48 protein-coding genes and 1 pseudogene (1 of these 49 cut by a window edge) are annotated in these 49,866 nt (G+C 67.4%); 20 read left to right on the top strand and 29 right to left on the bottom strand.

Translation table 11 applies throughout. The features are described 5' to 3' along the window. The 8 genes in view from P9A17_RS02170 to P9A17_RS02205 are tightly spaced (at most 57 nt apart) and all read right to left on the bottom strand, a layout consistent with a single transcriptional unit that may run on beyond the window. Positions 1–64: the 5' end (the start) of an SAM-dependent methyltransferase gene (locus tag P9A17_RS02170; RefSeq protein ID WP_347403822.1), read on the bottom strand. The gene continues 692 nt to the left of window position 1, outside the view; only the first 64 of its 756 coding nucleotides appear in the window; the start codon lies at positions 62–64; its stop codon lies beyond the left edge, outside the window. Continuing rightward, positions 45–413 carry a monovalent cation/H(+) antiporter subunit G gene (mnhG, locus tag P9A17_RS02175; RefSeq protein ID WP_278036949.1) on the bottom strand — a complete coding sequence of 123 codons (369 nt, stop codon included), beginning with the start codon at positions 411–413 and terminating at the stop codon, positions 45–47. The genes P9A17_RS02170 and mnhG overlap by 20 nt, the downstream gene beginning before the upstream one ends. A gap of 28 nt (positions 414–441) precedes the next feature. Then, entirely contained in the window at positions 442–729 is a 288-nt protein-coding gene (locus tag P9A17_RS02180) for a monovalent cation/H+ antiporter complex subunit F (RefSeq protein ID WP_278036950.1), read from the bottom strand. After that, positions 726–1,262 (bottom strand): Na+/H+ antiporter subunit E, encoded by a 537-nt coding sequence (locus tag P9A17_RS02185; protein WP_278036951.1) that lies wholly within the window; start codon positions 1,260–1,262, stop codon positions 726–728. The genes P9A17_RS02180 and P9A17_RS02185 overlap by 4 nt, the downstream gene beginning before the upstream one ends. Beyond that, positions 1,259–2,875: a Na+/H+ antiporter subunit D gene (locus P9A17_RS02190; RefSeq protein ID WP_278036952.1), complete on the bottom strand. Its 1,617-nt coding sequence runs from the start codon at positions 2,873–2,875 to the stop codon at positions 1,259–1,261. Before P9A17_RS02190 ends, P9A17_RS02185 begins: the two co-directional genes overlap by 4 nt. Continuing rightward, positions 2,872–3,339, bottom strand: coding sequence for a Na(+)/H(+) antiporter subunit C (locus P9A17_RS02195; RefSeq protein ID WP_278036953.1), 468 nt, complete (start codon positions 3,337–3,339; stop codon positions 2,872–2,874). The genes P9A17_RS02190 and P9A17_RS02195 overlap by 4 nt, the downstream gene beginning before the upstream one ends. Further along, entirely contained in the window at positions 3,336–6,245 is a 2,910-nt protein-coding gene (locus P9A17_RS02200) for a Na+/H+ antiporter subunit A (RefSeq protein WP_278036954.1), read from the bottom strand. Before P9A17_RS02200 ends, P9A17_RS02195 begins: the two co-directional genes overlap by 4 nt. Before the next feature lie 57 nt (positions 6,246–6,302). Continuing rightward, complete coding sequence (locus P9A17_RS02205) at positions 6,303–7,001, bottom strand: TrkA family potassium uptake protein (protein WP_278036955.1); 699 nt, start codon at positions 6,999–7,001, stop codon at positions 6,303–6,305. Positions 7,002–7,031: 30 nt separating this feature from the next. Here P9A17_RS02205 and P9A17_RS02210 point away from each other — a divergent pair, with 30 nt between their 5' ends. Beyond that, positions 7,032–8,528, top strand: a complete 1,497-nt coding sequence (locus tag P9A17_RS02210) for a potassium/proton antiporter (RefSeq protein WP_278036956.1) — start codon at positions 7,032–7,034, stop codon at positions 8,526–8,528. Between the two features lie 87 nt (positions 8,529–8,615). Here P9A17_RS02210 and P9A17_RS02215 read toward each other — a convergent pair whose 3' ends face one another. The 7 genes from P9A17_RS02215 to P9A17_RS02245 form a co-directional block, all read right to left on the bottom strand. Then, on the bottom strand, positions 8,616–9,050 hold the full coding sequence (locus P9A17_RS02215) for a DUF1707 domain-containing protein (protein ID WP_278036957.1): 435 nt from the start codon (positions 9,048–9,050) through the stop codon (positions 8,616–8,618). A 158-nt stretch (positions 9,051–9,208) separates the two neighbouring features. After that, positions 9,209–11,371 carry an AAA family ATPase gene (locus tag P9A17_RS02220; RefSeq protein WP_278036958.1) on the bottom strand — a complete coding sequence of 721 codons (2,163 nt, stop codon included), beginning with the start codon at positions 11,369–11,371 and terminating at the stop codon, positions 9,209–9,211. Between the two features lies 1 nt (position 11,372). Continuing rightward, the gene (locus P9A17_RS02225; RefSeq protein ID WP_278036959.1) at positions 11,373–12,239 is read right to left on the bottom strand and encodes a phosphatidylcholine/phosphatidylserine synthase; all 867 of its coding nucleotides are present in this window, start codon (positions 12,237–12,239) and stop codon (positions 11,373–11,375) included. Beyond that, a complete protein-coding gene (locus tag P9A17_RS02230; RefSeq protein WP_278036960.1) occupies positions 12,236–12,937 on the bottom strand; it encodes a phosphatidylserine decarboxylase in 702 nt (233 codons plus the stop codon). The genes P9A17_RS02225 and P9A17_RS02230 overlap by 4 nt, the downstream gene beginning before the upstream one ends. Before the next feature lie 28 nt (positions 12,938–12,965). Then, positions 12,966–14,162, bottom strand: a complete 1,197-nt coding sequence (gene glp, locus P9A17_RS02235) for a gephyrin-like molybdotransferase Glp (RefSeq protein WP_278036961.1) — start codon at positions 14,160–14,162, stop codon at positions 12,966–12,968. Continuing rightward, positions 14,162–15,079: an SDR family NAD(P)-dependent oxidoreductase gene (locus tag P9A17_RS02240; protein WP_278036962.1), complete on the bottom strand. Its 918-nt coding sequence runs from the start codon at positions 15,077–15,079 to the stop codon at positions 14,162–14,164. The genes glp and P9A17_RS02240 overlap by 1 nt, the downstream gene beginning before the upstream one ends. Before the next feature lie 5 nt (positions 15,080–15,084). Further along, positions 15,085–16,737 (bottom strand): FAD-binding dehydrogenase, encoded by a 1,653-nt coding sequence (locus tag P9A17_RS02245; RefSeq protein ID WP_278036963.1) that lies wholly within the window; start codon positions 16,735–16,737, stop codon positions 15,085–15,087. Between the two features lie 28 nt (positions 16,738–16,765). Between P9A17_RS02245 and P9A17_RS02250 the strand changes: the two genes are divergently transcribed. After that, positions 16,766–17,248 (top strand): PH domain-containing protein, encoded by a 483-nt coding sequence (locus P9A17_RS02250; RefSeq protein ID WP_278036964.1) that lies wholly within the window; start codon positions 16,766–16,768, stop codon positions 17,246–17,248. Between the two features lie 56 nt (positions 17,249–17,304). Further along, on the top strand, positions 17,305–18,741 hold the full coding sequence (locus tag P9A17_RS02255) for a PH domain-containing protein (RefSeq protein ID WP_278036965.1): 1,437 nt from the start codon (positions 17,305–17,307) through the stop codon (positions 18,739–18,741). Here the strand turns inward: P9A17_RS02255 and P9A17_RS02260 are convergent. Further along, positions 18,667–19,429, bottom strand: a pseudogene (locus P9A17_RS02260) (MerR family transcriptional regulator). The gene P9A17_RS02255 and the pseudogene P9A17_RS02260 sit on opposite strands and share 75 nt — an antisense overlap. A gap of 106 nt (positions 19,430–19,535) precedes the next feature. Between P9A17_RS02260 and P9A17_RS02265 the strand changes: the two are divergent. From P9A17_RS02265 to P9A17_RS02275, 3 genes are all read left to right on the top strand, one after another. Continuing rightward, positions 19,536–20,351 carry an HAD-IIA family hydrolase gene (locus tag P9A17_RS02265; RefSeq protein ID WP_278036966.1) on the top strand — a complete coding sequence of 272 codons (816 nt, stop codon included), beginning with the start codon at positions 19,536–19,538 and terminating at the stop codon, positions 20,349–20,351. Positions 20,352–20,355: 4 nt separating this feature from the next. Beyond that, positions 20,356–21,288: an LLM class F420-dependent oxidoreductase gene (locus P9A17_RS02270; protein ID WP_278036967.1), complete on the top strand. Its 933-nt coding sequence runs from the start codon at positions 20,356–20,358 to the stop codon at positions 21,286–21,288. Positions 21,289–21,391: 103 nt separating this feature from the next. After that, a complete protein-coding gene (locus P9A17_RS02275; RefSeq protein ID WP_278036968.1) occupies positions 21,392–22,741 on the top strand; it encodes an FAD-dependent monooxygenase in 1,350 nt (449 codons plus the stop codon). Here the strand turns inward: P9A17_RS02275 and P9A17_RS02280 are convergent. The 4 genes from P9A17_RS02280 to P9A17_RS02295 all read right to left on the bottom strand — a co-directional run bounded on the left by P9A17_RS02280 (position 22,731) and on the right by P9A17_RS02295 (position 27,153). Then, positions 22,731–23,807, bottom strand: coding sequence for a helix-turn-helix transcriptional regulator (locus P9A17_RS02280; protein ID WP_278036969.1), 1,077 nt, complete (start codon positions 23,805–23,807; stop codon positions 22,731–22,733). The genes P9A17_RS02275 and P9A17_RS02280 overlap by 11 nt on opposite strands. A 110-nt stretch (positions 23,808–23,917) precedes the next feature. Beyond that, entirely contained in the window at positions 23,918–25,621 is a 1,704-nt protein-coding gene (locus P9A17_RS02285) for a DEAD/DEAH box helicase (RefSeq protein ID WP_278036970.1), read from the bottom strand. Positions 25,622–25,733: 112 nt separating this feature from the next. Next, the gene (locus tag P9A17_RS02290) at positions 25,734–26,231 is read right to left on the bottom strand and encodes a cupin domain-containing protein (protein ID WP_278036971.1); all 498 of its coding nucleotides are present in this window, start codon (positions 26,229–26,231) and stop codon (positions 25,734–25,736) included. A 19-nt stretch (positions 26,232–26,250) separates the two neighbouring features. After that, on the bottom strand, positions 26,251–27,153 hold the full coding sequence (locus P9A17_RS02295) for an SDR family NAD(P)-dependent oxidoreductase (RefSeq protein ID WP_278036972.1): 903 nt from the start codon (positions 27,151–27,153) through the stop codon (positions 26,251–26,253). A gap of 111 nt (positions 27,154–27,264) precedes the next feature. On the opposite strand from P9A17_RS02295, the gene P9A17_RS02300 reads away from it, so the two are divergent. The 3 genes from P9A17_RS02300 to P9A17_RS02310 all read left to right on the top strand — a co-directional run bounded on the left by P9A17_RS02300 (position 27,265) and on the right by P9A17_RS02310 (position 30,631). Then, positions 27,265–27,834: a TetR/AcrR family transcriptional regulator gene (locus tag P9A17_RS02300; RefSeq protein WP_278036973.1), complete on the top strand. Its 570-nt coding sequence runs from the start codon at positions 27,265–27,267 to the stop codon at positions 27,832–27,834. A 189-nt stretch (positions 27,835–28,023) separates the two neighbouring features. Continuing rightward, complete coding sequence (gene groL, locus P9A17_RS02305; RefSeq protein ID WP_278036974.1) at positions 28,024–29,649, top strand: chaperonin GroEL; 1,626 nt, start codon at positions 28,024–28,026, stop codon at positions 29,647–29,649. 142 nt (positions 29,650–29,791) lie between these two features. Further along, positions 29,792–30,631, top strand: coding sequence for a DUF559 domain-containing protein (locus P9A17_RS02310; RefSeq protein ID WP_278036975.1), 840 nt, complete (start codon positions 29,792–29,794; stop codon positions 30,629–30,631). A gap of 35 nt (positions 30,632–30,666) precedes the next feature. Here the strand turns inward: P9A17_RS02310 and P9A17_RS02315 are convergent, their stop codons facing one another. Then, positions 30,667–31,986, bottom strand: coding sequence for an MFS transporter (locus P9A17_RS02315; protein ID WP_278036976.1), 1,320 nt, complete (start codon positions 31,984–31,986; stop codon positions 30,667–30,669). 100 nt (positions 31,987–32,086) lie between these two features. Between P9A17_RS02315 and P9A17_RS02320 the strand changes: the two genes are divergently transcribed. Next, a complete protein-coding gene (locus tag P9A17_RS02320; protein WP_278036977.1) occupies positions 32,087–33,082 on the top strand; it encodes a zinc-binding alcohol dehydrogenase family protein in 996 nt (331 codons plus the stop codon). Positions 33,083–33,084: 2 nt separating this feature from the next. Here P9A17_RS02320 and P9A17_RS02325 read toward each other — a convergent pair whose 3' ends face one another. After that, positions 33,085–33,420: a pyridoxamine 5'-phosphate oxidase family protein gene (locus P9A17_RS02325; protein ID WP_278036978.1), complete on the bottom strand. Its 336-nt coding sequence runs from the start codon at positions 33,418–33,420 to the stop codon at positions 33,085–33,087. A 30-nt stretch (positions 33,421–33,450) separates the two neighbouring features. Between P9A17_RS02325 and P9A17_RS02330 the strand changes: the two genes are divergently transcribed. Continuing rightward, complete coding sequence (locus P9A17_RS02330; RefSeq protein ID WP_278036979.1) at positions 33,451–34,263, top strand: SDR family oxidoreductase; 813 nt, start codon at positions 33,451–33,453, stop codon at positions 34,261–34,263. On the opposite strand, the gene P9A17_RS02335 is transcribed toward P9A17_RS02330, so the two are convergent. Continuing rightward, the gene (locus P9A17_RS02335) at positions 34,255–34,809 is read right to left on the bottom strand and encodes a carboxymuconolactone decarboxylase family protein (protein ID WP_278036980.1); all 555 of its coding nucleotides are present in this window, start codon (positions 34,807–34,809) and stop codon (positions 34,255–34,257) included. The two genes, P9A17_RS02330 and P9A17_RS02335, sit on opposite strands and share 9 nt — an antisense overlap. Continuing rightward, on the bottom strand, positions 34,806–36,554 hold the full coding sequence (locus P9A17_RS02340) for an amidohydrolase family protein (RefSeq protein WP_278036981.1): 1,749 nt from the start codon (positions 36,552–36,554) through the stop codon (positions 34,806–34,808). The genes P9A17_RS02335 and P9A17_RS02340 overlap by 4 nt, the downstream gene beginning before the upstream one ends. Before the next feature lie 22 nt (positions 36,555–36,576). On the opposite strand from P9A17_RS02340, the gene P9A17_RS02345 reads away from it, so the two are divergent. From P9A17_RS02345 to P9A17_RS02380, 8 genes are all read left to right on the top strand, one after another. Beyond that, positions 36,577–36,966, top strand: a complete 390-nt coding sequence (locus tag P9A17_RS02345; RefSeq protein WP_278036982.1) for a VOC family protein — start codon at positions 36,577–36,579, stop codon at positions 36,964–36,966. A gap of 3 nt (positions 36,967–36,969) precedes the next feature. Then, positions 36,970–37,929, top strand: coding sequence for a hypothetical protein (locus P9A17_RS02350; protein ID WP_278036983.1), 960 nt, complete (start codon positions 36,970–36,972; stop codon positions 37,927–37,929). A gap of 10 nt (positions 37,930–37,939) precedes the next feature. Next, entirely contained in the window at positions 37,940–38,443 is a 504-nt protein-coding gene (locus P9A17_RS02355; protein ID WP_278036984.1) for a mycothiol transferase, read from the top strand. A gap of 83 nt (positions 38,444–38,526) precedes the next feature. Then, positions 38,527–39,015 (top strand): PA-phosphatase, encoded by a 489-nt coding sequence (locus tag P9A17_RS02360; RefSeq protein ID WP_278036985.1) that lies wholly within the window; start codon positions 38,527–38,529, stop codon positions 39,013–39,015. Positions 39,016–39,024: 9 nt separating this feature from the next. Continuing rightward, on the top strand, positions 39,025–40,554 hold the full coding sequence (locus P9A17_RS02365; protein WP_278036986.1) for an aldehyde dehydrogenase family protein: 1,530 nt from the start codon (positions 39,025–39,027) through the stop codon (positions 40,552–40,554). Between the two features lie 60 nt (positions 40,555–40,614). Further along, positions 40,615–41,472, top strand: coding sequence for a polyphosphate kinase 2 (gene ppk2, locus P9A17_RS02370; protein ID WP_278036987.1), 858 nt, complete (start codon positions 40,615–40,617; stop codon positions 41,470–41,472). A 32-nt stretch (positions 41,473–41,504) separates the two neighbouring features. Further along, positions 41,505–42,362 carry a hypothetical protein gene (locus P9A17_RS02375; protein ID WP_278036988.1) on the top strand — a complete coding sequence of 286 codons (858 nt, stop codon included), beginning with the start codon at positions 41,505–41,507 and terminating at the stop codon, positions 42,360–42,362. A gap of 61 nt (positions 42,363–42,423) precedes the next feature. Then, positions 42,424–43,053, top strand: coding sequence for a DedA family protein (locus tag P9A17_RS02380; protein WP_278036989.1), 630 nt, complete (start codon positions 42,424–42,426; stop codon positions 43,051–43,053). Here P9A17_RS02380 and P9A17_RS02385 read toward each other — a convergent pair. Further along, the gene (locus tag P9A17_RS02385) at positions 43,040–43,951 is read right to left on the bottom strand and encodes a crotonase/enoyl-CoA hydratase family protein (RefSeq protein WP_278036990.1); all 912 of its coding nucleotides are present in this window, start codon (positions 43,949–43,951) and stop codon (positions 43,040–43,042) included. The two genes, P9A17_RS02380 and P9A17_RS02385, sit on opposite strands and share 14 nt — an antisense overlap. Positions 43,952–44,067: 116 nt before the next feature. Between P9A17_RS02385 and P9A17_RS02390 the strand changes: the two genes are divergently transcribed. After that, entirely contained in the window at positions 44,068–45,348 is a 1,281-nt protein-coding gene (locus P9A17_RS02390; protein WP_278036991.1) for a divalent metal cation transporter, read from the top strand. A gap of 62 nt (positions 45,349–45,410) precedes the next feature. On the opposite strand, the gene P9A17_RS02395 is transcribed toward P9A17_RS02390, so the two are convergent. The 4 genes from P9A17_RS02395 to P9A17_RS02410 all read right to left on the bottom strand — a co-directional run bounded on the left by P9A17_RS02395 (position 45,411) and on the right by P9A17_RS02410 (position 49,621). Then, on the bottom strand, positions 45,411–45,653 hold the full coding sequence (locus P9A17_RS02395; protein WP_278036992.1) for a zf-HC2 domain-containing protein: 243 nt from the start codon (positions 45,651–45,653) through the stop codon (positions 45,411–45,413). Beyond that, a complete protein-coding gene (locus P9A17_RS02400) occupies positions 45,650–46,285 on the bottom strand; it encodes a sigma-70 family RNA polymerase sigma factor (RefSeq protein WP_278036993.1) in 636 nt (211 codons plus the stop codon). Before P9A17_RS02400 ends, P9A17_RS02395 begins: the two co-directional genes overlap by 4 nt. Position 46,286: 1 nt before the next feature. Then, on the bottom strand, positions 46,287–46,757 hold the full coding sequence (locus tag P9A17_RS02405) for a DUF417 family protein (RefSeq protein ID WP_278036994.1): 471 nt from the start codon (positions 46,755–46,757) through the stop codon (positions 46,287–46,289). 95 nt (positions 46,758–46,852) lie between these two features. Then, entirely contained in the window at positions 46,853–49,621 is a 2,769-nt protein-coding gene (locus P9A17_RS02410; RefSeq protein ID WP_278036995.1) for a LuxR family transcriptional regulator, read from the bottom strand. Between the last annotated feature and the right edge of the window lie 245 nt (positions 49,622–49,866).

A 49,866-nucleotide genomic window follows, 5' to 3' on the forward strand; every position in this document is an offset into this window, starting at 1 on the left:
TGCCCAACGCCGTACGCATTACACCGGCATCTGCCTCACTCCGGTCACCGTCCAGTACCGTCATCGCTCTGGGATGCCCGTTCAGCGGCGAAATCATGCATCTCGTCAGTGGTCACCAGGTCGTCGCGCATGTTCTGTTCGCGGTAGGCGAGCTGGCCGACGCGGTTCGCAATCACCGGCGCAGTGATCACCGTGAACAGGCCGGTCAGAATCAGCATGCCGACGTCGACATGCCCGCTCAGCCGAACCGCCGCACCCGCCAACACCAGCAGCAGGCCCAACACCTGGGGCTTAGTTGCGGCGTGCATACGCGACAACGTGTCCGGGAAGCGCACCACGCCGATCGCCGCGGTGAGCGCCAGCGCCGACCCGCCGAGGATCAGAACGCTGGCGACGATGTCGGAGATGGTCATCTGAGTCCTCTGCTCTTCGCGCGAGCGCTCATCGCTGAGACCTCTTCGCCGGAGGGTCGGCGACGTCCGGCACACGGAATCTCGCAACGCTCACCGACCCCACGAAGGTGATCAGCGCCAGCGCCGTGAGGCTGTAGGTGACCGTCGTGTCGAGGCTGAACGCCGCCCACGCGCCGATCGCGCACATCGTCACCGCGACGAGCGTGTCGAGGGCCACCAGCCGGTCGAGCGTCGTCGGCCCGAGCAGCATGCGAAACATGGTGGCCACGGCCGCAAGCGACAGCATCACGCCCGCAGCAATCCACACCGTCATCATGACTGCGCCTCCTTATCCACCGACGGCGCCCAGTCCTCGTTGCGCTCGAAGGAGGCGACCAGCATCTTCTGAAGCTTGTCCACCTGGTGGTAGAAGCGGTTGACCGTGCGTTCCGATCCCACGTCGAGAACGTGGACGTAGATCATCCGCCGGGTCTGGTCGATCTCCAGGACGATGTTGCCAGGCGTCAGGTTCATGATGTTGACCGCCAGCGCCAGCACCAGATCGGACTTGATGTCCAGATGTGCGCGTAGCACCGCCGTCAGCGGCGGGGGACCCGGTTTGAGCGCGAGCGCGGCCACCTGCACCGAGGACACGACAAGCCAGTAGGCGACAGTCAGCACGAGTCGCAGCACCGACAACGGGTGGAACCGGCCCTCAACAGGGACCGCGGGCAGCGGTAGGAGCACCGTGATGACCAGGGCGACCGCCAGTCCGGACAGCACGTTGGCCGCAGAGATATTGCCCCACAACAGGACCCACACCAGGACCAGCCACAGGACGATCCAGATCCGGAGCGCGTTCCTCCTCATCGCGTCCCTCCCAGGACCGCCTCGATGTACTGCCCCCGGTCCATCACCTCGACAGCGGCGCGGTCGCTGTAGGCGAAGATCGGACCCGCGAAAACAGTCAGCAGCAGGCCGACGACGATCAGAGCGCCCGTGGGAACCAGCATGCCGACGGGCATCCGGCCCACGTCATCCCGGTCGATCAGCTCGATGTCCATGTCGTCCTGGGTGTTGTCCAGCAGCGCGCTGGGGGCCGGGCCCGAGAGATGACCTTCCGGCGCGTCCTTGCGCGACCGCCAGAACGCCTTTGTCCACACCCGCGCAACGACGTAGAGCGTCAGCAGGCTCGTCACCACGCCGCCGGCCACCAGGATCCACGCGAGCACCGACCCCGACTCGGCGCCCGCCTCCAACAGGGCGACCTTGCCGATGAATCCCGAAAACGGCGGAATACCACCGAGGTTCAGCGCGGGCACGACGAACACGAAAGCCAGCAGCGGGCTCGCCATCGCCAACCCGCCGAGCCGTTCCAGAGTCGACGCACCGGCCTGTCGCTCGATGAGGCCCACGACCAGGAACAGGGTCGTCTGCACCAGAATGTGGTGCGCCACATAGTAGATCGCCCCGGACATGCCCAGCTGGTTGGACAGCGCGATCCCGAACACCATGTAGCCGATATGGCTCACGAGGGTGAACGACAGCAGTCGCTTGATGTCGCTCTGGGCGATGGCGCCCAGTATGCCGATGATCATCGTCAGCACGCCGGCCACCAACAGCACCGCGTCCATCCCGCCGCCGGGGAACAGCAGCGAGTGGGCGCGGATGATCGCGTAGACACCGACTTTGGTGAGCAATCCGGCGAACACCGCGGTGACAGGTGCGGGCGCCGTGGGGTAGGAGTCGGGCAGCCAGGCCGACAGCGGAAAGACCGCGGCTTTGATCCCGAAAGCGACGAGCAGCACGGCGAACAACGCCATCCGGGTGCCTGACGGCACGTCGTCGAGGCGGACCGCGATCTCGGCGAGGTTCAGAGTCCCGGTAGTGGCGTACACGAGTGCGATGCCGAACAGGAACACCAGCGACGACACCATCGACACCATCACGTACGAGATGCCTGCCCGCACCCGTTCCTTGCTCGCCCCGATGGTCAGCAGCACGAAGCTCGCGCTGAGCAGCACCTCGAAACCGACGAACAGGTTGAACAGGTCACCGGCCAGGAACGCCATGAACACGCCCGCGGACAGCACGAGGTATGTCGGCAGGAAGATCGACACGGGCTGGCGCTCGTCACCATCGCGGATGCCCTGCCCGATGGCGTAGAACACGACGGCAAGCAACACGATCGACGAGACGACGAGCATCAGCGCCGACAGCCGGTCCACGACGAGCGTGACGCCGAGCGGGCCCATCCCCGGTTCAGTCGGTCCCCAGCCGCCGACCTGCAGGGCAATCGTCCCGTCCCGGTCGGCCAGGTACAGCAGCAAGCACGAGACGACGACGGCCGCCGACAGTGCGGGCACGGCGATGAAGCGCTGCAGGCGTGGCCGGCGGCCGGCGAACAGCGTCATCGCCGCGGCCAGCATCGGGATGAGTACCGGCAGTGGCGTCAGGACGGAAGCCAGATGAGGTGCGATCATCGCGACCCCTCGTGGCCGGGGAGCGCGTCGAGTTCGTCGGGCAGATCGGTGTCGCGTGACGAATCCGGGATGAGTCGCTCGTCGACGTCGTCGTTCTCCTTGCCCGACAGCTGTGAGACGCGGGTGTCCTCAGGGTCATTGCTGACCTCTTCAATCGTGTTGATCCGGAAGGAGCGATACGTCAGTGCCAGCACGAATGCCGCCACCCCCATCGTGATCACGATCGCGGTCAGAATCATGGCCTGCGCCAGCGGATCCGCGGTGGCCGCCTCGGTTCCGCTGGTTCGTCCGCGCACCGGCGGGTTCCCGGACGAACCGCCGGTGTTGAGGATCAGCAGATTGATCGCATTGCCGATCAGCAACAGACCCAACAGCATTCGGGTGAGGCTGCGCTCGAGGAGCAGGTACACGCCGGCGCTGGTCAACACTCCGATGAGAATGAGCGGGATGAGATAGGTGGTCATTGCGGCCTCGCCGTCCGATGGGGTCTGCTGCGCGGCTGCTCGCTCATCTCCACGTCGATGCGGGCCCCCAAGCTACGAAGGACGTCGAGGACAAGCCCGACCACGATCAAGTACACCCCCAGGTCGAAGAACAGGGCGGTGACGAACTTGATGGTCCCGAGAACCGGGACGTCGAATTCGATGACCGCCGAGGACAGCACCGGGGCGCCGAGAAGCAACGACGCGGCCGCGGTACCGGCTGCCAGCGTCAACCCAGTGCCGAGAATCTTGCCCGCGTCGAGCGGGAGCGTCTCGCCGAGTTCGTAGCGCCCACCTGCGAGGTAGCGCAGTACCAGCGCCAGGCCCGCCATCAGGCCGCCCGCGAAACCGCCGCCCGGAACGTTGTGGCCGGCGAAGAAGAAGTACGCCGACAGCACCATCATGACCGGGAAGATCAGCCGGGTCGCGACTTCGAGGACCAGTGAGCGGTGCTGCGGGTCGCGCAGCTCGCTGCCGCGCAACCACGTGATCTCGCCGACGGCGGGACTGGTGTTGGCAGACGTCGGCAGCTTCCCGATGTCGGGTTGCCCGACATCGGAAACCCTTGGCGCGGCACCGAAGCGCCGACTGCGGAAGACCATCGACGCAACTCCCGTGGCGGCCACGAGGAGGACGGAGACTTCGCCCATGGTGTCCCAGGCCCGGATGTCGACCAGCAAGACGTTGACGGTGTTGGACCCGTGCCCGATCGCGTACGCGGCTTCGGGCAGCAGCTCCGCGATGGGACGGCCCGTGCGTGCTGCCATCGCGAAGGCGGCGAGAGTGGCCACGGTCGCGCCGACGGCGACGGCGAGCGCGGCGCGCGGGAGACGGAAGCGGGTGGTTTCGGCGCGGCTGCTCTCCGCGGGCAGGGTGCGGAGCACCAGGACGAAGGCGACCAGCGTCAGAGTCTCGACGAGGAACTGCGTCAGCGCGAGATCAGGCGCGCCGTGAAACGCGAAGATCGCGCCGCACCCGTAGCCGGTGACACCGACCATCAACACCGCTGCCAGACGGTTGCGCAGGACGACGGCGGCGAGGGCGGCGGCGACCATCAGCAGGCTGACCACCACCTGGGGAGGCGAATCCCACAACTCGAACTCGGGTCTGTCACGCGCACCCAGCATCAGGACACCGAGCGGCAGCAGCACCAGGGTGATCAAGATGAACGACTGTGTCTGAGGCAGCGAGCCGCGCTGCGTCACCGCCGTCAACCGGACCGACAGCACGTCGGCGCCACGAATCACCGCGTCGTAGATCCGGTCGGCGTTGCCCAGCGGAACGAAGTCCGCACGGGCGCGACGGAGGCGCTTGCGCCCGAAGTACACAGCGATGCCCGTGGCCAACACCATCACCGACAGCAGCAGCGGAAGGTTGACTCCATGCCACAGCGCCAGGTGGTACTCACCGGCATAGCCACGGGGATCGGGCACCGAGTCGCTGTAGGCGGACAGCACATTGTCGAGCGGCTTGGGCCACAGACCGAACACCAGCCCCGCCGCGGCGAGGATCGCAGGCGCGATCAGGAAGGCCGGCTCCGGACGGTGCATCTCCTCGACACGGGTGCTCGGGTGCGGCAGGCCCTTACGGCCGAACGCGCCGAACACGAACCGCAGGCTGTACACCGTCGTCAACACCGAACCGGCCACGATGCCGGCGAGGACGAACGGTGACGCGCCCCCCAGATACGGGCTGTGCAACACCGTCTCGAAGTCGGCCTCCTTGGCGATGAACCCGAAGAACGGCGGCAGCGCCGCCATGCTCGCGGCGGCGCCACAGCCGATGATCAGCAGTGCCTTGCTGCGGTCGCCCAGCCACGCCAGCCTTCGGATGTCGCGCGTGCCGGTGGCGTGGTCGATGATGCCGACCACCATGAACAGAGCCGCCTTGAACATGGCGTGCGCACACAACATGGCCAGGCCGGCGAGCATCATCTCGCTGCCACCGGACCCCACCATCACCGTGATGAGACCGAGCTGGCTGACCGTGCCGAACGCCAGGATGAGCTTGAGGTCGTACTCGCGGATGGCGCGCCAACCCGCGAGCAACATCGTCAACAGACCGAGCGTCACCACCGTCGGCCGCCATTCCGGTGCGTCGGCGAACCCCGGGGTCATGCGCGCGATGAGGTAGACGCCTGCCTTCACCATCGCCGCCGCATGCAGATAGGCGCTGACGGGAGTGGGCGCGGCCATCGCGCCAGGCAGCCAGAAGTGCATCGGCACGATGGCCGACTTCGACAGCGCGCCGATCAGTATCAGCACCACCGCAACCGAGGACGCCAGCCCCGTCGGCGGATTCGCGATCAGCTCCGACAACAGGAACGTGCCCGCGAGATTGCCGATGACGATGATGCCGACGAGCATCGCCAGCCCACCGAACGTCGTCACCAACAGCGCCTGCGTCGCGGCCCGGCGGCTCGTCGCGCGTTCGGCGTAATGACCGACCAGCAGGAACGACAGGACCGTCGTGATCTCCCAGAACACGTACAACACCAGCATGTTGTCGCTGGTGACCAGACCGAACATGGCGCCGGAGAACGCGACCAGCTCTGCCGCGAAACTCGGCAACCGCTTCTCGGTGTGACCGTCGTGGTGATGGAAATAGCCCGCGCAATAAAAGAGAACCAGCGCGCCGATCGCGAGGACGAGCACGCTCATGATCGCGGCGAGCGAATCGAAGCGCAGCGCGATGTCCATCGACAGGGCGGGGACCCACGGGACGTCGACAGTGTGTGCCCGGCCGGCGGCAGGCCAGTTCAGTACCACCCAGACGAGTGAGCCGAGAGGAACAAGGGCCAGCGGATAGAACGCCAACCTGCCGAAGCGGTACACGAGCAGAGGTGCCACCACGGCGGCGACTGCGTGGGCAGCAAGGATGGCGAGCATGGCGAGAAAGAGACTCCGTCTCGTCGTGGGCGGCAGTCAGCCGTACTGACTCTGGAGTCACTCCAGTCTACGTGTGCTGCCCTGGACCATCTGCCGGATACGTTCTTCGACCCCGGATGCGGACACGAAAAGCATCTCGTCGCCGGCCCGCAACACATCCTCGGGACCGGGAACCATCAGGTGGTTGCCCCTCAGCACAGTGACCAACGCGCTGTCGTCGGGCATCGCGAGATCCCGCACCCGCTTCTCGACGAGGGGACTGTCGTCGGGCAGCGTGAACTTCGCGACGTTCGTCGCGCGCTGTCCGAGATCCCCCCGCGAATCGCGGCCGAGGGCCATCAGGCGGACCAGGTGCCCGACGTCGATCGCACCCTCGACGGCGGCGACGAGCGCCAGCGGCGTCGACACCGCGACGTCGATGCCCCACCCCTCCGTGAACAGCCACGCGTTGCGGGCGTCGTTGATGCGGGCGACGACACGGTCGATGCCGAACTCGGTCTTCGCCAGCAGCGCCATCGCGAGGTTGGCCTTGTCGTCACCGGTTGCGGCGATCGCGACGTCGCAGATCTGCATCTCGGCTTCCTCGAGCGTGGTCACCTCACACGCGTCGGCCCACAACCACTCGGCACCGGGAACCGTCGACGGGTCGTAGCGGTTGAACTCCTTCTCGATGAGCAGGACCTTGTGGCCGTAATCGACAAGCTCCTGCGCGACAGAACGGCCGACCGCGCCTGCGCCGGCGATCGCGATCCGCATGGGGGCTCCTGTCCTGATTTACTCACACGCGTGACCCTGCACCAGCTCTACGTGGCGCTCTTCATCGGCGGCCTCGTGCTGCTGGTGAGCATCGCTGCGACGAGGCTGGCCACCGGGGTCGGCCTGCCAAGCCTATTGCTGTTCCTCGGTGTCGGCGTGCTGGTCGGCGAGGACGGTCTCGGGTTGCAGTTCGACAACGCGCAACTGGCGCAGGATCTCGGCACCGCTGCGCTGGCGATCATCCTCGTCGAGGGCGGCTTGACGACCCGGTTCAGCGACATCCGCAAGGTGCTGGCACCGGCGGGCGTACTTGCCACGGTCGGCGTCGGGGTGAGCACGCTGGTGACCGCAGCTGCCGTGCACTGGCTGCTGGGCATGGACTGGCAGTTGGCCTTGCTGCTGGGCGCCGTGGTGTCGAGCACCGATGCGGCCGCGGTGTTCTCGGTGCTGCGGGTGGTTCCGCTGCCGCGACGGTTGTCCGGTCTGCTCGAGGCCGAGTCAGGCTTCAACGACGCGCCCGCCGTCATCCTCGTGCTGTTGTTCAGTGCGGTGCCGCTGGAACTCGATCCGCTGGAGATCGCCGGCACGATGATCTACGAGCTGGCGATCGGCACCGCGATCGGGCTCGGCTTCGGCTTCCTCGGGGCGATGACGTTGCGACGCATCGCGCTGCCTGCGGCCGGCCTCTACCCGCTCGCGACGTTCGGGCTTTGCATGGTGGCGTTCGCCGGGGCCGGGTCGGTGCACGGCAGCGGCTTCCTCGCCGCCTACCTGTCCGGCGTCGTACTCGCGAACTCGGGCCTGCCGCACCGCTCGGCGACGCGGTCTTTCGCCGAAGGGTCTGGATGGCTCGCCCAGATCGGCGTGTTCGTGATCCTCGGCCTGCTGGTGTCACCGGACCAGCTGCTCGACGAAGTGGTTCCGGCGATCGTCACCGGCCTGGTGTTGCTCCTGCTCGCGCGTCCGATCTCGGTTGCGGTGTCGCTCATCGGTTTTCGCATACCGTGGCGTGAACAGGTGTTCCTGTCCTGGGCGGGATTGCGTGGCGCGGTCCCCATCGTGCTGTGCACGTACCCGATCGTGGCGGGCGTGCCGGACAGCTGGCGGCTGCTCAACATCGTCTTCATCCTGGTGGTGCTCTACACCGTCGTCCAGGGTCCGAGTCTGCGGCTGGTGGCCGAATGGCTGCACCTCATCCCGCGCGACACCACCCGCGAAGTCCAGGTCGACGCAGCCCCTTTGGATGTCTTGGGCGCCGAACTGCTGACGATGACCGTGCTGCCGGGGTCGCGCCTGCACAACGTCACCGTGCTGGAGCTGCGGCTGCCCGACCCGAGCGTGATCACGCTGATCATCCGAGCGGGTCAGCCGTTCGTGCCCGAGCGGGTGACGCGATTGCAGATCGGCGACGAGCTGCTGATCGTGACGACCTCGGTGACGCGAGATCTCGCGGAGCGTCGGCTGCGCGCCGTGAGCCGCCGCGGCAAGCTCGCGGGGTGGTTCGACGAGTACGGTGATCCGACCTAGCCTTGCTGGCTTCGCGAGTGCACCAAATATGACGGAAATCGCGAAAAATCCGTCACAAAGCGTACTTTCGTGAGGTGCGGAGGGCGGCTAGCGAGCCGTGAAGCCCGGGCACGCCGGGAAACCCAGGCGGATCGGGAGGGCGTGGGACAGGACGCCGATGCCGGCGCCGAGGATCGGCCAGACGGGCCAGAAGTACCACGAGCCGGCGCCCAGTCCGACCGCGAGCCACACCGTGAGCACGATGACGACCATCGCCAGGTAGGCGGCCAGATGGATATGGATGCCCCGACGTGCTGCGGCGAGCTTGGCGGCTTTGCGCCGGGGGTCGTTGCGGCGAAGGTCGGCCACCGGTAGGTCGGCGGTGATTGCCCGCAGGTCCGGCGTGATGCCGGCGTCGTAGACCCTCTGCAGGCGCAGTTCGTACTCGGGCATGTCGAGGTAGCCCTGCGTCAGCGCCTGTCCGAGGATGTCGGCGGTCGCCTCACGTTCGCGGTCACCTGTTCGCACGGTCGGAGCGGTCATGATTCCTCCCAATCTTGACAACGACTAGTTGCGACGATGCCACCGCAACTAGTCAGTGTCAAGATCTGTTTCGGAGTGGGCGTCGAGAGTGCGTACAGGGCGCTGATCGGGCCGATCTTCCGCCCTCACCGCACTCTCGGCGCGGACGGCCAGTGGAGCTAGCGTGACTCCGCGAACTTCCGCAGCGACTCGACCTGTACGGGATCCAGCGACGGCCGCACGGTCTCGCGGGCCTTCGCCACGTCGGCCGCCGTCACGTCGGCAGCGTCGATGGACCTGCGCATCGCCGTCAGAGCGGCCTCCCGCAGCAGCGCGACGCAGTCGGCGGCGCTGTAACCGTCGAGCTCACCGGCCAGTGTCGCGAGATCCACATCCGGTGCCAGCGGAACCGATTTGCCCGCCGTCTTCAGGATCTGCGTGCGCGCCTCGGCATCGGGCGGCTCGACGAACACCAGCTTTTCCAGCCGGCCCGGCCGCAGCAGCGCCGGGTCGATCAGGTCGGGGCGGTTCGTCGCACCGAGCACCACGACGTCGCGCAGGGGCTCGATGCCGTCGAGTTCGGTCAGCATCGCCGCCACCACGCGGTCGGTGACACCCGAGTCGAAGCTCTGCCCGCGTCGCGGTGCCAGCGCGTCGATCTCGTCGAGGAACACCAGCGACGGCGCCGAATCGCGGGCCCGCTGGAACAGCTCCCGCACCGCCTTCTCCGACGATCCGACCCACTTGTCCATCAGCTCAGCACCTTTGACGGCGTGCACGCTGAGACGGCCCGAGCTTGCCAGCGCCCGCACGACGAACGTCTTGCCGCAGCCGGGCGGCCCATAGAGGAGCACGCCTCGCGGCGGCTGAACGCCGAGGCGCTGGAACGTCTCCGGATGCTGCAACGGCCACAGCACCGCCTCGGTGAGCGCCTGCTTGGTCTCCACCATGTCGCCGACATCGTCCAAAGTGACTGAGCCGACGGACACTTCTTCGGCCGCCGACCGCGACAGCGGCCGGATGACGCCGAGCGCACCGACGAGATCTTCCTGCCTGAGCGTGGGTGCTTCGCCGTTCTCACTGGCGCGTGCCGCCGCGCGCAGTGCGGCTTCCCGGATCAGGGCCGCCAGGTCGGCGACCACGAATCCCGGTGTGCGCTCGCTGATTTCGCTGAGATCCAGCTCCCCGGCGGGAACGTCGCGCAGCAGTACCTCGAGCAGCTGCTTGCGGACGGCGCTGTCGGGCAGGCTCAGCCCGAGCTCCCGATCGCACAGATCCGGCGCACGCAGCCGCGGGTCGATGTTGTCGGGTACCGCCGACGTGGCGACGAACGCGACGCCCTTGGTCGAGACGGCTGAGCGCAGCTCGGTGAGGATCAGAGTCGCCACCGGATCGGCGGGCACGGGCAACAGAGCGTCGACGTCCGTGACGAGAAGCACGCCGCCACCGTCGCGCACCGTCGCCACCGCGGAGGACACGTTGGCGAGCCGGTCCTCGGGGCGCAGTGAACCGATCTCCGGCCCGTCGAGTTCGACGAGGCGACGGCCCGAGCAGACGGTACGCACCAGCGTGGCCTTGCCGACGCCCGCGGGGCCGGATACGAGAACACCCAAATTGGCTGTCGCACCCAGCTTTTCGAGGAGCTCGGGCTGGTCGAGTGCGAGCTTGAGCCACTCGGTGAGCCGCGCGGCCTGGGTGTGGGAGCCTTTGAGGTCGTCGTAGCCGATCGCCGGCGCGGCGGACTCTTCGGCGACGATGTGCTGCCCGGTGGCCGGTGCCGGTGGGCTCACGCCCGCGCCCCAGGTGACCAGTGAGTTGGGCTGAATACTGACAGGCCCCGCCGGATCCACATCGGTGACGGTCAACAACTCGGATGTCCATGTGATGCCGACCGAGGACGCCAACGCGGCGCTGGCAGCCGACGTCGAGGTGCCGGGTCCGAGGTCGCGGGGGAGCAGTGACACGGTGTCGCCGACGGTCATCACCTTGCCCAGCAAGGCTTGTCGCAGCGTCGCGGCCGCGATCGACTGGGTGGCCAGCCGCGAACCGCTCAACGTCACCGACCGCGCGCCGAACACCGTGACCGGCGCGATCAGGACCGAGGTGTCTTCACGCAGCCCCGCATTCGACAGCGTCACGTCGTCGAGAAGTGCTGTGCCGGCAGGTGTGCCGGCGGGGGCGATCCCGACGACCGCTGCCGTCGTGCGCGAACCGGTCAGCGAGACCGCGTCCCATTCCCGCAGGCCCAGTGCGGCAATCGCTTCGGGATGGAGCCGCACGACTCCACGCCGTGAGTCCAGCGCCGACGTGTTCAGCCGGGCGGTGAGGGCCAGGTTGGGCACGTCACCCTCTCGGTGGCCGGCGCAGACCGAGCCGCATCGTCGAGCGGCGCGGCTGGACGCGCTGAGTGCGGTGCGTCCGCCGGATTGCCCGGCGCGCCGCGCGCTGCTGACGTGGCTTGTCGTCCCACACCTCCGGGTGCGCCGCGAGGAATCGCTTCGTGCGGAACGCGAACGGAATGTGCAGGAAGTACGCCAGGATCAACACCAGGATCACGAGGTAGCCGTACAGAATCGAGGCGGCCACGCCGATCGCCAGCAGAGCCAGCAGCGGCGCCACCATGTTGGGCGGCACCGAGAACGTGTGGATCTTGCGCATCGGCAGCGTGCTGACCACCAGCAGCGAGACGGCGATCATCCAGATCACCACGGCGGGTTCAGATGTCCACCAGCCCTCGCCGAACTGCATCTTGGCGGCAAGCGGGCCGATGGCGCCGATGGCGCCTGCGGGCGCGGGCATGCCGGTGAAGTACTTCTTCTCGTAGGCAGGCTGATCCACGGCCAGCATCGCGTTGTAGCGGGCCAGCCGCAGCACGATGCACACGGCGTACAGCAGCACCACGATCCAGCCGATGCGAGACGTCGACAGCAGCGTGCCGTACACGATGAAGGCCGGTGCCACGCCGAAGTTCACCGCGTCGGCGAGTGAGTCGATTTCCTCGCCCATCTTCGACGTCGCCTTCAGGGCGCGGGCCAGCCGGCCGTCGAGCGCGTCGAGGATCGCGGCGATCGCGAGGAATGCCATCGCCTCGGTGGGCCGGTCGTCGAGCGCGAACTTGACCGCGCTCAAGCCGAGGCAGATCGCGGCGACCGTCATCGCGCTCGGGAGGATCTTGACGCTGACGACGGGCGTCTTGATGCGGGGCCTCATCCGGGCAACTCGGCCAGCACGGTCTCGCCGGCCACGGCGCGCTGCCCGACGGACACCAGAATGTCCGAACCCGCAGGAAGGTAGGTGTCCAGGCGCGAACCGTAGCGGATGAGGCCGTAGGTGTCGCCGAGGCCGACCTTGTCGCCGGGGGAGACATCGCAGACGATGCGGCGTGCCAGCAGTCCCGCGATCTGTACCGCGATGACCTCCGCGCCTTCGGGGCTGCGGATCACGACGCTGTTGCGCTCGTTGTCGGCGCTGGCAGCGGCGAGTTCGGCCGAACCGAACAGCCCGGGATGATGCTTGACGGCCACCACCTCACCGGCGAGCGGCGCGCGCTGCACGTGTGCGTCGAACAGCGACAGGAAGATGCTGATCCGCGGCAAAGGTGTTGCGGGAAGCCCGAGTTCGCTCGGCGGGACTTCCTCCTCGATCAGGCAGATCAGTCCGTCTGCCGGCGCGACGACGGCACCGGGCCGGGTCGGCGCCACCCGCGGCGGATGTCTGAAGAACGCGGCGTTGGCGGCGGCGGAGGCGATACCGGCGTTGCGCAGCCACCGCGTCTTGCGTCCGGCCAGCGCCACGGCGAGGCTCGCGCCGACGAACGGCAGCCCTGCGGGGTGCATCGGGGGAACGGTGGTGCGAACCAGTGCCGCCAGGCGCGCTGGTCCTGTGTGGAGGTCGGGGCGTCTGGCCATCGTGCGCCGATTCTACGTTCCTACACAGCTAACGCAGGTCCCACACCTGCACACGTGACCCGGCCGCCAACTCGGCGGTGTCTTCGTCGATCTCCAGCAGGCAGTTCGCCGACGCCAGCCAGCGCAGGTGATGTGACGCCGGGGGACCGTACCCGGTGACGGTGTCGGCGACGGCATCGAAGACGCCGCGACGGAACTGCCGTTTTCCCCGCGGCGATGTCAGATCCTCGGTCAGCGTGGCCGCGCGGCGCGGGCGATCGGTGTCGGACAGTCCCATCGCGGCACGCAGGGCAGGACGGACGAACACCTCGAACGACACGAGCGAGCTCACCGGGTTTCCGGGCAGCGTGACGATCGGGATGCCGTCGACGGTCCCCGCGCCCTGCGGCATGCCCGGCTGCATCGCGACCTTGACGAAATCGACGGAGTCATCGCCGAAGGCGTCTTTGACCACCTCGTACGCGCCCGCGCTGACGCCGCCGGTCGTGATGATCAGATCCGCGTCGCCGGCTTGGGTGCGCAACGTCTCCCGGAACACGTCGACGTCGTCGCCGGTCATCGGGGTGGCGACAACATCGCCCCCGGCGTCACGCACGGCGGCGGTCAGCATCGCGCCGTTCGACTCGTAGATCTGGCCCGGCTGCAGCTCGGTGCCCGCGGTGACCAGCTCGGTCCCGGTCGACATCACGAGCACCCGCAGGCGGGGGAGTACGGTCAGCTCGGCCAGGCCCAGCGCGGCCGCCAGACCCACCACGGCGGGCGTCACCAGCTGACCAGCCCGCAACACCGTCGTGCCCTCCGTGACGTCCTCACCGGCCCGACGGATGTGCTGGCCGTCCTTCTTGGCCTCGCGGATCGTCACGGTGTCGGTGCCGCCGTCGGTGGCCTCGACGGGCACGATCGTCGTCGCGCCGACGGGCAGTGGCGCACCGGTCATGATGCGATGCGCGGTGCCGGGGACCAGTGTCGGGATGTCGGTGCGTCCGGCCGGGATGTCCTCGGCGACGGGCAGCCGCACCGGGGTGTCCTCGGTGGCGGTCGCGATGTCCTCGGTGAGCACGGCGTAGCCGTCCATCGCGGAGTTGTCGAAGCCCGGCAGCGACAGCCGCGCGACCACGTCGGCGGCCAGGACCAACCCCAGCGTGTCCGGGATCGCGACCTGCTCGGCGGGCCGCGCGGAGATCAGGTCAGCGACGACGCGCCGGTGCTCGTCGACCGAGCGCATCACACGCCGTACTTCACGCCGGTGAGCTCCTCGGACACCGTCCAGAGCCGCTGCTGAACCGCGACGTCGTGCGACTGCTTCGTCGACTCGACGAGTACCGGATGTCCGACGAGCTCGCGGAAGCCCGAAGGCCCGTAGTACTGCCCGCCCACGACGCCGGGATCGGTCGCGGCGCGCAGGGTGCCGAGCGCTCCGACGGGCGGGCTGTTGGTTACCAGCCCCGCCAACTGCGCGAACCCGGGCAGGCCTGAGCCGGGGATATGGCGCATCAGCTCGGTGTTGGAGACGCCGGGGTGGGCGGCGACGGCGATCGTCGGCGCGCCCTTGGCGGCCAGCCGGCGCTGCAGCTCATAGGTGAACAGCAGGTTGGCCAGCTTGGACTGACCGTACGCGGCGACGCGGTTGTACGACCGCTCCCACTGCAGGTCGTCGAAATGGATGCCGGCCCGGATGTTGTGCGCGATGCTGGCCACCGTCACGACGCGCGAGCCGGGAACGTCGAGCAGATTGTCGAGCAGCAAACCGGTGAACGCGAAATGGCCGAGGTGGTTGGTGCCGAACTGCAGCTCGAAGCCGTCGGCGGTGGTCTGCTTCGGCGGATACATGACACCGCCGTTGTTGATCAGCAGGTCGATCCGCGGGTGGGCCGCGCGCAGCGCGTCGGTGGCGTTGCGGACGCTGGCCAGCGATGCCAGGTCGAGCTCCTGGAGCGTGACGGAGGCACCGGGATGTTTTCGGGTGATCGCGTCCAGGGCTTTCTGGCCTTTACCGGCGTTGCGCACCGCGATGACGACGCGGGCGCCCTTGCCCGCGAGCACCAGGGCGGCCTCGTATCCGATTCCCGTGTTGGCGCCCGTCACGATGGCCACCCGGCCGGTCTGATCGGGGACGTCGGCGGCGGTCCATTTTGAGGTCATGGCACTTAACTTACGGACGCGATCGAACGCCCCGTGACCCTCCCGGTGAACAAGCATCCGCCGACGAAGGTTCCCTCCAGCGAGCGCTGGCCGTGGATGCCGCCCCCGCCGAAGCCGCAGACCTCACCCGCGGCGTACAAACCAGCCAGCGGATCGCCGGCGGCCGTCAGTACTCGCCCGTCGGTGTCGGTCTGCAGACCGCCCAGTGTCTTGCGGGTGGTGATGTGCAGCTTCACTGCGATCAGCGGCGAGCCGTCGAGGATCGGCCCCGGCGGCGCGATCCTCGGCCGGTCCGGGAGATAACGGCGGGCATTGCGGATCGCGGCGAACTGCAGATCCTTGCTGTAGGCGTTGCGTGATTGGGCGTCGCGCGCCCGGATCTGACGGCCGAGCACCTGCGGATCGATCGGAGTTACGCCGGGCACCCGGTTCATGCCCGCGGCGAGCGCGTCGATCGACGTCGCCGTGACGAAGTCCTCGCCCTCGTCAAGGAACCTCTGAAAATGCGGTGAGATCGCCGGATTCAGCGTGCCTTTGACGACCTTCCACACGTGTTTTCCGGTGAGCGCCGCATTCTGTTCCTGGCCCGACATGCCGAACTCCCGGCGAAAGATCTCACGGTTCATGATCAGCCACGAGTACGAGTGACCCGAGGCGACCACGTGGCGGACGGCGCCGACCGTGTCGAAGTTCGGGTACAGCGGCGGTGGGAACCTGGTGCCCTCCGCGTCGAGCCACAGCGCCGACGGGCCCGCCGTGACGTGGATTCCGTGATTGGGCCAGATGGGTTCGATGTTCTTGACGCCGTCCGGGTAGAACCACAGGCGATCCTCGTTGACCACATGGGCGCCGGCGCTTTTCGCGACGGCGATCATCTTGCCGTCGACATAGGACGGGTTTCCGCACAGCAGTTCGTCGGGGTAGCGGCCGAAACTGCGGGTGAACAGTTCGCGCACGAGTTCGGGGCTGCCGCCGACGCCGCCGGTGGCGAGCAGAACCGCAGGTGCGGCGAGCGTGAATTCGCCTGCCGCCGTTCCGGACGATGGTGCGCCGCGCTGGTGCGCCGACGGGGTCAGCCGCGTGCCGCGGATGCCGGTGACGACACCGTCGTCGAGGACGAGTTCGTCTACGCGGTGCCACGGCAGCAGCGTCACCATCGCGCGCGCGACGGCGTCCTGGACCCTGCTGGCGAAGACGTCGACGAGCCCGGGCCCGGTACCCCACGTGACGTGGAACCGGGGCACGCTGTTGCCAGACCCGAGCGCTCCGTGGCCTCCGCGTTCGGGCCACACCGGGATCGGGTACGGACGCCAGCCCAGGCTGCGCAGCCAGCGCCGCTTCTCGCCGGACGCGAAATCGACATAGCGCGAAGCCCATTCGCGGGCCCAGTGGTCGCGGCGATCGTCGGAGAACTCGGCGGAGCTGAACCAGTCTCCCATCGCGAGGTCACGGGAATCCTTGATGCCGAGGCGGCGCTGCTCGGGGGTGTCGACCATGAACAGGCCGCCGAACGACCAGTACGCCTGTCCGCCGAGATCCGCGGGGCCTTGTTGATCGACCAGGATGACGCGCTTGCCCGTGTCGACCAGTTCGCACGTCGCGACCAGACCGGCCAACCCGTGCCCCACCACAATCGCGTCCGCGGACTTCGTCGTCATCGGTTGCGACGCTACTAGGCTGGGAGTCGTGCATCTGGTCGAACCGGCGCACCCGCCGAGCCGGAAAGCACCACTTGTCTGGGCGCTGGGAGCCGCCATCCCATGGGCGTTCGTGGTCGTAGCGCAGGCGGTGTGGTTCGTGCTCGACGGCCAGTGGCCCTGGGCGCATGCCCTCGTCGCGGTGGGCACCGTGGTCGGCGCGGCCGTCTCCGTCGTCGTCGCTCCGCTGTGGCGTTACCGGGTGCACCGGTGGGAACTCGATCCGACGGCGGTCTACACGCGGTCGGGCTGGCTGGTGCAGGAGCGCCGGATTGCGCCGATCTCGCGGGTGCAGACCGTCGACACCTACCGGGGGCCGCTGGACCGGCTGTTCGGGCTGGCCAACGTCACGGTGACGACGGCGTCCTCGGCGGGTGCGGTGCGCATCGTCGCGCTGGACGTCGAGGTCGCCGACCAGGTGGTGGCACGGCTGACCGACATCGCGGCGCTGGGGGCCGAGGACGCGACGTGAACGCCGCGCACGCAAGGAGCGAATTAGACACTGAGTGGTCCCGGCTCAGCCCACGGATGCTGTTGGTGCATCCCGTCCACGAGGTGCTGCGCCAGATCCCCGTTCTGATCGGTTCTTTGGTGCTGGGATCGGCGACCGGGAACCCGATGTGGGCGGTCGTCGGTGTCGTGCTGGTGGTCGGGTACGGCGTGGCGCGCTGGTTCACCACGACGTATCGCATCGGCCCAGCAGATCTGCAGCTGCGCACCGGGGTGCTTCAGCGCAACGTTTTGTCGTTGCCGCGCAACCGGATTCGGTCGGTATCGACCGACGCCAGGCTGCTGCATCGGCTACTCGGCCTGGCGGTCCTCAAGGTCAGTACCGGCCAGGAGGGCAAGGGCGAGACGGTTTTCGAGCTGGATGCCGTGCCGGTCGCCGAGGTGGCGCAGTTGCGTGCCGTACTGTTGGCCGACTCTCTCGAGGGGCTGGAGGAGTCCGATTCGTCCCGGGTGCTGGCCCGGTGGCGGCCGACGTGGCTGCGGTACAGCCCGCTGACTTTCACCGGGCTGTTCATGATCGTGGCCGCGTTCGGTGTCGTGTCCCAGGCGGGAGTGCTTGGTGCTCTTCGGCATTCAGGTGTGGTGCGGGCCGGAGAGGAGGCGTTGGATGATCTCGGTGTGGTAGTCGCCATCGCCGCGGCCGCGGCGGTGGTGCTGATCGCTTCTGTGGCACTGTCGGTTCTGCAGTCGCTCGTCACGTACGGCAACCTCGTCCTGCGGCGTAACGCGGAGGTGCTGCACCTGTCCCATGGCCTTCTGCGGGTGCGCGAGCACACCTTCGACATGCGCCGCCTGCGCGGCGGCACCCTGCGGGAGCCGTTGCTGGTGCGGGCATTCGGCGGTGCCCGCCTCGACGCGGTGATGACCGGGGTGTCGGGCGGCGGCGAGGCGTCGCAGCTGCTTCCGCCGTGCCCGCGCGACACTGCCGCGACCGTGCTCGTCGACCTGATCGACCAGCCGGACGCCGTGACCGGACCGCTGACGACGCATGGACCAGTCGCGACGCGCCGGCGCTGGACGCGAGCCTTCGTCCTTCCTCTGGTCGCCGCCGTGGCGCTGCTGCTGTGGCCTTCTGCGCCGGAATGGGCGTGGGCCGTGCTGTGCGCGCTCGCTGTCTTCAGCGCCTTCCTGGCGTTCGACCGGGCGCGGGCCCTGGGCCACCGCGTCGGCGACGGCTGGCTGGTGGCGCGGTCGGGCAGCCTGACGCGGCGCCGCGACTGCGTGGCCGCGGCGGGCATCGTGGGCTGGACCGTGCGCCAGACGCTCTTTCAGCGCAGGGCGGGGGTGGCCACGCTGATCGCCGCGACCGCCGCGGGCGTGAAGCGCTACGAGGTGATCGACGTGCCGGCCCACCTCGCGTGGACGGTCGCGGCGACCACGTCACCCTGGGTGGCGAGCCGCGTTCGCGTGGATGGCGTCGCGACAGTAGACCGCGAGACCCGGCAGCCCGAATGACTCGTCATAGGTGGCGACGTACCGGGGGTCGCTGACATACATGTCGCCCAGGTTGCGATGGAAGGCCGGCGGACAGTCGTAGAACCATCGATTCACGTGCAGCCGGTGCTGTTCGGCCGCGTCCATCGCTTCCGGCGAATCGGCAGGCAGCCCGTTGCGGAACGCGTCGGCGAAGGCCTTCTCCACCGCTTCGCCCTCGGCCTTGATCTGCACCCATTCGTCCTTGCCGTAGTTCTTCGTCCGGCGTTGTGACTCCTTCCACTCCGCGGTCTCGCCCCACTTCTGCTCGGCTTCTGCCTGATAGTCGTCGAAGCCGTCACCGAACAGTTCGCGCATGTCGTCATCGGTCATGGGGGTGTTCGTCATCGCCTTCTCCAATGCTTGATCGATGGCCTCGACGAGATCCTTCAATTCGTCGAGCCGGGACATGACGCGGTTCCGCTGGCGCACGAGATGGCTGACCGCGTCGCCCTCGTCCAGCACACTCGCGATCTCGTCGAGAGACATCTCGAGTCGGCGGTAGAACGATGACCTGGGACAACCGTGCGAGATCTGCCGGCGTGTACAGCCGGTAACCCGAGGCGCCACGACGGCTCGGGCACAACAACCCGATCTCGTCGTAGTGGTGAAGCGTGCGGACCGTGACGCCGAACCGCTGCGCGACCTCGCCCACTGTGAGTTCGTCCACCTGCATCTCCCGCGTCATGTCGATCAGATTGGTGCCTCACGTCACGTGAGGGTCAAGTCCCCGGGTCCCGAGTTGCGGACGACCGCCTGCCGTTTACTGTCGCACCATGGCGATCGGTGGAGTTCTGTTCGACATCGATGGCGTGCTGGTGACCTCGTGGACGCCGATCCCCGGTGCCGCCGAGGCGTTGCAGACGTTGTCGGACAACCAGATCGCTTGCGCGTACCTGACCAACACGACCACCAAGACCCGCGCCCAGATCGCCGACCTGCTGACCGATGCGGGCATCGCGGTGCGCTCCGACGAGGTGATCACCGCCGCCGTCCTGACTGCCGACTACGTCCGCAGCCGCCACCCGGACGCGCGGTGCTTCCTCGTCAACAGCGGGCAGATCGCCGAGGACATGCAGGGCATCGACATCGTCTACTCGAGCGAATTCGACGGTCCCCGCGCACCGGAACCACCCGATGTGGTGCTCCTCGGTGGCGCGGGCCCCGAATACAGCCACCTGACGCTGTCCTGGGTCTACGACTGGATGGCCCAGGGGGTGCCGGTGGTGGCCATGCACCGCAGCACCGCCTGGACCACCGCGGACGGTCTGCGCGTCGACACCGGCATGTATCTGATCGGGATGGAGCAGACCTCGGGCCGCAAGGCCAGCGCCGTGGGCAAGCCTGCGCCGGAAGGGTTTCTGTCCGCGGCGAGCCGTCTCGGTGTGGACCCCGACGAGATGTACGTCGTCGGCGACGACCTCAACAACGACGTGCTCGCCGGCCAGGTCGTAGGGATGACCGGAGTGCTGGTACGCACGGGCAAGTTCCGGCAGGACACGTTGGACCGGTGGGCTGCAGACGAATTCGCGATGCAACCGAACCACGTAATCGACTCGGTGGCCGACCTGCCCGCGCTGCTCGGCCTGTGACCCCATGCGATTCGGTCTGACCGCTGCGCTGCCACGCACCGGACAACATGCGCGGGCGTTCGCGCAGCGGGTCGAGGCAGCCGGCATCGACGTCCTGACCTTCGCCGATCATCTCGCACCCGGCGTGGCGCCGTTCACGGCCGCAGCCGCGGCTGCAGCCGTCACCACACGTCTGCACGTCGGGACCCTGGTGCTCAACAACGACTTCCGCCACCCAGTCGAAACTGCGCGTGAAACGGCAGGATTGGCAACGCTTTCCGACGGACGATTCGAACTGGGCATCGGCGCCGGCCATATGAAGTCCGAATACGATGCCGCGGGAATCCCGTTCGACGGCCCTGGCATCCGCGTATCACGGCTCATCGAGTCTGTCACCATCATCCGTGGACTGCTGGCCGGAGAGCCAGTCGACGTCGACGGCACCTATTACCAGGTGCACGCGCAGTCAGGTGAACTCATCGCCGCTCCGACGCGGCGGGTGCCGATCCTCATCGGCGGCAACGGCACCCGCGTGCTCCGACTGGCCGGCCATGTCGCCGACATCGTCGGCTTCGCCGGGATCACCCACAACCACGACGCGACCCGGGTACGGCTGACCCACTTCGACGGTCCAGGCCTTGCCGACAGGATCGCGGTGGTGCGTGATGCGGCGGGACAGCGGTTCCCCGAGATTGAGCTCAACGCGCTGATTCAGGCGGTCGTTGTCACCGACAACCGGCGCGAGGCAGCCGCCGAGCTCGCGGAGAAGTTCAACGCCGACCCCGATGCATTGCTGTCATCGCCGTTTGTGCTCATCGGCACCCACAAACAGATGGCAGAACAGCTGGCGGCGCGTCGAGATGAGTTCGGAATCAGCTACTGGACCGTGTTCGACGAGCTACCGGGGCGGGCCTCCGCACTATCCGACATCGCCGAGGTCATCGCGCTCCTGCGCTGATCAGTCGTGCCCGACTCAACCAAAGATCAACCGTTCGGCTGAGGTTTTTTGCGCCCGCGTGGTGCCTCATTGAGCCATGGGGAACCAGGGGAATCATGCTGTCGTGCTGGGGGCGAGCATGGCCGGGCTGCTGGCAGCGGGGGTACTGACCGAGTTCTACGACCGCGTGACGATCATCGAACGCGACGAACTCGACGACAGTGCCGCGCCGCGGCGCGGGGTGCCGCAGAGCAGGCAACCGCACGTCGTGCTGGCCCGATGCGTGCAGGTCATGGAGGACATCTTTCCTGGCATCACGGCGGAAATCGTCGATGCCGGGGCCCATGAATGGTGTGACGGCGATCTGTCACGCTTCTACACGCGATTCGGCGGCCATCTGTCCAGCCAGACGGGCCACATCCCGGACCCGACGTCGTTGCGGATCCTCTATGCCAGCCGACCGTTCATCGAGAGCCACGTGCGCCGCCGTGTGCGAGCGCTACCGGTGGTCACGGTCCTCGACGGCCACGATCTCGACATGCTGATCTCGGCCGGTGGTGAGGTCGTCGGCGCGCGGGTCACCAGCCGCGCCGACCACTCGACCACCGACCTCTACGCCGACCTCGTGGTCGACGCAACCGGTCGCGGCTCCAGGACACCGTCGTTCCTCCAGGAGATGGGATACGCGCGGCCGCGCGAAGATCAGCTGGCCGTCAACATCAGCTATGTGAGCATGCCGGTGCGGATCCCCGACGGAGTTCTGCACGAGTACCTGTTCCTGGACCTCTTCCAGCCGGGACGGCCTTACGGGTTCGCCCTCTCGCGGTGCGAGTTCGACCATTGGAGCGTCCTGATCGGCAGCCTGGGTAAACACGTCCCACCACCTGCCAGCGTCGACGAATTCTTCGGCCACGCAAAGCAGTTGATGCCGGAGTACGTCTACGACGCCGTGCGGAACAGCGAACCGCTGGCCGAGCTTGCGCTGCACCGGTTTCCGGCGAGCCGGTGGCGGCGCTACGACCAACTGCGCCGCTTGCCCGAGGGGCTGCTCGTCACCGGTGACGCGGTGGCCAGCTTCAACCCCATCTACGGTCAGGGGATGACGATCGCCGCCATCGACGCGATGGTGCTCCGCGACTGCCTGCTCCGCGGCCCACAGGGGCTGCAGCGTCGATTCCACCGCGCAGCCGCGCGCGGCATTCAGGTCGCCTGGCGCACCGCCGTGGGGTCGGACCTGGCATTGCCGGAGGTCGAGGGTAAGAGGACGATGTCGACGAAGCTGACGAACGCCTACATCGACCGGGTGTTGCGCGCGAGTCAGATCGATCCGTTTGTGACCCAGCAGTTCCAGCGGGTCACCGGCATGCTTGAACCGCCCACCGCGCTTTTGAAACCCGCGATGTTGCGGCGCGTGTTGCAAAGGGCGCCGAACCTTGAGTCGAGCGCTCCTGCAGCGATTTCCGCTACGGCGTGATGGCCGCGAGCAGGCGCACCAATTCGGCCTGGCGGTGGGTGTCGGTCTTGTCGTAGACGTGTTGCAGATGGGTCTTGATGGTCGCCACCGTGAGTGACAACTCGTCTGCGATCACGGACAGCGTCTGGCCCCGGCCGATGCGCAGCGCTACCTCTGCCTCGGCATTGGTGAGCGAGAAAATCTGCTGCACAACGGGTTTCGGTGGCGCGCGGCGCTCGTCGGGATCGACGATGACCACCAGGGCGTGTGGGAGTCCTTGCTCCCACACGGGTGAAATTGTCACGATCAGTGGCCGCAACTCTCCCGTGCGCGGCAACCGGAGCGAATTACCGGTGCGCTCGGCGGATGCAGTGGCTGCGGATATCGAGCGACGGAACTCGATGTCCGAGCGCGGCATCGTCAGCGTGAGACGATCGCAGTGAACGGAAAACCCTGTGCTGCATCGGATCAGCGCGTCGAAGGCCTGATTGGACTGCAGCACCGTGGTATCGGCGGCCAGGACCGCGGCGGGCGCGGTCATCGCATCGACCGGATGGGCGGGGCGCCGGACCTCTCCGCGCAGTTCGGACAGGATGTTCTCGGTGTGCAGCGCATGCCGCAAGTGGGGAACCAAGAGTTCGACAACCCTGGCCTTATCTGGTTCGGCGAACGACTTGTTGCCTTGAGGGGCGGCCACCAGGAAAGACACCGTGCGTGGACGTTCGGTGATGCGCACGAACAGGCCGCCGTCCATTTCGTTCGGACGCATCCAGTCGGCGTTGAACTCGGAACGCGGATTCAGTGCGATCAGCTCTTCGCCCGCGTGCACTGTCCCGACCGCGCTCGCGTCGACCGCTTCCAGCACGTAGTCGAGATCCCGGTAATAGTCCTTGTAGTCCCGCATGGCGGGCGCGCTGATGCTGCAGGACAGGGCGTCGCGGGGGCCGTTGTCGGCGCTGACCAATGCGCAGCCGGTGCCGCCGAGCGTGGTGCGGACCAGCTCCAGCGCGCCGACCCACCGGTCCGGTGCGGCGGCCGCCGAATGGACCTCGGTCGTTATTTGCGAAAACTGCTCGATCGTGATCATGTCCACCCCCACGCATTGCGTGCCCAGGATGAATTTAAACCCGCTGAACTGTGGAAATGCAAGACCGAGCGATGAAATTTAACGTGGTCGCCGAATTGGGCGGCCTTTCGTCAGGCGGTCAGTTCCCTTTGCAAAATCCGCACGGCTTCGATGCGTTCCTTGAGTTGTTCGCGCGTCGCCGCCGCCACCGGCGGCCCGCCGCAGCGGCGACGCAACTCGTTGTGGATCCAGCCATGCGGCCTTCCGGTCCTGTGATGTGCCAGCGACACCAGCGTGTTGAGCTCGCTGCGCAGATCACGCAACTGCCCGTGCGTCGACTTCGGCACCGCAGCGCCCGACTCGGTGCGCTTCTGCATCTGCTCGTCTTGCCTGCGACGCAACAGATCTCGCATCGAGGCTGCATCGAGCAGGCCCGGGATGCCGAGGTAGTCGGCCTCCTCGTCGCTACCCGCGGGCGTGGCCGTCCCGAAGGATGACCCGTCGAAGATCACCTGATCGAGTTCGGCGTCGGCGCCGAGGTATTCGATCTTGTTCTCTTCCTCGCCGGGCTCGTCACGCTTCTGCTCGGCCAGCTCGGCGTCGAGCGGATCTTCTTCGGTCTCCCGGTGCGGCTTGCCGAGCACGTGGTTGCGCTGCGCCTCCATCTCGCTGGCCAGCAGCAGCAGGTTCGGCACCGACGGAAGGAAGATGCTCGCCGTCTCGCCCGCGCGGCGGGACCGGACGAACCGGCCGATCGCCTGCGCGAAGAACAGCGGTGTCGACGCGCTCGTCGCGTATACGCCGACCGACAGCCGTGGCACGTCCACGCCCTCGGACACCATGCGCACCGCGACCAGCCACCGCGACGTGCCCGCCGAGAACTGAGAGATGCGGTCGGAGGCGCCCTTGTCGTCGGACAGCACGACCGTCGGCGCCTCACCGGTGAGCTTTGTCAGCAGCTCGGCGTATGCGCGGGCCGCCGTCTGATCGGTCGCGATGATCATGCCGCCGGCGTCGGGAACGTGCTGACGCTTGCCCTGCAGGCGCTTGTCGGCCGCTGCGATCACCGCGGGCATCCACTCGCCCCTGGGATCGAGGGCCGACTTCCACGCGCGCGCCGTCTGCTCGGCCGTCAGTGGCTCACCAAGACGAGCGGCATGCTCCTCGCCCGCGCTGTCGCGCCACCGCGCCTCACCCGAGTACGCCATGAACATCACCGGCCGCACCACGCCGTCGGCGAGGGCGTCGGAGTAGCCGTACGTGTGGTCGGCCGACGAGCGGGCGAATCCGTCGGGTCCGGTCTCGTAGGTGATGAACGGGATCGCGCTGTCGTCGCTGCGGAACGGGGTCCCCGTCAGCGACAACCGCCGCGTCGCGTCGTCGAACGCCTCCCGGATCGCGTCGCCCCAGCTCTTGGCGTCGCCGCCGTGGTGGATTTCGTCGAACACGACGAGCGTCTTGCGATTCTCAGTGCGCACCCGGTGCCGGCTGGGGTGGCTGGCCACCTGGGCATAGGTGACGACGACGCCGTGATACTCCGACGACGTCTGCGAGTTCGAGTTCGAGAACTTGGGATCCAGCGCGATGCCTTGGCGTGCCGCGGCCTGCGCCCACTGGATCTTCAGGTGCTCCGTCGGGACGACGATCGTCACCGCGTCGACGGTTCCTTCACCGAGGAGTTCGGCGACGATGCGCAACGCGAACGTCGTCTTGCCTGCTCCAGGGGTGGCGACGGCGAGAAAGTCGCGTGGCTTGGCGGTCAGGTATTTGACCAGCGCTCGCCGCTGCCAGCCCCGCAGTGCCTGGGCACCGGGCGTTCCGGCCGAGCCGGACATAGGCTCAGCATCAGCCCGCACCCACGACTCCTTCCGACCGGAATGCAGTCTAGGGCAGGCAGTTCCGCGATGGCACGTTCGCGGCGTGTCCGGGTGCGGCGTGTCTGTGCGGCTACTCGACCCAGTGGTTGTCGTGCCTGATGAACCACTCGGCGCGTTCCTCGTCCGACAGCTCGCCGACCTGTGACAGCCCCTCGAAGTAGAACTCGCGGGGTGCGCCGGGTGCGAACAGCATCAGCATCGACACCGGCTCGTCGCCCTCGTTGCGGAAGCCGTGGATCCCACCCGGCGGGACGTAGAGGTAGTCGTTGGTGCTGCCGTCGATCCAGTCGGTGCCGTCGTAGAGCCGGACGGTGCCCGACAGGACGTAGAAGGCCTCGGAGATCGCCCGGTGGAAGTGCGGTCCGGGGCCGCCGCCTTTCGGGGCGATGTTGACGCGGTAGAGGCCGTACTCACCGCCCGTCTCCTGCTGATTGGCGAGGTAGTGGTACTCCACCAGCCCGAACGTCGAGTGATCGGCCTCCGCGTCGCCGCGTTTGAGCCACGCGCTCTTCTCGGGTTCGTCGGCGGTGTAGCGGGCCGGCGGATATGGGGGAATGACCAGTGACACGGCGCCCAGTCTGCCCGTGTCAGCTGATCGGGAAGGTCACCTTCGTCAACTCCTCGGAGATCTCCCACAGCCGGCGCTGCTGATCGATGTCATAGGACTGGTCGCTGGAAGCCACGACGACGGGTTTGCCCCGCTGCTGGCCGATGCCGTCGGGGCCGTAGTACTGGCCGCCGAGCACGCTGGGGTCGGTGGCCGCGCGCAGCGTCGGCAAGGCGCCGCGGTCGGCGGTCTGGGCGAACAGCACGGGTGCGGCGGCCAGGAACGCCCGCTCGACCGGCCGCGGCAGGTTGCGTGCCAGATCGGTGGTCGAGGTGCCGGGATGGGCGGCGACGGCGATCGTGGTGCCGCGCGGTGCGAGCCGGCGCTGCAGCTCATAGGTGAACAACAGGTTGGCGAGCTTGGACTGGGTGTAGGCGCCCATCCGGCTGTAGCTGCGCTCCCACTGCAGGTCGTCCCAGTGGATGGAGCCGCCCATCTTGTGGCCGTTGCTGCTGACGGTGACGATGCGCGACCCGGGCACGTCGAGCAGTTGTTCCAGCAGCAGGCCGGTCAGCGCGAAGTGGCCGAGATGGTTGGTGCCGAACTGCAGCTCGAAACCGTCCTTGGTGGTGCCTTTCGGCGTCGTCATGACGCCCGCGTTGTTGATCAGCAGGTTGATGTCGTCGTAGCGGCCTTTGAGCTCGTCGGCGGCGCTGCGGATCGAGTCCAGCGACGTCAGGTCGAGCTCCTGCACGGCGACGTCGCCGGCGATCTGGGCCGCGGCCTGTTTGCCCTTCTCGACGTTGCGGACGGCGATGACGACGTGCGCACCTTTGGCGGCGAGCGCCTTGGCGGTCTCGAAGCCCAGCCCGGTGTTCGCGCCGGTGATCACGGCGGTGCGGCCGGTCTGGTCGGGGATGTCGGCGGCGGACCAGTCGGTCATGCGGTTCTCCTCGCGTCAAAGTAGTTAGACTCGTTAAACGGAGCGCACGCCCCGGTTGGTTCCGACTATACGGAACGCGCGCCCCGCTTACTGTTCGCTGAAAGGGAAACCGTGACCGCCGCCCGACCCGTACGCGCCGACGCGGCGCGCAACCGGCTGCGGGTGCTCGAGGTCGCCTACGAGACTTTCGCGACCGAAGGGCTCACAGTGCCCGTCGACGAAATCGCCCGCCGAGCAGGGGTCGGCGCCGGCACCGTCTACCGGCACTTCCCGACGAAAGACGCGCTCGTCGTCGCCGTCGTCGAAGACAGGCTGCGCCGCATCGAGGAGGGCGCACGCGCGCTTCTGGAGTCCGAAGGCCCAGGTGAAGCCCTATTCGCCTTCCTGCGGGAGATGGTGCGGACGGCTGCCGCCGACCACGGCCTGGTCGACGCGGTCGCCGGGTACGGCATCGACCTCGAGGCGGTGGCTCCCGGCGCCGAGGCCTCGCTGATGGCGCTGCTCGGGGAGCTGCTCACTGCCGCCCAGGGTGCCGGTACGGCCCGGACGGACATCGGGGTACCGGAGGTCAAAGCGCTGTTGCTGGTGTGCAAGGTGCCGCAGCTGTACGGCGCCGAAGTTTCCGACCGGGTGGCTCGGGTGATCGAGGACGGCCTCCGGGCCCGCCCGCAACGATCCTGAACAGGGCACCTGACCTTGCACTCGCCCAGGTCGAGTGCTAGAAAGGCACTTGGCACTCGCGACCGGTGAGTGCTAGGTCGGACCGGTGAGATCGGGGCCGCATCTGCGAGCACAGCCCCAATCGTCCGTCGCGGGCACTGACTCCGACCAACAGACGTGCATCCCCAATCCCGGAGGAAACACTTCGCAATGGCTAAGACAATTGCGTATGACGAAGAGGCCCGTCGCGGTCTCGAGCGGGGCCTCAACAGCCTCGCCGACGCGGTAAAGGTGACGCTGGGCCCCAAGGGTCGCAACGTCGTCCTCGAGAAGAAGTGGGGCGCCCCCACGATCACCAACGATGGTGTGTCCATCGCCAAGGAGATCGAGCTGGAGGACCCGTACGAGAAGATCGGCGCTGAGCTGGTCAAGGAAGTTGCCAAGAAGACGGACGACGTCGCCGGCGACGGAACCACCACTGCCACCGTGCTCGCCCAGGCTCTGGTTCGCGAAGGTCTGCGCAACGTCGCAGCCGGCGCCAACCCGCTCGGCCTCAAGCGCGGTATCGAGAAGGCCGTGGAGGCCGTCACTCAGGGCCTGCTGAAGTCGGCCAAGGAGGTCGAGACCAAGGAGCAGATCGCTGCCACCGCCGCGATCTCCGCGGGCGACGTCCAGATCGGCGAGCTCATCGCCGAGGCTATGGACAAGGTCGGCAACGAGGGTGTCATCACCGTCGAGGAGAGCAACACCTTCGGTCTCCAGCTGGAGCTCACCGAAGGCATGCGCTTCGACAAGGGCTACATCTCGGGTTACTTCGTGACCGACGCCGAGCGTCAGGAAGCGGTCCTCGAGGATCCCTACATCCTGCTGGTCTCCTCGAAGGTTTCGACCGTCAAGGACCTGCTGCCGCTGCTGGAGAAGGTCATCCAGTCCGGCAAGCCGCTGCTGATCATCGCCGAGGACGTCGAGGGCGAAGCCCTGTCGACCCTGGTGGTCAACAAGATCCGTGGCACCTTCAAGTCCGTCGCCGTCAAGGCCCCGGGCTTCGGTGACCGCCGCAAGGCCATGCTGCAGGACATCGCGATCCTGACCGGTGGCCAGGTCATCAGCGAAGAGGTCGGCCTGTCGCTCGACACCGCCGACGTCGCGCTGCTGGGCACCGCCCGCAAGGTCGTCGTCACCAAGGACGAGACCACGATCGTCGAGGGCGCCGGCGACAGCGATGCCATCGCCGGTCGCGTGGCCCAGATCCGTGCCGAGATCGAGAACAGCGACTCCGACTACGACCGCGAGAAGCTGCAGGAGCGCCTGGCCAAGCTGGCCGGTGGCGTTGCAGTCATCAAGGCCGGAGCTGCCACCGAGGTGGAGCTCAAGGAGCGCAAGCACCGCATCGAGGACGCCGTCCGCAACGCGAAGGCTGCCGTCGAAGAGGGCATCGTCGCCGGTGGTGGCGTGGCTCTGCTGCAGTCGGCTCCGGTTCTGGAGGCGCTGGAGCTCACGGGTGACGAGGCCACCGGTGCCAACATCGTCCGTGTGGCGCTGTCGGCTCCGCTCAAGCAGATCGCCTTCAACGGTGGTCTGGAGCCCGGTGTCGTGGCCGAGAAGGTCTCGAATCTGCCTGCGGGTCACGGCCTCAACGCCGCGACCGGTGAGTACGAGGACCTGCTCAAGGCCGGCGTCGCCGACCCGGTCAAGGTGACCCGTTCGGCGCTGCAGAACGCAGCCTCGATCGCGGCGCTGTTCCTCACCACCGAGGCCGTCGTTGCCGACAAGCCGGAGAAGGCCGCCGCACCTGCGGGCGACCCGACCGGTGGCATGGGCGGTATGGACTTCTAAGTCCCAGTACGAGAGAGGCCCGGTCCCGTTCGCGGGGCCGGGCCTTCTTCGTTCATCCCCAACGTGGGTTCTATGCACAGGTTCGGCCCGAAAAGCGTGCGGGAGGCCCACTCTCGTCGGTGCCCGCGGCGACGGTCGCGGCATGGAATGTTTCCTCGGGAGTGCGGCGGTGCGCAATGGCTTGCTCACTCGACGCGGTTTGGCTCGTCATCACCGTCTGATCTATCGCGACGTCTACCTTCCCCGCGACGTCGCGCTCACCGCGCAGATCAAGGCGGAAGCCGCGTGGCTGGCCACCGGCGCCGTTCTGGGAGGACTGTCGGCGGCGGCTGTCCTCGGCACCAAGTGGATTGATCCGGCCGCGCCCGCAGAGATCGTTCGTCCCGACCGGCACGCGGCCGCAGGCATTCTCGCCCACTCGTGGTCTCTGGCTGCCGGGGAGACGTGCCTTGTCGCAGGCGTCGACGCGACGACGCCCGCGCGCACAGCCTTCGATATAGGCCGTACCCGACCACCAGATCAGGCGGTACCCATTGTCGACGCGTTGATGAATGCGACGCGTGTCTCGCCCGCGGCCGTGGCCGCCGTTGCTGCCGCCCACCCTGGAGCGCGGGGCGTCGCGCGTATCCCCGGGTTGCTGGAGCTAGTCGACGGCGGCGCCGAGTCTCCGCAGGAAACGAGAGTGCGGCTGATCCTGCTGCACGGCGGTCTGCCTCGGCCCGAAACTCAGATCGTGTTCCGCGAGCTTCGAATTCGCGTCGACATGGGCTGGCGCGAATGGAAAGTCGCCGTCGAGTACGACGGTCTCCAGCACTGGACGGACGGCCGACAGAGGTCCTGGGACATCGAACGTCTGGCTCTGCTCGAGGCGGCAGGGTGGGCCGTGATTCGGGTCAGCGGTGACATGCTGCGGCGGCCTGACGTTGTGGTCGATCGAGTTCGCACAAAACTGCGCGAGCGTGGGGCTTCAGTACGCGATTGACCCGAATTCTGTACATAGGCCCCACGTTCGATGCGTCAAAGGGTGTGCAGCGGTGCGGGTTTGAGGGCCAAGGTGGCGATGACGCTGATGACCGCCGTCGTGACCAGGTAGCCACATGCAAGCCATGGAGAACCGCCCGCCGCGCCGATCAGCGCGGTGAGGATCAGCGGCGTCAGGCCCGAGGCGAACACCCCGGAGAGCTGATAGACCGTCGACAGGCCCGTGTAGCGGATGCGCGCCGGGAACAGCGATGCATACAGCGTGCCCTGCGCCCCGTAGAACAACGCGTGGATCACACCGAACACCACGACCATCGTGATCGCATAGAACGCAATGTCTTTCGTGCCGAACAACGCGAACACCGGGAACACCGCAGCCGCGTAGGCCGCGATGCCGATCGCGTAGATCCTCTTCGGCCCGTACCGGTCGGCCAGCAGACCCGACACCGGCAGCAGCGCCGCCATCAACACGGCCGCGACGGTGACGGTGACGAGCACGGGCACCTTCTCCAGCTTCAGCGTGCCCGTCGCATAGGAGATCGCGAACACACCCCACGTATTGAATGCCGCACCCTCTCCCCACCGCGAGAGCATGCCCAGCACAGTCGATTTCAGGATCGGCGGGCGGAAGACCTCCTTCAGGGGCACCGCGGCGCGGTCATCGCTATCGCGGACCTTCTCGAATGCCGGTGTCTCGCTGGCTTTCAGTCGCACCACCACGCCGAAGATCACCAGCACGATGCTGAACAGGAACGCGATCCGCCATCCGTAGGCGAGGAACGCGTCGTCGGGCAGTGCCACCTGAAGAAGGGCGAAAACGCCTGTGCCCAGGGCGAGTCCGAGAGCCAAGCCGACCTGTGGGATGCTGCCGAACAACCCGCGCCTGCGGGACGGGCCGTGCTCGACGGCCAGCAGCACCGCGCCGGCCCACTCGCCGCCGAGCGCGAAGCCCTGCACAATGCGCAAGAGCAGCAACAGGATCGGAGCCAGCACGCCGATCTGGGCGGCAGTCGGCAGCACACCCATCAGAGCGGTCGCGCCACCCATCAACAGCATCGTCAGCGCGAGGGTCTTCTTGCGGCCGATGCGGTCGCCGACGTGGCCGAAGACGAATCCGCCGATCGGTCTCACCACGAATCCGACGGCGAACGTCGCGAACGACAGCAGCGTGCCGACGAACGTCGACTGGTCGGGGAAGAACGCCTGGTTGAACACCAGGCTTGCCGCGGTGGCGTACAGGAAGAAGTCGTACCACTCGATCGTGGTCCCGACGAGGCTCGCCCACAGCGCCGTGCGGGCCTGCGGCGTCACCGTCTGCTGTTCGTCGGCCGCGTCGGGCGCATTCGTCACAGTCACGGGGATCTATCAGCCCAATTCCGGGGCCTGCCGACAAGGGTTGGAATCGGCCTGACGAAAAGGCGGATGAAACGCGCCGGTCGATGAGTTGGGTCTGAGCATGAGCACCATGACTGCCGTCGGCGCCTTCGCGGCCGCCGATATCGATGCCAGCCTGCGCGACATCACCGTCGATATCCCCGAACTACGGCCGCGTGACGTGCTGGTACGCGTGCAGGCCGTGTCCGTGAACCCCGCCGACTGGAAGGTGCAGGCCGGCGTGACGGCCGAGTCCGAGCCGGTGATTCTCGGGTTCGACGCGGCGGGTGTGGTCGAGGCGGTCGGGCCCGACGTGAGCACGCTCACCGTCGGCGACGAGGTCTGGTACGCCGGTGACATCAAGCGGCCGGGGAGCTACGCCGAGTATCAGGCGGTCGACGAGCGCATCGTGTCCCGCAAGCCGGCGTCACTCTCGTTCGCCGACGCGGCCGCGCTGCCGCTGACGACGATCACGGCGTGGGAGTCGCTGTTCGACCGCTTCGGACTGACCCGCGAGTCGACCGGCGACCTGCTGGTGCTCGGTGCCGCGGGAGGCGTCGGCTCGATCATGATCCAGCTCGCGAAGGCCCTGACCGGCGTCCGCGTCATCGCCACCGCCAGCCGTGACGAGTCCCGCGCATGGGCGCAGAGCATGGGCGCCGACGTCGTCGTCAACCATCACAACCTGCGCGACGAAACCCTGGCCGTTGCCCCCGGAGGCATCGACTACTTGTTCTCGCCGCACTCGGCGGGGAACATCGGTATCTACGCCGAGATCGTCAAGCCGTTCGGGCACATCACGGCCATCGATGAGCCGACTGGCTTGGATCTGGAGCCCCTGAAGGCGAAAAGCATTGCGTGGCATTGGGAGTTGATGTTCACGCGGGCGATGTTCGAGACACCGGATATGATCGAGCAGCAGCGGCTGCTCGCCGCGACCGCCGACCTCGTCGACCAGGGCGTCCTGCGCACCACCGTCACCAAGACCATCACGGACTTCTCCGCGGCCGGGCTGCGGGAGGCCAACCGGGACGTCAAGGCGGGCAGCATGACCGGCAAGGTCGTGGTTTCACGCTGAAGTTACTCGGTAATCGGCACGCAGGGCGCGGCAGGCCGGTGCAGCACCGCGCCCGTCGGCACGACGGTCATCCCCTCGTCGACATCGGCGCGCCCGTCCACGATCAGCGAGTAGCCGCCGGACTCGCGCGGCGGCCAGACGAGCGTGACATCGGGGTGCGCGGACGCGTTGCGCCGCGTGCTGTTGCCGACGGAGGTGATCCGCAAGGTGCCGTCGGTCAGGGTGGGGTCGACTGCGACGGTGTGAGCGCGGAAATCGTCTCCGACGGTGATCAAGTAGGCGAACGGGTAGTCGACGAGAGTGTCGGCCAGCTGGTCGAGATCCACCTTGACGCTCATGGCCCGAGAGTACGGCGTTAGGTTCGAGGGATGCCGCTCCCAACACCGTCCCCGACCACCACCGCCGTCGTCACCGGAGCCTCGTCGGGCATCGGCGCCGATCTGGCCCGTGAGCTCGCCGCCCGCGGGCACGGCCTGACCCTCGTCGCCCGACGCGAAGATCGCCTGCGTGACCTCGCCGACGAGCTATCCGGAACCGTCCGTGTCGAGGTCATCGCCTGCGACGTCGCCGATGCCGAAGCCCGCGCCGACCTTCTCGCCGAAGTCGAGCGCCGCGGCCTGACCACCGACATCCTGATCAACAACGCCGGTATCGGCACCATCGGCCCGATCATCGATTCGACCCCCGAGGCCGAGATCAACCAGGTGCGCGTCAACGTCGAGGCCGTCATCGACCTGACCACGCGGGCGGTTCAGCAGATGGTGCCACGCGGGCGCGGCGCGATTCTCAACGTCGGCTCCACGGCAGGATTCCAGCCGTTCCCCGGGCAGTCGGGTTACGCGGCGACGAAGGCATTCGTCCGGTCGTACACCGACGGGGTTCGCGGCGAACTCGCCGGTACGGGTGTCACCGTCGCGGCGCTGCACCCCGGGCCCGTGCGCACCGAGTTCCTGGAGACAGCGGGCATGGATGAACGCACCTTCGCCGCCGCGTTCCCGAAGTTCCTGTGGATTCCTTCGCGTGATGTCGCGAAGAAGGGCATCGAGGCGCTCGAGACCGGGCGCAGCGTTATCCCGGGATGGCAGAACGAGATTCCCGCTCGCGTCTTCGAGTTCCTGCCGCGCCGTCTGCTGCTGCCGCTGCTCAAGAATCAGCATCCGGCGCTGCGCCAGTCACGCTGACGCGGGCCAGCTCCGCATCCAGCCCTCGACGGGCAGATCGAGGCCGTTGCACAGCGTGCATATGGTGCGGTACCAGCCGACGGCGATCAGCAGCTCCATCCGTTGTTCATCGGACATGTTGGTGCCCAAGGCTTTCCACGTGTCAGCAGTGAGTGACCCGGTCTGCTCGATCTCGTCGACAGCGGCGATCAGCACTTGCTCGTCGGCCGACCATCCGACGTCGGCGCCGGTAACCAGCGCGTCGCACTCGTCATCGGACACCCCGGCGATCGGCCCCCAGAACGCGGCCTGCCCACCCCACTCGTACGCGCAGCCGACGAGCGCACAGATCCGCAGGATCGCGATCGTGCGAACCCGCGGCGGCAACTTGGTGTCGACGTAGAGCGCCTCACCCAGCTTGCGCAGCTTGGCCGCGAGTGCGGGGTGCCGCTGCAGGCAGCGCACGAGCAGCAGCGGTTCGTAGGTGCGGTCGGGATGCCCCCAGCTGCCGATGCCTGCCGCATCCTCCTCGCTCCACGGCGGGGCAAGCGGCGCAACGCGACTCATGCGGGGCTGGACTGGCGGCCACGCACCAGCTTCCCGGGACGCGCTTCGGTGGGCACACCGTTCTCGGCGATCACCTCGCCGGAAACGATGGTGGCGACGTAGCCGTCCGCGGTCTGGTCGAGGCGCCGGCCGCCCGCGGGCAGATCGCCGACGACGACAGGCTTGTGCAGCCGCAGGGCTGCGGTGTCGATGACGTTGAGATCGGCCTTGTAGCCCACGGCGATTCGACCGCGATCGGCCAGGCCGGCCACTCGAGCGGGTACGGACGTCAGCTCCCGGATGACCTCGGAGACCGACAGCCGTCCGCTGTTTCTGTCGCGTACCCAGTGCGTGAGCATGTAGGTGGGAAAGCTTGCGTCGCAGATCATTCCGTAGTGGGCACCCCCGTCGCCGAGGCCGAGCACGACGTCGTCACGGCTGATCAGCTCCGCGACGGTGTCCAGCGTGCCGTCGCGGAAGTTGGCCAGCGTCACGAGGAGCATGGCGTGGCCGTCGTCGTCGAGGAGCCGGTCGTAGGCCTCTTCCAGCGGGCTGACGCCGCGGGCGGCAGCCCGCGCTCCGATCGAATCCTCGGGCAACGGCTCGTAATTCGGCGGATCGCCGAGCGGGAACATGTAGTTCCATGCCTGCGCTGCGAACATCAGAGGGTGCCCGTCGCTGGCGGGTTTGTCGTTCAAGATACGTTCGCGCACTTCGGGTTTGCGCATCTCGGCGACTTTGTCGGCCAGGGGTAGTCCTGCGATCTCGCGGTACGACGGGTACATCACGAACGGGTTGCCCGACAGATCGAGGCCGAGCACCAGGCCGATGGGGCGCGGGAAGATCTGACCCGTCACGTCCCCACCGTCAGCGTTGGCCTTCTCCACCATGCGTAAGGCATCGAGGTGGATCGGCGGGCCGGCGTTGCCGATCGCCAGCGTGAACGTCACCGGCAGGCCCACCTCGGAGGCGACGTCGAAGACCGCCTTCAGGGCGCCTTCGTAGTCGCCCGCCATCAGGTCGGGCACGAACTGCAGGAGCCCACCGCCGGCGTCGTCGACCCCGCGGGCGATGGCCTCAATCTCGGCGTACTCCGCCTCGTAACTCGGAATCGGTTGTCCGCCGGCTGTTTTGTGCAAGGTCAGCCGCGACGACGCGAACCCGAGTGCGCCGGCGGTGATGGCTTCCTCGGCGAGCTTGCGCATCAGCGCGAGATCTTCGGGGGTGGGCAGTTCGCGATCGACCCCACGTTGGCCCATCACGTACACCCGCAGCGGCGAGTGCGGCAGGAACGCGGCGACATCGATGTCGCGGCGTCGCGAGTCGAGGGCGTCGAGGAACTCGGGGAAGGTCTCCCACGTCCACGGCAGGCCGTCGACCATCACGACGCCCGGAATGTCCTCGACGCCGGCCATCACGTCGACGAGAGTGTCGTGGTCCTCGGGGCGGCAGGGCGCGAACCCGACGCCGCAGTTGCCCATCACCGCGGTGGTGACGCCGTGCGCCGACGACGGCGTCATCCGGTCCGACCAGATCGCCTGACCGTCGTAGTGGGTGTGGAGGTCGACGAACCCGGGCGTGACGAGAAGGCCTGTCGCGTCGATCTCGTGGGTGGCGTCGCCGTCGACGGAACCCACCGAGACGATGACACCGTCGCGCACCGCGACGTCCCCGGTGAACGGTTCGCCGCCGAGACCGTCGACGACGGTTCCCCCGCGCACCGCAAGGTCAAATGTCGCCCTCCGGGCGATGGAGCCATCTGTCATATCCCGAATGTACGGTGAGGCCATGATCGACCACTTCGGAATCAACTGTGCGGATTGGGAGAAGTCGAAGGCCTTCTACGACAAGGTGCTCGGCTCGTTGGGGTACACGCGACAGATGGATTTTCAGGTTGCCATCGGGTACGGGACCGAGGGCAAACCCGACTTCTGGATCGCCGACATGAACGCCGGTGACGCCAAGGGGCCGAACCGTGAGGCGCACTTCGCGTTCCAGGCTCCTGACGCCGAGGGTGTCCAGGCGTTCTACGCCGCGGCGGTCGAAGCCGGCGCCGAGTCGCTGCACGAGCCGCGGCTGTGGCCCGAGTATCACGAGAACTATTACGGCGCATTCGTGCGCGACTTCGACGGCAACAACGTCGAGGCGGTCTTTCACGGTGGCGGCCCGAGGGCCTAGGCGGTGAAACGGTGGGCTCTGCTGCTGGGCCTGGCTCTGGTGCTCGCCGGTTGTTCATCGGGTGAGGAGCCACCGCCTGTCGTGAAGCCGGTGGCGGCACTCGACGGTTCCTACATCGTCGAATACGACGGCACCGGCACGACGAACGGCGCCCCGGTGCTCGGCCAGAGCTCCGGGAAGGCGGGGTGGGTGTTCCAAACCGCGTGCGATGAGGACAGCTGCGTCGCCGCGGGCGGCATGATCGCCGACCCCGAGAACCCGGGCGCCCCGCTGAAGGACGCGCGAGTGGCCGACTACGTCGACGGACGGTGGGTCATGATCCACCGCAGCGAGAACGTCGTCACGTGTACCGGGCCGAACGGCGAGGAGTTGAGGGCGGACGGCTGGTCGATCTGGGACATCGCCATCGCACCGGACATGAGCCTGCGCCCGACGATCACCACCGTGGGTGTCGGCGACTGCCCGTCGGTCAACGTCGTCACCCCGGTGATGACGCGGGTGGCCGACCGCTTGCCGGAGTTCCCCGTTCCCGATCCGACGCAGCAGCCGCCGAGGACAGTCGCGGCCGCTACCGGTTTTCATGGCTCCTACACATCGACCAGGACCCGCCGCGGTCAGGACGCCGAGCCCGAAGTGGCCGATCGGAACGTCAGGACGTACTGCCTCAGGACAGGGGATCGCTGTGCGACCACGGCGACGACACCTGGCGAGCCGGGCGCAGAGTTCGCGCACCTGTCGGTGTTCACCTTCGGTGACGGGAAGTTCGTCCGGTCGACCATCCCGCTGCCCTCGCCATGCGCCGACGGGGTGCCCGGTGCCGCGACGGAAGCCCAGACGCTCAATCTGCCCGCAGGCACCGAGAACCCGTTCCCGGAGGTGAGGGGCGCGGTCGTCAAGAACTTCACCGCCGGATGCGCGGGCGCCGAAGAGTACGACGTCGTCTACGCACTGCGCCCGGCGTAGCTTGGCGACCATGGACTCAGCCCGAGAACTGCTGCGCGACCTGTTCACTCGGCAAGCCGAGCACGTCGACGACCTCACCGAGAACCTCACCGACGACGTCGCCTACTACCGGCCGACACCGGAGGCCAACACCATCACGTGGTTGATCTGGCATACCGCGCGCATGCAGGACGCGCAGGTATGCGACATCGCCGGAACCGAACAGGTGTGGTTCCGCGACGGCTGGGTCGACAAGTTCGGCCTGGACCTGCCGCCCGATGCGCACGGCTACGGCCACAGTCCCGAGGAGGTGGCGAAGGTGCGCGCGCCGGGGCATCTGCTGGCGGGCTACTACCGGGCCGTCCACAAGCTGTCGCTGGAGTACGTGGCATCGGTGTCTGCGGAGGAACTGGCCCGCGTCATCGACACCCGGTGGACGCCCCCGGTGACTGCGAGTGCACGGCTGGTCAGCGTCATCGACGACGCCGCGCAGCATCTCGGTCAGGCGGCCTATATCCGGGGGCTTGTGAGCTGAACTCACTGATTCGGTGGTGGCCGCTCGGTGGCCTGGCCGGTCTGATCGCCCTCGGTCTCGCCGTCGGCAAGGGCTCGACACCGGTGGACGACTGGTTCCAGAACCTCGGCGCCGAGCATCAGGAGCTGAGGTATCTGCTCGTCTTCACCGACGGCGGCGTGGTCCTGACGCTCTGCGGCGTCGTGTTCGTCGCCGCCCTGGTGCGGCGGCGCTGGCGTCTCGCTGCCGCCACCGTGGTCACGCCGTTTCTGGCCGTGATGGCGGCCCGGTTGGCCAAGCTGTCGTTCGGGCGTCTCAAAGGCGAGGAGCTGGCCTACCCGAGCGGGCACACGGCGCTGACGCTGGCGGTGCTGGCGATGACGGTGCTGCTGTTCGGCGCGGCGACGTGGGCGGTCACCGCCGCGGCCGCGGTCATGACGCTCGGTGTGATCGGGCAGGGCGTCACCTACCACTACTTCACCGACACGATCGGGGCGTTGTTCCTCGGCAGCGCGCTGGTGTGCCTGGCCGTGTCCATCGCCAGACTTGACACGTGTCAACCCCGGCGCGACGGAGATCACAGTGCTGGTTAGCATGGGGACATGACAGCGACGTCCGACGTGCACGTGCCCAACGATTTCACCGGCACCGGGACCATCACCAACCCTGCGACCGGAGCCGCCGCCGGCACCGTCCGCTGGACAGACCCCGCCGACATTCCTCAACTCACGGCCGGTCTGCGCGCCGCGCAGAAAGAGTGGGAGGCCCGCGGTCCCAAAGGCCGGGCGAAGGTGTTGTCCCGGTACGCGGTGTGGCTCGGCAAGCATCGCGAGGAGATCGAACGGCTGCTCATCGACGAGACCGGCAAGTCCGCCGCCGACGCCGCCCAAGAAGTGCCGCTGATCATCATGATCGCGTCGTACTACATCAAGACGATGGAGAAGGCGCTCGCCCCGGATCCGCGTCCGGCGGCCCTGCCGTTCCTGGCCATCAAGAAGATCAGCGTGCACTACCGGCCCCGCCCGGTCGTCGGCATCATCGCGCCGTGGAACTACCCGGTCGCCAACGCGTTGATGGACGCCATCGGCGCGCTGGCCGCCGGCTGCGCGGTCCTGCTCAAGCCGTCCGAGCGCACTCCGCTGACCGCCGAACTGCTGCTGCGCGGCTGGCTGGACTCGGGGGCGCCGGAGGTGCTGGCGCTGGCCCAGGGTGCCCGGGCGGTGTCCGAGGCTGTCATCGACAACACCGACTTCATCCAGTTCACGGGCTCCTGTGCGACGGGCGCCAAGGTGATGGAACGCGCGGCCCGCACGCTGACCCCGGTGAGCCTGGAACTCGGCGGCAAGGACCCGATGCTCGTCCTCGAAGACGCCGACGTCGAACTCGCCGCCCATGCCGCCGTGTGGGGCGCGATGTTCAACGCCGGCCAGACGTGCGTGTCGGTCGAGCGCGTCTACGTGCTCGATTCGGTCTACGACCAGTTCGTCGACGTGGTCGTCGACGACGTGATGAAACTGAAGCTGGGGGCCGGCGACGGCAACCACCTCGGCGCGATGATCGACGACACCCAGGTCGCGGTCACCGAACGCCATGTCGCCGATGCGCTCGCCAAGGGTGCCAAGGCGCTGACCGGCGGCACCCGCGGCACCGGCTCGGGCAGCTTTTACGAGCCCACCGTGCTGGTCGACGTCGACCATTCGATGCTGTGCATGACCGAGGAGACGTTCGGCCCGACGCTGCCGATCATGAAGGTCGCCAGCGTCGACGAGGCGATCCGGCTGGCCAACGACAGCCCCTACGGCTTGTCCGCCGCGGTGTTCTCCGGCGACGTGGAACGCGCGAAGGCCGTCGCGCTTCAACTCGACTGCGGAGCGGTCAACATCAACGACGTCATCTCCAACCTGATGTGCACCACCGCCCCGATGGGCGGCTGGAAGACCTCGGGCATGGGTGCGCGCTTCGGTGGGGCAGAGGGCATTCGCAAGTTCTGTCGTCAGGAGGCGGTCGTGGCGCCGCGTACCAACGTCGGCGCGGGTGGGAATTACTACAACAACTCGCTCAAGGCGCTCAAGCGGATGAACACGCTCATGACCAAGATGGCGCTGTTCGGGCCGCGTCGATCAGCGAAATAGTCCACGTCCCGTTCACCCGACGGTCACCGAAACGTTCGCAGCGCTCGATAGCTTCTGGCGGTGACTCTGGACGGCTCTGGCTACAGCGTGCTCGACGACGACGATGACGATCCCGTGCTGCTTCTTCAGCCCAGCGGTGAAGTCGTCGACACCTGGCGCGAGAACTATCCGTACGACGAGCGCATGAAGCGCACCGAATACGAAGAGCAGAAGCGGCTGCTGCAGATCGAACTGCTCAAGCTGCAGAAGTGGAGCCAGGCCAACGGACACCGGCACGTCATCGTGTTCGAAGGCCGCGACGCCGCGGGCAAGGGCGGCACCATCAAGCGGTTCATGGAGCACCTCAACCCGCGCGGCGCCCGCGTCGTCGCGCTGGAGAAGCCCACCGAGCGGGAGACCACCCAGTGGTACTTCCAGCGCTACGTCACGCACCTGCCCGCCGCGGGTGAGTTCGTGCTGTTCGACCGGTCCTGGTACAACCGCGCGGGTGTGGAGCGCGTGATGGGCTACTGCACCCCCAAGCAGCACGCCGAGTTCATCCGCCAGGCTCCGCTGTTCGAGCAGATGCTCGTCAACGACGGTGTGAGCCTCACCAAGCTGTGGTTCTCGGTCACCCAGAACGAACAGCGCACCCGGTTCACAATCCGCCAGGTCGATCCCGTGCGGCAGTGGAAACTGTCGCCCACCGATCTCGCATCGTTGGACAAGTGGGACGACTACACCGCCGCCAAAGAAGACATGTTCGCGTGGACGGACACCGAAACCGCGCCGTGGACCGTGGTCAAGAGCAACGACAAGAAGCGCGCCCGCATCAATGCCATGCGCTACGTGCTGAGTAAGTTCGACTACGACAACAAGGACCACGACGTCGTGGGCCGGCCCGACCCGCTCATCGTGGGGCGCGCACTTTCCGACTGAACCGGGCGCGTCCCTCCAAGGAGGACGCGTTCGTGCGTTTTCTCGCCGCCCTGTTCCTGTGGCTGATCACCACCGTTGCTCTGGCTGCCGCTGTCCCGGCGATGTGGGCGCAGTCGCATCTGATCGACGAGGACGGGTACGCCGCGCTCGCGACGTCGGCGGCCCGGGACTCCCGGCTGCAGAACGCGATGGCCGCTGAGCTGACCACCCAGTTCCTTTCCCTCGGTGAGGACAACGGCTACCAGCTCAACCCCGAACTCGTCCGGACCGTCGCCGATTCGTACACCCGCAACGCGGGCTTCCCGGGTCAGTTCGCCCAGGCGAACCGGATCGCGCATCAGTGGATGTTCACCGGCGCCGTGCCGAGCGGCAACTCGACCGATCAGTGGCTCATCGACGTGGCGCCGATGCTGTCGGACCCGTCGTTCTCGGCGACGCTGGGGACCCTGGACCTGCAGGTGCCCCCGACACTGACCGTGCCCATCACGGTGAACGCCGAGGAACTGCAGCCCGGAAAGCTGCGCTGGCTCGCGACGTGGGGACCGTGGGCCTCCATCGGGGTGGCCGTCCTGACCGGGGTGTTCGCCCTGCTGACGCTGGCGGCCGCCAGGTCGCGGGGCAAAGCCCTTACCGCCCTTGGTGTTTCGGCGCTACTGGTCGGTGCGGCGGGCTGGGCGGGGATCGAGGTCGCCGGCCGTTTCATCGAGAGCGGACTCAACCGCACGGCCGGCGACATCCGCACCGTGGCCGAGGTGATGGTGGACACCGCCGAAGGCAGCCTGCACCAGTGGCTGAACTACACGCTGCTGGCCGGCGGCGGGCTGGTGGTGCTCGGCGTCGTCGCCGCGGTGCTCGGCGGACTGCTGAGCGGGCCGCGGGAACCTGCCTGAGCAGGACATTCGCTTCGGCTGGCTAGGCTCGGAAGTCACGTCCCCGGAGAAAGGCCGCTCGTTGTCGACAGAGATCCCTGCCGAACTCGACGGCCTCGCGGGTTGGACCGTGAGCCTGATGGAACACCTCGGGGGAGCCGGCGCCGGGCTGGCGATCTTCCTGGAGAACCTGTTCCCGCCCCTGCCGAGCGAAGTGATCCTGCCGATGGCGGGCTTCGCGGCGAGTCTGGGCACCCTCTCCGTGGTCGAAGCGATCGTCTGGACGACCGTCGGGTCCGTCGTCGGAGCCTGGGTCATCTACCTGCTCGGCGCCTGGCTCGGGCATGAACGGATGACCAAACTCGCGACGAAGCTCCCGCTGGTGGACCGCGAGGACATCGACAAGTCCGTGGCGTGGTTCGCCCGCCACGGCACCAAGGGTGTCTTCTTCGGCAGGATGCTGCCGTTCTTCCGCAGCTTCATCTCCGTCCCGGCGGGCATCGAGCGGATGAACTTCCTCGTCTTCACCGTGCTGACGACGCTGGGCAGCCTGATCTGGAACAGCGTGTTCATCGGGCTCGGCTTCGCCTTGGGCGCCAACTGGCATCTCATCGAGCCGTACGCGTCGGCGTTGCAGTTCGTGGTGCTGGCGGGCGTGGTTGGCTTCGTCGGCTGGTTCGTCGTGTCGCGGCTCCGGGCTAGGGCACGATGATGTGCGACGGGTCGGGCCGGCGGTCGGGTGGCGCCTGGCTGTAGTCACCCCACGGGCCGTCGCGGTGCTCGACAGCCGCGCGCACACCATCGGTGGCGGCAATGTCGATGAACCGCAACGCATCCGGGGTGTTGCGCATCAGCCCGTCGAGAATCCCGCCGAGCGTCTGCGTCGACGCCAACCCCATGTTCTCGTAGGCCTGGTTGACGATGAGCTTCTGGGATTGCAGCTGTGACAGCGGGATCGTGCAGAGCTTGGCGGCGATCTCGGCGACGCGTGCTTCCAGACGTTCGAACGGCACCGATTCGTTGATGAGTTCCACTGCCGCAGCCTCCTTTCCGGTGAGCGGCTCGCCGGTCAGGGAGTGCCACTTCACCTTCGCCAGCGACAGCCGGTAGAGCCACATGCCGGTCAGGTAGGCGCCCCACATCCGGGCGTACGGGGTGCCGATGACGGCGTCGTCGCTGGCGATGACGAGGTCGGCGCACAGCGCATAATCACTGGCGCCGCCCACACACCAGCCGTGCACCTGCGCGATCACCGGTTTGGACGCGCGCCAGATCGCCATGAACTTCTGTGTCGGCCCGGTCTCGCGCGTGCTGACCATCGCGAAGTCCTTGCCGGGATCCCACCGGCCGTCGGTGTTCATCGCCTCGCCCCAGTGCTCGAACCCGCCACCGAAGTCGTAGCCGCCTGAGAACGCGCGGCCCGCGCCGCGCAGCACGATGACCTTGATCGCGGGGTCGCGTTCGGCGAGCCCGACGGCTGCCTCGATCTCGTCAGGCATCGGAGGCACGATCGTGTTGAGGCGGTCGGGCCGGTTCAGCGTGATCGTCGCGACCGCGTCGCGGACGGTGTAGAGCAAAGTCTCGAATTCGGGCTGAGCTGATGTCGGCATGGATATGTAGTCGAATCACTTCCGAGTTGGAAGTCAAGCACCGGGCAGCGCCCGCGCGTGGCAAAGTTTGGATACCCTAAGCCCGGCACATCGCCGGCGGGGGAAGGATCACGGGTTTGTCCGAGACTGAGCGCATCGACGCATCGACCCCGGCGGTGAAGCCGCGGACCTCGAAATGGGTGACCCGCCTGACGGTTTTCGGGCCCGGACTCGTCGTCATGCTCGCCGACACCGACGCAGGCAGCGTCATCACCGCCGCCCAAAGCGGTGCCGAATGGGGCTATCAGCTGCTGATCTGGCAGATCATCCTGATGCCGATCCTCTATATCGCGCAGGAGCTGACGGTCCGGCTCGGTCTGGTGACGCAGCGCGGCCACGGCGAGCTGATCCGCGAGCAGTTCGGCGCCGTCTGGGCCTGGGTGTCGGTGAGCACGCTGCTGGTCGCCTGTGCGGGCGCCATCATCACCGAGTTCAGCGCGGCGGCAGGTGTCGGCGCGATCTACGGCATCCCGCCGTGGCTCTCGGTCGGGCTGGTGGCCCTGTTCCTCGGCGGCCTCGTCCTCACCGGTTCGTACCGTCGGGTCGAACGCGTCGCAATAGCGCTCGGCGCGCTGGAATTGATCTTTTTCGTCGTCATGATCGACGCCCAGCCCGACCTGGGTGCGCTCGCCGCGGCACAGCTCAACCAGCCGCTGGCCAACCCCGACTACCTGTACCTGATCGCGGCCAACATCGGCGCGGTCATCATGCCCTGGATGGTCTTCTATCAGCAGTCCGCGGTGGTCGACAAAGGCCTGACCGTCAAGCACCTGAAGGACGCCCGGGTGGACACGGCGTTCGGAGCCGTGCTGACCCAGCTCGTGATGGCCGCGGTGCTCGTGTCGGTCGCCGCGACGATCGGCAAGAACGATCCCAACGCGACAATCAACACGATCGAGGACATCACCGGCGCGCTGACGCCGTTGCTCGGTGAGACAGCCGGTCAGATCCTGTTCTCCCTCGGCTTCCTCGGCGCCGCGTTCGTCGCCGCCATCGTCGTATCCCTCACCGCGGCTTGGGGTTTGGGTGAGGTGATGGGCTATCCGCGATCGTTGTCGGGCAAGCCGAAGGAGGCGCCGGCCTTCTACGCCGTCTACCTGGTGATGCTGGTCATCGGGTTCGTGTTCGTGCTGTCCGGGCTCAACCTCGTCGACCTGTCGGTCGGCATCATGGTGCTGAACGCGCTGCTGCTGCCCGTCGTGCTGGGCTTCCTGTTCGCGCTGGCGGTCAAGGTGCTCCCGGACGAGCACAAGCTGAAGGGCTGGTACCGGATCGTCGTGGCGGTCGTGCTGGTGTTCACCGCGGGTCTCGGTGTGTACGGGGGTATCAGCGGTCTGCTGGCGGGCAGCGCGGGGTAGGAGGACGACGATCAAGCGGCGACGGAGGAGCCGCGTTGAGGAGTCCGACCATAGCTAGCTAGCTAGCGCCAGTCCCGGAACGCGTCGAGGAGCTTGTCCCGGAAGGACGGTTCCAGCGCATCGTCGGGCAGCTTGCCCAGAGTCGTGACAGTGGTGCGGAACTGCTGCAGATAGTTGTCGCACCCGTCGCAGTCGAGCAGATGATGGTCGAACCGCGCCCTGGTGTCCAGGTCGAGGGTGCCGTCGAGGTAGTCGGTCACCAGCTCGACGAGTTCGTTGCAGTCGATGGGCCTGATGTCGGTCACATCGCCTCCTTCAGATAGCTTTCCAGCCCCTGCCGCACGGCCGCCCGCCCACGGTGCAGGAGTACCCGCTGGTTGGCGGCGCTGATGTCGAGGAGCCGGCTCACCTCGGCGGAATCCATGTCCAGCATGTCGCGCATCGTCACGACGACGCGCTGCCGCTCGGGCAGCTTGTCCAGCTCGCGGCGGGTCACGGCCAACAGCTCGTCGCCGAGCACCGACCCCTCGGGGGTGTCCGGGAACGGCGACGGCGTCTCGTCGGGTTTCCAGTGACCCGGGTACGGGTCGTCGTTGTCGCGGAACCGCGCCGGGTCGACCGTTCCGCCGGTGAAGGCCGCGACCTGGACGTCGGCGTCGCTGCGCTCACGAAGGCCGCGCTTCTTGGCGATGTTGATCAGCACCGTGAAAAGCCATGTGCGCAAGGCGGATCGGCCTTCGAACCCGTCGATTCCCTTCACGAGCGCGATCCACGCTTCCTGGACCACCTCTTCGGCGATCTCGTGGGAGGCCACGTAGCCGCGCGCCACCCGCAGCATCGCCGGGGTGTGGGTGTCGACGAGTGCGGCGAAGGCGGCCTCATCGCGTGCCCTCAGTGCGGCGATGAGGCCGGCCTCGTCGGTCGACGTGCCCGTCATGTCAAGAGTGTGAACTGCGCAGCGCATCTGTCAACGTCCATGCCGCGATTCCGATCAGCGCGACGTCCTTGATCAGGAACTGGCCCGTCGACGACAGCACCGGGAATCCACCCGCGGACGATTCGAAGACGCCGGGCGTGGTGAACAGGAAGCTCAGCGTCGCGACGAACAGGCCGACCGCGATGACGCTGCCGACGGCCGACAGCCTGGGCCACCACGGCTTGACGGCGATCAGCGCGGCGGTGGCGAGCTCGAGGACGCCGAGCAGCGAGGAGAACGTGGTGACGGAGAAGATGTCGTAGACCCAGCTCATGAGCGGGCTGTTCGAGACCAGGGGAGCGATCCCCTCCGCTTCGTAGGCGGTGAACTTCAAAGCGCCGATCCAGGCGATGACGACGACCAGTCCGTAGCGGGCCGCAGCCGCGCTGACGCTTTCCAATTGGGGAAGGCGGGTGCGGGCGATGGTGGTCATGGGGCTCTCCCCTCGTCGGGCCACGCGCCGGCGGCGTGGCGATCACGACGTAGTGGTGAGTAGGGGCCGAAGCGTTACACCGCAGACCTTTCGAACTACCGGTGATCCGACTCGTGTGTCGGCGCGCCGGGGTGTGGCATCTTGCGCGCCAATTCGGCCCGCGATCGGACCCCCAGTTTTCGGTAGACGCGGCCGAGGTGGTTGTCCACCGTCTTGTGGCTGACGAAGAGTTCGGTGGCGATGGCCTTGTTGGACAAGCCATCGGCGGCGAGCTCGGCCACGCGGCTCTCCGACGGTGTCAGGTTCAGACTGTCGCGGGAGCCGGCCATCCTGTCCAGCTCGAGGCGGGCCCGGTTGACCCACAGCGGAGCCCCCAACCTCTCGAACGTCGCCAATGCTTCGCCGAACATCTGCTCGGCGGCCTCGCGCCGGCGGTTTCGCCGGAGCAGCTGGCCGGTCAGCAGCTGCGTCCGTGCACGTTCCAACGGCATCGGCACACGAGCGTGGTGCCTCAGGGACATTTCCGCGACGCCCAGCGCCCGGTCGAGGTCACCCCTGCCCGCGTGCCACATCGCGCGACACCGTGCTCCCACGGCGAGCATCCACGGCCGGTCGTTTCGTTGGCCGTTCGTCTCCAGCAACTCGATGAAGGGGGTGGCCTCCTCCAACCGATCCAGGACGATCAGGGCCTCGATGCCGTCCGGCAGACACAGCGACGTGACGAGTTCGGTGCCCAGCGGCTTGATTCGTCCCCCGAACAGCGACGGTCCCGCCGCCTCCAGCGCTCTCTGGTGGTTCCCGAGCGAGATCTCCATGGCCGCGAGGAAGCCGGCCACGCCGTCGTCGATACTCTGCATTCCGCGCCGTTCTGCAGCGGCGGTCACCTCTTTGGCCGTGTCTCGGGCGACGTTGACCTCTCCGCGCACCGAGGCGAGCGCCGATCGCATTGCCGTCGCGGCGATCTGAGCCAACTCGCCGTCGAGCAGCCGCGCCCGCATCGCCATGTCCTGCAGGCTGGATTCCGCGGCCGGATAGTCGCCGATCCACAGTTGGGCGATGAACTTCTGTAGCGTGACGTGCTGGATATCGGCTTCGTGTCCACGATCGGCACACTCGAGGCGGATAAGGTCGTAGCTGGCCTGCGCCTCCTCCAAATGTCCTGTCCAACTGAGCAGTTGGGCGCGGTGCATCGTCGCGCGCAGCGGGATGGGGGTTCGGGCGTTGCGGTCCATCAGATCGATGGACCGTTGCAGGCCCTGTTCGTCGATCCCGTGGCCCACTCCGAAATTCAGCAGCACCGACATCCCCACCGCGCTGCTGATCAGCGACGGATCGCCCAGGACCTCCGCATCATCGGCAGCGTGGCTGGCCATCTCGGCACTGGACAGGTAATCACCGGAGTTGTACAGCGCGTAAGCCGCCGACGTGGCGGCGTTCACCCGCAGCGCCACATCGTCTCGACCGAGTTCGTAGGCCTCCTCGAACAACGGAACCGCCGCGATCATGCTGTCGTCGAGCATTCTGATGGAACCGAGTAACGACACCGCGTGGCCCCGGAGTGGTCCTGCCGGCAACGTGGCCAGCACATCGTGCAGGGCATCGCGAGCGCGGGCCATGTCGCCGAGGGAAAACTGTATGCCCGCCAACTGAATTCGCCGCTGAGGCGTGTCACCGCCGTGCTGGATGGCGAGCTCGAGCAGCTCGGCGGCTGCTGGCGGGGCACCGCGCATCACAGCCGCCAGCGCCGCGGCATCGAGTGCAGCGACGACGCTCGGATCGTCGACCGCCGTCGCGAGGGCGAGGTGCCTGGCCTGGGATTCGGACTCCGACACCAGCGATGCCAGTCTCCGGTGGATGTCCCGGCGCAGCGCATCAGGGGCCTGTTCGTAGACGCCGACGGCGAGCAGCGGGTGAGCGAACGCGACGATGCCGTTCGACAGTCGGGCGATGCCTCCGGCCGCGGCTGCGTCGATCAACCGTACGACCCTCGTGGTGTCGGTGTTCGACGCCGCGGCGATCAGTTCGACTGTCGGCGTGGTCGACGCCGCGGCGATCAGTAGTGCGTCTTTGACATCGGCGTCCAGGATGTCGAGGCGGGCGCGGACGATATCGGACAACGATTGCGACAGTGCGAGCTCACCCCGGCGACCCCGGGCACGCGCCAGTTCGACTGCGTAGTAGGGGTTTCCACCGGATACCTGCGCGATTCGCCCCACCTCCGGCGCCGAAAGGCGAACACCCAGCGCGCTCTCGATCGCCGATTGGAGTTCCGGAGGAGTCAACGGGTTCAGTGTGCGACGGGTGAGCATCGTCGGATCGAACAGCTGAAGCCACGATGTCGAGCGGCTGTCCGGTGTGCCTGTCCGGGTCGTTCCCAGAACAGCAAGTCGCCATCGCATGCGACGAACGGCGAATGCAATGGCTGTACGGCTGGAGCTGTCCATCCACTGCAGGTCGTCGAACGCCAGCAACACAGGGGCACTGCCTGCACAGCGCTCCAAGATGCTCAGGGTCGCGGCCCCGACGGCGTACAAATCGGTCGTACCCCCGCGATGTGTCCGCGACATCACCTGCGAGATCGCCTCCCGTTGCGGCTCCGGTAGATCGGCATCCAGATCTGGAATGTCGGTCAGCAGATCGCACAGAGACGCGTAGGCAAATACCGACTCCGCCTGGCTGACTCGCGCCGACAGCACCGTGAAGCCGCGCTCGGCGGCGATGTCGCGGGCGTACAGCCACGTCGTTGTCTTGCCAATTCCCGGTTCGCCGTCGAGGAGGAGCCCCGCCGATGCGCGTTCCACCGTGTCGAGCAGCGTTGCGATGGCTCTCGTTTCGCCAGCGCGCCCCACCATGCTGGTCGCCATACATCGCAGCATCTCACCGTTTTGGCAAACGCGCCCATCCGTTCGCGCAGCAGTTGGGTGTGATCTACCGCGACGGCACCGTTCGAGCGGCCGGTTATACCGGCAAGGGCCCGTAGTCCTGCGTGTTGATGATGGTGAGTTTGGCTTTGACGGGGTCGGTGCCGTCGTCTCCGGCGGATTTGTTGATGAGGATGCGGGTGCCGTCGGGGGTGAGGGTGAACCCGGTGATGTTTCCGCCGCGGGGG

It is taken from the genome of Mycobacterium sp. 236(2023) (assembly GCF_029623955.1).
Lineage (GTDB): Bacteria > Actinomycetota > Actinomycetes > Mycobacteriales > Mycobacteriaceae > Mycobacterium.

Bases quoted from the DNA above. Each gene is read 5' to 3' on its own strand.
- P9A17_RS02205 (WP_278036955.1), bottom strand. From the start codon at position 7,001: ATGCGGATCGCGATCGCCGGCGCAGGCGCGGTCGGCCGTTCTGTCGCG.
- P9A17_RS02385 (WP_278036990.1), bottom strand. From the start codon at position 43,951: ATGCCGACATCAGCTCAGCCCGAATTCGAGACTTTGCTCTACACCGTC.
- P9A17_RS02240 (WP_278036962.1), bottom strand. From the start codon at position 15,079: ATGACCTCAAAATGGACCGCCGCCGACGTCCCCGATCAGACCGGCCGG.
- P9A17_RS02405 (WP_278036994.1), bottom strand. From the start codon at position 46,757: ATGACCACCATCGCCCGCACCCGCCTTCCCCAATTGGAAAGCGTCAGC.
- P9A17_RS02225 (WP_278036959.1), bottom strand. From the start codon at position 12,239: ATGAGGCCCCGCATCAAGACGCCCGTCGTCAGCGTCAAGATCCTCCCG.
- P9A17_RS02270 (WP_278036967.1), top strand. From the start codon at position 20,356: ATGCGATTCGGTCTGACCGCTGCGCTGCCACGCACCGGACAACATGCG.
- P9A17_RS02340 (WP_278036981.1), bottom strand. From the start codon at position 36,554: ATGACAGATGGCTCCATCGCCCGGAGGGCGACATTTGACCTTGCGGTG.
- P9A17_RS02265 (WP_278036966.1), top strand. From the start codon at position 19,536: ATGGCGATCGGTGGAGTTCTGTTCGACATCGATGGCGTGCTGGTGACC.
- P9A17_RS02310 (WP_278036975.1), top strand. From the start codon at position 29,792: ATGGAATGTTTCCTCGGGAGTGCGGCGGTGCGCAATGGCTTGCTCACT.
- P9A17_RS02185 (WP_278036951.1), bottom strand. From the start codon at position 1,262: ATGAGGAGGAACGCGCTCCGGATCTGGATCGTCCTGTGGCTGGTCCTG.
- P9A17_RS02400 (WP_278036993.1), bottom strand. From the start codon at position 46,285: ATGACGGGCACGTCGACCGACGAGGCCGGCCTCATCGCCGCACTGAGG.
- P9A17_RS02325 (WP_278036978.1), bottom strand. From the start codon at position 33,420: ATGAGCGTCAAGGTGGATCTCGACCAGCTGGCCGACACTCTCGTCGAC.
- P9A17_RS02285 (WP_278036970.1), bottom strand. From the start codon at position 25,621: ATGTCCGGCTCGGCCGGAACGCCCGGTGCCCAGGCACTGCGGGGCTGG.
- P9A17_RS02180 (WP_278036950.1), bottom strand. From the start codon at position 729: ATGATGACGGTGTGGATTGCTGCGGGCGTGATGCTGTCGCTTGCGGCC.
- P9A17_RS02200 (WP_278036954.1), bottom strand. From the start codon at position 6,245: ATGCTCGCCATCCTTGCTGCCCACGCAGTCGCCGCCGTGGTGGCACCT.
- P9A17_RS02365 (WP_278036986.1), top strand. From the start codon at position 39,025: ATGACAGCGACGTCCGACGTGCACGTGCCCAACGATTTCACCGGCACC.
- mnhG (WP_278036949.1), bottom strand. From the start codon at position 413: ATGACCATCTCCGACATCGTCGCCAGCGTTCTGATCCTCGGCGGGTCG.
- P9A17_RS02330 (WP_278036979.1), top strand. From the start codon at position 33,451: ATGCCGCTCCCAACACCGTCCCCGACCACCACCGCCGTCGTCACCGGA.
- P9A17_RS02245 (WP_278036963.1), bottom strand. From the start codon at position 16,737: ATGACGACGAAGTCCGCGGACGCGATTGTGGTGGGGCACGGGTTGGCC.
- P9A17_RS02295 (WP_278036972.1), bottom strand. From the start codon at position 27,153: ATGACCGACTGGTCCGCCGCCGACATCCCCGACCAGACCGGCCGCACC.
- P9A17_RS02320 (WP_278036977.1), top strand. From the start codon at position 32,087: ATGAGCACCATGACTGCCGTCGGCGCCTTCGCGGCCGCCGATATCGAT.
- P9A17_RS02255 (WP_278036965.1), top strand. From the start codon at position 17,305: ATGCTGTTGGTGCATCCCGTCCACGAGGTGCTGCGCCAGATCCCCGTT.
- groL (WP_278036974.1), top strand. From the start codon at position 28,024: ATGGCTAAGACAATTGCGTATGACGAAGAGGCCCGTCGCGGTCTCGAG.
- P9A17_RS02410 (WP_278036995.1), bottom strand. From the start codon at position 49,621: ATGGCGACCAGCATGGTGGGGCGCGCTGGCGAAACGAGAGCCATCGCA.
- P9A17_RS02280 (WP_278036969.1), bottom strand. From the start codon at position 23,807: ATGATCACGATCGAGCAGTTTTCGCAAATAACGACCGAGGTCCATTCG.
- P9A17_RS02355 (WP_278036984.1), top strand. From the start codon at position 37,940: ATGGACTCAGCCCGAGAACTGCTGCGCGACCTGTTCACTCGGCAAGCC.
- P9A17_RS02195 (WP_278036953.1), bottom strand. From the start codon at position 3,339: ATGACCACCTATCTCATCCCGCTCATTCTCATCGGAGTGTTGACCAGC.
- P9A17_RS02230 (WP_278036960.1), bottom strand. From the start codon at position 12,937: ATGGCCAGACGCCCCGACCTCCACACAGGACCAGCGCGCCTGGCGGCA.
- P9A17_RS02335 (WP_278036980.1), bottom strand. From the start codon at position 34,809: ATGAGTCGCGTTGCGCCGCTTGCCCCGCCGTGGAGCGAGGAGGATGCG.
- P9A17_RS02345 (WP_278036982.1), top strand. From the start codon at position 36,577: ATGATCGACCACTTCGGAATCAACTGTGCGGATTGGGAGAAGTCGAAG.
- P9A17_RS02215 (WP_278036957.1), bottom strand. From the start codon at position 9,050: ATGACCGCTCCGACCGTGCGAACAGGTGACCGCGAACGTGAGGCGACC.
- glp (WP_278036961.1), bottom strand. From the start codon at position 14,162: ATGCGCTCGGTCGACGAGCACCGGCGCGTCGTCGCTGACCTGATCTCC.
- P9A17_RS02190 (WP_278036952.1), bottom strand. From the start codon at position 2,875: ATGATCGCACCTCATCTGGCTTCCGTCCTGACGCCACTGCCGGTACTC.